Source organism: Bradyrhizobium betae (genome assembly GCF_004123905.1).
Lineage (GTDB): Bacteria > Pseudomonadota > Alphaproteobacteria > Rhizobiales > Xanthobacteraceae > Bradyrhizobium > Bradyrhizobium betae_A.
This window is the reverse complement of sequence record NZ_MZXW01000022.1, coordinates 223,169-278,336: the sequence shown is the minus strand read 5'-3', so window position 1 is coordinate 278,336 and position 55,168 is coordinate 223,169. Positions and strand designations below refer to the sequence as shown.

55 protein-coding genes and 1 pseudogene (1 of these 56 only partly in view) are annotated in these 55,168 nt (G+C 64.4%); 32 read left to right on the top strand and 24 right to left on the bottom strand.

Features of this window, described 5'->3' with window-relative positions; all coding sequences use genetic code 11:
* Positions 1 to 1,105, bottom strand: partial view of a polysaccharide deacetylase family protein gene (locus B5V03_RS20990; protein ID WP_129272293.1) — the 5' portion only. 194 nt of this gene lie to the left of the window's left edge; only the first 1,105 of its 1,299 coding nucleotides appear in the window; its start codon is at positions 1,103 to 1,105; its stop codon lies beyond the left edge, outside the window.
* A 157-nt stretch (positions 1,106 to 1,262) separates the two neighbouring features.
* Positions 1,263 to 2,036: a polysaccharide deacetylase family protein gene (locus tag B5V03_RS20985; protein WP_164988184.1), complete on the bottom strand. Its 774-nt coding sequence runs from the start codon at positions 2,034 to 2,036 to the stop codon at positions 1,263 to 1,265.
* A 110-nt stretch (positions 2,037 to 2,146) separates the two neighbouring features.
* Here B5V03_RS20985 and mgtE point away from each other — a divergent pair, with 110 nt between their 5' ends.
* The 4 genes from mgtE (at position 2,147) to B5V03_RS20965 (ending at position 6,047) form a co-directional block, all read left to right on the top strand.
* Positions 2,147 to 3,568, top strand: a complete 1,422-nt coding sequence (gene mgtE / locus B5V03_RS20980; RefSeq protein WP_129272291.1) for a magnesium transporter — start codon at positions 2,147 to 2,149, stop codon at positions 3,566 to 3,568.
* Between the two features lie 229 nt (positions 3,569 to 3,797).
* Positions 3,798 to 4,100, top strand: a complete 303-nt coding sequence (locus B5V03_RS20975; RefSeq protein WP_129272290.1) for a helix-turn-helix domain-containing protein — start codon at positions 3,798 to 3,800, stop codon at positions 4,098 to 4,100.
* A gap of 113 nt (positions 4,101 to 4,213) precedes the next feature.
* Positions 4,214 to 5,032 (top strand): aldo/keto reductase, encoded by an 819-nt coding sequence (locus tag B5V03_RS20970; RefSeq protein ID WP_129272289.1) that lies wholly within the window; start codon positions 4,214 to 4,216, stop codon positions 5,030 to 5,032.
* A gap of 49 nt (positions 5,033 to 5,081) precedes the next feature.
* Positions 5,082 to 6,047 carry a hypothetical protein gene (locus tag B5V03_RS20965; protein WP_129272288.1) on the top strand — a complete coding sequence of 322 codons (966 nt, stop codon included), beginning with the start codon at positions 5,082 to 5,084 and terminating at the stop codon, positions 6,045 to 6,047.
* A gap of 905 nt (positions 6,048 to 6,952) precedes the next feature.
* Here B5V03_RS20965 and B5V03_RS20950 read toward each other — a convergent pair.
* Positions 6,953 to 7,672, bottom strand: coding sequence for a DUF599 domain-containing protein (locus B5V03_RS20950; protein ID WP_129272287.1), 720 nt, complete (start codon positions 7,670 to 7,672; stop codon positions 6,953 to 6,955).
* Positions 7,673 to 7,794: 122 nt separating this feature from the next.
* Here B5V03_RS20950 and B5V03_RS20945 point away from each other — a divergent pair, with 122 nt between their 5' ends.
* From B5V03_RS20945 to B5V03_RS20925, 5 genes are all read left to right on the top strand, one after another.
* The gene (locus B5V03_RS20945) at positions 7,795 to 8,451 is read left to right on the top strand and encodes a glutathione S-transferase family protein (RefSeq protein WP_129272286.1); all 657 of its coding nucleotides are present in this window, start codon (positions 7,795 to 7,797) and stop codon (positions 8,449 to 8,451) included.
* An 88-nt stretch (positions 8,452 to 8,539) separates the two neighbouring features.
* Positions 8,540 to 8,908: a YidB family protein gene (locus B5V03_RS20940; RefSeq protein ID WP_129272285.1), complete on the top strand. Its 369-nt coding sequence runs from the start codon at positions 8,540 to 8,542 to the stop codon at positions 8,906 to 8,908.
* 190 nt (positions 8,909 to 9,098) lie between these two features.
* On the top strand, positions 9,099 to 9,302 hold the full coding sequence (locus tag B5V03_RS20935; RefSeq protein WP_129272284.1) for a hypothetical protein: 204 nt from the start codon (positions 9,099 to 9,101) through the stop codon (positions 9,300 to 9,302).
* 151 nt (positions 9,303 to 9,453) lie between these two features.
* Entirely contained in the window at positions 9,454 to 10,440 is a 987-nt protein-coding gene (locus B5V03_RS20930) for a hypothetical protein (RefSeq protein ID WP_129272283.1), read from the top strand.
* 42 nt (positions 10,441 to 10,482) lie between these two features.
* Positions 10,483 to 10,923 carry a DUF1489 family protein gene (locus tag B5V03_RS20925; protein ID WP_129272282.1) on the top strand — a complete coding sequence of 147 codons (441 nt, stop codon included), beginning with the start codon at positions 10,483 to 10,485 and terminating at the stop codon, positions 10,921 to 10,923.
* On the opposite strand, the gene panC is transcribed toward B5V03_RS20925, so the two are convergent.
* The gene (gene panC, locus B5V03_RS20920; protein ID WP_129272281.1) at positions 10,920 to 11,771 is read right to left on the bottom strand and encodes a pantoate--beta-alanine ligase; all 852 of its coding nucleotides are present in this window, start codon (positions 11,769 to 11,771) and stop codon (positions 10,920 to 10,922) included. The genes B5V03_RS20925 and panC overlap by 4 nt on opposite strands.
* Positions 11,772 to 12,053: 282 nt before the next feature.
* Between panC and B5V03_RS20915 the strand changes: the two genes are divergently transcribed.
* The 4 genes from B5V03_RS20915 (at position 12,054) to B5V03_RS20900 (ending at position 15,834) form a co-directional block, all read left to right on the top strand.
* The gene (locus tag B5V03_RS20915) at positions 12,054 to 12,977 is read left to right on the top strand and encodes a division plane positioning ATPase MipZ (protein ID WP_129272280.1); all 924 of its coding nucleotides are present in this window, start codon (positions 12,054 to 12,056) and stop codon (positions 12,975 to 12,977) included.
* Between the two features lie 344 nt (positions 12,978 to 13,321).
* The gene (locus B5V03_RS20910; RefSeq protein WP_129272279.1) at positions 13,322 to 14,182 is read left to right on the top strand and encodes an alpha/beta fold hydrolase; all 861 of its coding nucleotides are present in this window, start codon (positions 13,322 to 13,324) and stop codon (positions 14,180 to 14,182) included.
* Between the two features lie 123 nt (positions 14,183 to 14,305).
* Positions 14,306 to 15,049, top strand: coding sequence for a VWA domain-containing protein (locus B5V03_RS20905; protein ID WP_129272278.1), 744 nt, complete (start codon positions 14,306 to 14,308; stop codon positions 15,047 to 15,049).
* A gap of 59 nt (positions 15,050 to 15,108) precedes the next feature.
* Positions 15,109 to 15,834 (top strand): DnaJ domain-containing protein, encoded by a 726-nt coding sequence (locus B5V03_RS20900; protein WP_129272277.1) that lies wholly within the window; start codon positions 15,109 to 15,111, stop codon positions 15,832 to 15,834.
* Between the two features lie 225 nt (positions 15,835 to 16,059).
* On the opposite strand, the gene B5V03_RS20895 is transcribed toward B5V03_RS20900, so the two are convergent.
* Positions 16,060 to 17,895: a D-alanyl-D-alanine carboxypeptidase gene (locus B5V03_RS20895; protein WP_129272276.1), complete on the bottom strand. Its 1,836-nt coding sequence runs from the start codon at positions 17,893 to 17,895 to the stop codon at positions 16,060 to 16,062.
* Positions 17,896 to 18,283: 388 nt separating this feature from the next.
* On the opposite strand from B5V03_RS20895, the gene B5V03_RS20890 reads away from it, so the two are divergent.
* Complete coding sequence (locus tag B5V03_RS20890) at positions 18,284 to 18,622, top strand: phasin family protein (protein WP_129272275.1); 339 nt, start codon at positions 18,284 to 18,286, stop codon at positions 18,620 to 18,622.
* A gap of 78 nt (positions 18,623 to 18,700) precedes the next feature.
* On the opposite strand, the gene B5V03_RS20885 is transcribed toward B5V03_RS20890, so the two are convergent.
* Positions 18,701 to 20,374, bottom strand: a complete 1,674-nt coding sequence (locus B5V03_RS20885; protein ID WP_129272274.1) for a TadE/TadG family type IV pilus assembly protein — start codon at positions 20,372 to 20,374, stop codon at positions 18,701 to 18,703.
* A 512-nt stretch (positions 20,375 to 20,886) separates the two neighbouring features.
* Between B5V03_RS20885 and clpS the strand changes: the two genes are divergently transcribed.
* The 3 genes from clpS (at position 20,887) to B5V03_RS20870 (ending at position 24,549) form a co-directional block, all read left to right on the top strand.
* Positions 20,887 to 21,219: an ATP-dependent Clp protease adapter ClpS gene (gene clpS, locus B5V03_RS20880; RefSeq protein WP_164988163.1), complete on the top strand. Its 333-nt coding sequence runs from the start codon at positions 20,887 to 20,889 to the stop codon at positions 21,217 to 21,219.
* A 294-nt stretch (positions 21,220 to 21,513) separates the two neighbouring features.
* Positions 21,514 to 23,922 (top strand): ATP-dependent Clp protease ATP-binding subunit ClpA, encoded by a 2,409-nt coding sequence (gene clpA / locus B5V03_RS20875; RefSeq protein WP_129272272.1) that lies wholly within the window; start codon positions 21,514 to 21,516, stop codon positions 23,920 to 23,922.
* A gap of 81 nt (positions 23,923 to 24,003) precedes the next feature.
* Positions 24,004 to 24,549, top strand: coding sequence for a cupin domain-containing protein (locus B5V03_RS20870; protein WP_129272271.1), 546 nt, complete (start codon positions 24,004 to 24,006; stop codon positions 24,547 to 24,549).
* 23 nt (positions 24,550 to 24,572) lie between these two features.
* Here the strand turns inward: B5V03_RS20870 and B5V03_RS20865 are convergent, their stop codons facing one another.
* The 3 genes from B5V03_RS20865 to gcvA form a co-directional block, all read right to left on the bottom strand.
* Positions 24,573 to 25,994 (bottom strand): MFS transporter, encoded by a 1,422-nt coding sequence (locus tag B5V03_RS20865; protein ID WP_129272270.1) that lies wholly within the window; start codon positions 25,992 to 25,994, stop codon positions 24,573 to 24,575.
* 182 nt (positions 25,995 to 26,176) lie between these two features.
* Positions 26,177 to 27,202 carry an aldo/keto reductase gene (locus B5V03_RS20860; RefSeq protein ID WP_164988162.1) on the bottom strand — a complete coding sequence of 342 codons (1,026 nt, stop codon included), beginning with the start codon at positions 27,200 to 27,202 and terminating at the stop codon, positions 26,177 to 26,179.
* A gap of 123 nt (positions 27,203 to 27,325) precedes the next feature.
* Complete coding sequence (gene gcvA / locus B5V03_RS20855) at positions 27,326 to 28,228, bottom strand: transcriptional regulator GcvA (RefSeq protein ID WP_129272268.1); 903 nt, start codon at positions 28,226 to 28,228, stop codon at positions 27,326 to 27,328.
* Between the two features lie 242 nt (positions 28,229 to 28,470).
* Here gcvA and B5V03_RS20850 point away from each other — a divergent pair, with 242 nt between their 5' ends.
* Both B5V03_RS20850 and B5V03_RS20845 read left to right on the top strand, forming a co-directional pair.
* Complete coding sequence (locus B5V03_RS20850) at positions 28,471 to 29,793, top strand: aspartate aminotransferase family protein (RefSeq protein WP_129272267.1); 1,323 nt, start codon at positions 28,471 to 28,473, stop codon at positions 29,791 to 29,793.
* Between the two features lie 20 nt (positions 29,794 to 29,813).
* On the top strand, positions 29,814 to 30,716 hold the full coding sequence (locus B5V03_RS20845) for an amino acid ABC transporter substrate-binding protein (RefSeq protein WP_129272266.1): 903 nt from the start codon (positions 29,814 to 29,816) through the stop codon (positions 30,714 to 30,716).
* Here B5V03_RS20845 and B5V03_RS20840 read toward each other — a convergent pair.
* Both B5V03_RS20840 and B5V03_RS20835 read right to left on the bottom strand, forming a co-directional pair.
* Complete coding sequence (locus B5V03_RS20840; RefSeq protein ID WP_129272265.1) at positions 30,713 to 30,946, bottom strand: hypothetical protein; 234 nt, start codon at positions 30,944 to 30,946, stop codon at positions 30,713 to 30,715. The genes B5V03_RS20845 and B5V03_RS20840 overlap by 4 nt on opposite strands.
* Before the next feature lie 92 nt (positions 30,947 to 31,038).
* Entirely contained in the window at positions 31,039 to 31,995 is a 957-nt protein-coding gene (locus B5V03_RS20835; RefSeq protein WP_129272264.1) for a helix-turn-helix domain-containing protein, read from the bottom strand.
* A gap of 187 nt (positions 31,996 to 32,182) precedes the next feature.
* On the opposite strand from B5V03_RS20835, the gene B5V03_RS20830 reads away from it, so the two are divergent.
* Complete coding sequence (locus tag B5V03_RS20830) at positions 32,183 to 33,199, top strand: carbon-nitrogen hydrolase family protein (protein WP_129272263.1); 1,017 nt, start codon at positions 32,183 to 32,185, stop codon at positions 33,197 to 33,199.
* 28 nt (positions 33,200 to 33,227) lie between these two features.
* Positions 33,228 to 34,259 (top strand): phenylacetaldoxime dehydratase family protein, encoded by a 1,032-nt coding sequence (locus tag B5V03_RS20825; RefSeq protein ID WP_129272262.1) that lies wholly within the window; start codon positions 33,228 to 33,230, stop codon positions 34,257 to 34,259.
* On the opposite strand, the gene B5V03_RS20820 is transcribed toward B5V03_RS20825, so the two are convergent.
* Both B5V03_RS20820 and B5V03_RS20815 read right to left on the bottom strand, forming a co-directional pair.
* Complete coding sequence (locus B5V03_RS20820; RefSeq protein WP_129272261.1) at positions 34,256 to 34,894, bottom strand: HAD family hydrolase; 639 nt, start codon at positions 34,892 to 34,894, stop codon at positions 34,256 to 34,258. The genes B5V03_RS20825 and B5V03_RS20820 overlap by 4 nt on opposite strands.
* 103 nt (positions 34,895 to 34,997) lie before the next feature.
* Entirely contained in the window at positions 34,998 to 36,014 is a 1,017-nt protein-coding gene (locus B5V03_RS20815; RefSeq protein ID WP_164988161.1) for a TRAP transporter substrate-binding protein, read from the bottom strand.
* 39 nt (positions 36,015 to 36,053) lie between these two features.
* Here B5V03_RS20815 and B5V03_RS20810 point away from each other — a divergent pair, with 39 nt between their 5' ends.
* From B5V03_RS20810 to tsaA, 4 genes are all read left to right on the top strand, one after another.
* A complete protein-coding gene (locus B5V03_RS20810) occupies positions 36,054 to 37,073 on the top strand; it encodes a lytic transglycosylase domain-containing protein (RefSeq protein WP_245502282.1) in 1,020 nt (339 codons plus the stop codon).
* A 98-nt stretch (positions 37,074 to 37,171) separates the two neighbouring features.
* Complete coding sequence (locus B5V03_RS20805; RefSeq protein ID WP_035994751.1) at positions 37,172 to 37,912, top strand: AzlC family ABC transporter permease; 741 nt, start codon at positions 37,172 to 37,174, stop codon at positions 37,910 to 37,912.
* Positions 37,909 to 38,259: an AzlD domain-containing protein gene (locus tag B5V03_RS20800; protein ID WP_129272258.1), complete on the top strand. Its 351-nt coding sequence runs from the start codon at positions 37,909 to 37,911 to the stop codon at positions 38,257 to 38,259. Before B5V03_RS20805 ends, B5V03_RS20800 begins: the two co-directional genes overlap by 4 nt.
* Before the next feature lie 34 nt (positions 38,260 to 38,293).
* Entirely contained in the window at positions 38,294 to 38,785 is a 492-nt protein-coding gene (gene tsaA, locus B5V03_RS20795) for a tRNA (N6-threonylcarbamoyladenosine(37)-N6)-methyltransferase TrmO (protein ID WP_129272257.1), read from the top strand.
* Between the two features lie 120 nt (positions 38,786 to 38,905).
* Here the strand turns inward: tsaA and B5V03_RS20790 are convergent, their stop codons facing one another.
* The 4 genes from B5V03_RS20790 to B5V03_RS20775 are packed head-to-tail and all read right to left on the bottom strand — an operon-like array spanning position 38,906 to position 41,900.
* Positions 38,906 to 39,334 carry an HIT family protein gene (locus B5V03_RS20790; protein WP_129272256.1) on the bottom strand — a complete coding sequence of 143 codons (429 nt, stop codon included), beginning with the start codon at positions 39,332 to 39,334 and terminating at the stop codon, positions 38,906 to 38,908.
* 50 nt (positions 39,335 to 39,384) lie between these two features.
* Complete coding sequence (locus B5V03_RS20785) at positions 39,385 to 40,626, bottom strand: GNAT family N-acetyltransferase (protein WP_129272255.1); 1,242 nt, start codon at positions 40,624 to 40,626, stop codon at positions 39,385 to 39,387.
* A gap of 54 nt (positions 40,627 to 40,680) precedes the next feature.
* Positions 40,681 to 41,427, bottom strand: a complete 747-nt coding sequence (locus B5V03_RS20780) for a glycerophosphodiester phosphodiesterase (RefSeq protein ID WP_129272254.1) — start codon at positions 41,425 to 41,427, stop codon at positions 40,681 to 40,683.
* A 5-nt stretch (positions 41,428 to 41,432) separates the two neighbouring features.
* Positions 41,433 to 41,900 (bottom strand): RidA family protein, encoded by a 468-nt coding sequence (locus B5V03_RS20775; protein ID WP_129272253.1) that lies wholly within the window; start codon positions 41,898 to 41,900, stop codon positions 41,433 to 41,435.
* 231 nt (positions 41,901 to 42,131) lie between these two features.
* On the opposite strand from B5V03_RS20775, the gene B5V03_RS20770 reads away from it, so the two are divergent.
* Both B5V03_RS20770 and B5V03_RS20765 read left to right on the top strand, forming a co-directional pair.
* Positions 42,132 to 42,977: a cell envelope integrity EipB family protein gene (locus B5V03_RS20770; protein ID WP_129272252.1), complete on the top strand. Its 846-nt coding sequence runs from the start codon at positions 42,132 to 42,134 to the stop codon at positions 42,975 to 42,977.
* Between the two features lie 71 nt (positions 42,978 to 43,048).
* A complete protein-coding gene (locus B5V03_RS20765) occupies positions 43,049 to 43,450 on the top strand; it encodes a RidA family protein (RefSeq protein WP_129272251.1) in 402 nt (133 codons plus the stop codon).
* Between the two features lie 85 nt (positions 43,451 to 43,535).
* Here the strand turns inward: B5V03_RS20765 and B5V03_RS20760 are convergent, their stop codons facing one another.
* From B5V03_RS20760 to B5V03_RS20750, 3 genes are read right to left on the bottom strand one after another with little or no spacing between them, the layout of a single operon-like run.
* The gene (locus tag B5V03_RS20760; RefSeq protein ID WP_129272250.1) at positions 43,536 to 43,937 is read right to left on the bottom strand and encodes an ACT domain-containing protein; all 402 of its coding nucleotides are present in this window, start codon (positions 43,935 to 43,937) and stop codon (positions 43,536 to 43,538) included.
* Positions 43,937 to 45,226: a DNA polymerase IV gene (locus B5V03_RS20755; protein ID WP_129272249.1), complete on the bottom strand. Its 1,290-nt coding sequence runs from the start codon at positions 45,224 to 45,226 to the stop codon at positions 43,937 to 43,939. The genes B5V03_RS20760 and B5V03_RS20755 overlap by 1 nt, the downstream gene beginning before the upstream one ends.
* On the bottom strand, positions 45,223 to 45,534 hold the full coding sequence (locus tag B5V03_RS20750; protein ID WP_129272248.1) for a DUF3572 domain-containing protein: 312 nt from the start codon (positions 45,532 to 45,534) through the stop codon (positions 45,223 to 45,225). The genes B5V03_RS20755 and B5V03_RS20750 overlap by 4 nt, the downstream gene beginning before the upstream one ends.
* A 230-nt stretch (positions 45,535 to 45,764) precedes the next feature.
* On the opposite strand from B5V03_RS20750, the gene B5V03_RS20745 reads away from it, so the two are divergent.
* Positions 45,765 to 46,130 (top strand): response regulator, encoded by a 366-nt coding sequence (locus tag B5V03_RS20745; RefSeq protein ID WP_008130064.1) that lies wholly within the window; start codon positions 45,765 to 45,767, stop codon positions 46,128 to 46,130.
* A 14-nt stretch (positions 46,131 to 46,144) separates the two neighbouring features.
* A complete protein-coding gene (locus B5V03_RS20740; protein WP_129272247.1) occupies positions 46,145 to 47,518 on the top strand; it encodes a PleD family two-component system response regulator in 1,374 nt (457 codons plus the stop codon).
* A 298-nt stretch (positions 47,519 to 47,816) separates the two neighbouring features.
* Here the strand turns inward: B5V03_RS20740 and B5V03_RS20735 are convergent, their stop codons facing one another.
* Entirely contained in the window at positions 47,817 to 48,425 is a 609-nt protein-coding gene (locus tag B5V03_RS20735; RefSeq protein WP_129272246.1) for a TetR/AcrR family transcriptional regulator, read from the bottom strand.
* A 129-nt stretch (positions 48,426 to 48,554) separates the two neighbouring features.
* Here B5V03_RS20735 and B5V03_RS20730 point away from each other — a divergent pair, with 129 nt between their 5' ends.
* A complete protein-coding gene (locus tag B5V03_RS20730) occupies positions 48,555 to 49,793 on the top strand; it encodes an MFS transporter (protein ID WP_129272245.1) in 1,239 nt (412 codons plus the stop codon).
* Positions 49,794 to 50,044: 251 nt separating this feature from the next.
* Here the strand turns inward: B5V03_RS20730 and B5V03_RS20725 are convergent.
* Positions 50,045 to 50,553: pseudogene (locus B5V03_RS20725) on the bottom strand (IS5 family transposase); the annotation flags it as partial.
* A 227-nt stretch (positions 50,554 to 50,780) separates the two neighbouring features.
* Here B5V03_RS20725 and B5V03_RS20720 point away from each other — a divergent pair.
* A complete protein-coding gene (locus B5V03_RS20720) occupies positions 50,781 to 50,987 on the top strand; it encodes a hypothetical protein (protein ID WP_129272244.1) in 207 nt (68 codons plus the stop codon).
* Positions 50,988 to 50,991: 4 nt separating this feature from the next.
* Positions 50,992 to 51,135: a hypothetical protein gene (locus B5V03_RS41545; protein ID WP_164988160.1), complete on the top strand. Its 144-nt coding sequence runs from the start codon at positions 50,992 to 50,994 to the stop codon at positions 51,133 to 51,135.
* 236 nt (positions 51,136 to 51,371) lie between these two features.
* On the opposite strand, the gene B5V03_RS20715 is transcribed toward B5V03_RS41545, so the two are convergent.
* Both B5V03_RS20715 and B5V03_RS20710 read right to left on the bottom strand, forming a co-directional pair.
* Positions 51,372 to 52,289 carry an NADP-dependent oxidoreductase gene (locus B5V03_RS20715; RefSeq protein ID WP_129272243.1) on the bottom strand — a complete coding sequence of 306 codons (918 nt, stop codon included), beginning with the start codon at positions 52,287 to 52,289 and terminating at the stop codon, positions 51,372 to 51,374.
* A gap of 362 nt (positions 52,290 to 52,651) precedes the next feature.
* Positions 52,652 to 53,878, bottom strand: a complete 1,227-nt coding sequence (locus B5V03_RS20710; protein ID WP_245502281.1) for an acyltransferase family protein — start codon at positions 53,876 to 53,878, stop codon at positions 52,652 to 52,654.
* Positions 53,879 to 55,168 lie beyond the last annotated feature (1,290 nt).

Sequence of the window (55,168 nt, the reverse complement as noted above, 5' to 3'; positions counted from 1 at the left end):
TCTCGGCCGCCATCGCCAGCCGGGTCGCGGCGCGCCGCGACAGGGTCGTCGACAGCAGCACCTCGATCGAGCCTTCCGGGATCGCAAAGAGATCGTGGCCGGGGACGGGCAGGGTGGACGCGACATCCAACTGCCCCTTGGTCCGGCGCGGCAGCAGCGGCTGATGCTCGGTCTGCGCATTGAGATCGGTCAGCGAGGGCGCCGGAAGCATCGTGCTCTGCGTGAACACGAAGTTCGGCACTGAAGGCCAGCGCGCGATCGGCGTCGTCTCGGTCGGCGGATGCAGCAGCCATTCCACCGCCGTGGTCGGCGTCGCCGGCAGGTCGGCGGTCGCCGGCACCACATGGACAATGCGATAGCCGCGCGCCTTGAGGTCGCGGAGGATTTTCGGCAACGCCGCCACAGTGCGCGCCTGGATGTCGTGCAGCAGCAAGATGCCCTTGCCCTTGGCCTCCAGCCGCTGGATCGCGAGCTGATAGACGCGGTCGGACGACACATGGCGCCAGTCATCGGCGGGGAAGTCGGCGCTCCAGACCTGGATGCCGCGCGAGATCAAATAGTTCTCGACACCTTCGGCGCGCATCAGGCCGGGAATGCGGAAGAACGGCGCGAGCTTGGTCGGATCGGTCATTGCGGCCGAGGTCCACTGGATGCCGCCGTTGATCTCGGGCTCGTATTTTTCGATCGGCATCCGGTCGAAGGTCAGCGGATGGTTCATGCTGTGGGTGCCGACGGTGTGACCCGCCGCCACCAGCTTGCGCACGCCTTCCGGGTTCGCCTTGGCCTGGCCGCCGATGATGAAGAAAGTCGCCTTGATGCACTCGTCGTCGAGCATCTTGAGGATCTGGTTCGAATATTTCGGCAGCGGACCGTCGTCGAAGGTCAGGACGACTTCATGGTCCTTCAGCGGCAACGTCTCGCGATACTGCATGGTGCCAATGCGCGGATGCTCGCGCGGATCCACCACGAGGGTGCGGGACGTCCCGAGCGCGTCCGGATGGCCGGGGCAGTCGGCCGCATACGCTGCTGGCGGAGCGAGGGTCAGCAGGCCAATACAAAGGACGATCCACGATCGCGTCCGAACTACAACGCTACTTCCGATCATGAACCTCGTCTGCCCTCATACGCGGTTGCCGCCATAGTAGGTCGGAGACGCCCCAAAACGGTTCAGGCGGCCCCTTCCATCATTGCATGGCGTAGCATGAACAGACTGTTAATAGGGCCAAAATCACCCCAATTTGCGCCCCCGTGACATTCCGGCATCAGCGCGTATCGGCGTTCTTCTGCGATGGGCCCGCCGGCACCACGTGAACCACGCGAAAACCGTTCTCCCTCAGATACCGCAGGAAGGCCGGCATGATCGCGGCCGTCCGCGCCTTGGGATCGTGGAACAGGATGATGCCCTTGCCGGCGGCCGCGAGGCGCTCGGTGATGAGCTTCAATTCTTGTTCCGGCGTCATCTCGTTCCAGTCGCTGGCCCAGAGATCTGCCCCGAACACGACGATGCCGCGCGACTGCAGCAGGTCGAGCTCGGCTTGCGTCGCCTCGAAATAGGGGAAGCGGAAAAACGGCGTCGAGGGTGTCGTCGTGAAGGTGCCGTGCAGCGCCATCTCACCGGCGGCAATGCCGCGATCGATCTCGCTCTTCGCCTTGTCGAACGGGATCCGCGCCATGAACGGATGTGACCAGGTGTGGTGGCCGATGGTGTGGCCCTCGCGCGCGATGCGCTTGACCATGTCCGGATGTTCGGAGGCGTGCAGGCCGATCAGGAAGAAGGTCGCGCGCACGCATTCCTGCGCCAGCGCCGCCAGCACCTTCGACGTCGTCGGCGGATGCGGGCCGTCGTCGAAGGTCAGCACGACCTCGTGATCGGCCAGCGCCAGCGTCTGCGGAAAGCTCTTCAGGCCGACGCGCGGCGTGGTCTTGGCATCGACGCTGAGAATGCGCGAGGTGCCGAGCGCGTCCTTGCGCGGGCACTCGGCAGCCTCCGTCGCGGCGATGCCGGCGAGGGCCGCGAGGACCGCAGCCAGCGACATCGAGGTCCATTTCCGCCGAAGCATCTTTGCCATTGCGCTCGGAGTTGCCTTGTGGGTATTGCCTGAACCATCAGCTCAGATCACCAACCTGTCAAACGGCGAGGCGCACCATGGATGAACATATGGACGGTGCTCCATCTGCCGAGGCCTCGGTACTCGACCATGTGCCGATGCGCAATGAAGACGGCGATATCAGGCACGAATTCGTCGCGGAGATTGCCCATGCGATCGAGGCCGGCGACAGCGCCGCGCTGCGCGCCTGTGTCGCAGAGCTGCACGAGGCCGATCTCGGCGATCTGATCGGCGCGCTGGAGCCCGACGACCGCGTCCGCCTGGTCGAGCTCACCGGCCGCGACTTCGACTTCTCGGCGCTGAACGAGGTCGACGAGACCGTCCGCGACGACATCCTCGAGGAGTTGCCGCCGGAGACGGTCGCGGAAGGTGTCCGCGAGCTCGAATCCGACGACGCGGTCGAGCTGCTGGAAACCCTCGACGAGGCGGAGCAGGAGGAGATCCTCGAAAAGCTTCCCTTGCAGGAGCGCGTCGCGCTCGAGCGCAGCCTGCTGTATCCGGAAAATTCCGCAGGCCGCCGGATGCAGACCGAGTTCATCGCGGTGCCGCAGGATTTCACCGTCGGGCAGGCGATCGACTACATGCGCGAGACGCCGGATCTGCCCGATCGCTTCTACGAGATCTATGTCGTCGACAAGGACCAGCATTGGCATGGCGCGGTCTCACTCGACGTCCTGCTCCGTGCGCGCCGCCCGGTGGCGCTTGCCGAGCTGACCGACGAGGATCGCCGCCGCGTCTCCGTCCTGGAGGACCAGGAGGAGGTGGCGCGCATGTTCGGCAAGTACAATCTCGTCGCAGCACCGGTGCTCGACACCCAGGATCGCCTCGTCGGCGTCATCACCGTCGACGACGTCGTCGACGTCATCGAGGAGGAGGCGGACGAAGACCTCAAGGCGCTCGGCGGCGTCAACAGCGACGAAGAGCTCTCCGACACCGTGTTCACCATCGCGCGCGCACGGTTCAACTGGCTGCTGGTCAATCTCGCCACCGCCTTCCTGGCGTCCTCCGTGCTCGGCCTGTTCGAGGGCCAGCTCGAAAAGATGGTCGCGCTCGCCGTGCTGGCGCCGATCGTGGCGAGCCAGGGCGGCAATGCCGCGACCCAGACCATGACGGTCGCAGTGCGCGCGCTGGCGACGCGTGAGCTCGGCGCCTCCAACGCCTGGCGCGTGGTGATGCGCGAAGGCCTGGTCGGCCTCGTCAACGGGCTCGCCTTCGCCGTGATCACGGGCATCGCGGCCGTGGCCTGGTTCAAGATCCCGGGTCTCGGCATGGTCATCGGCCTTGCCATCATCGTGAACCTCTTTGCCGGCGCGCTCGGCGGCATTTTGATCCCGATGGCGCTCGAACGTGTCAGGGCCGATCCGGCGGTGGCGTCGGGCACGTTCGTGACGACGGTGACCGACGTGGTCGGCTTCTTCTCGTTCCTCGGCATTGCGACGCTTTGGTTCGGGTTGAGGTAAGGAAGGCGCACTCTCTCCTGTGTCCCGGGCGCGCTGCGGCGCGTAGCGCTGCTGCGCAGAACCGGGACCCAGAAAGCGACTCGGTGCGTCGCCGCGAGGTGGGCCCCGGCTCTGCAGCGCACCGCTAAAGAAGCGCTGCGCTGCGTCCGGGGCACGAGAGCGTATTCGCCGCCATCATCTTTAATCCGAACTTAAGCGACCTGCCGCATCATCGCCCGGGCTTGGGGGAATGAATATGCGGTTGCGGCTGAAGGCGGACGGGCGGGTCGTCGAATTGCGGGACGGACAGGAATTTCCGGTCCAGCCGGCGGCGAATGTCGCGCCCGCCGATATCAGCTCTCACGCGGTGCGCGATTTGCGCCGCCGCGCCTGCCTGACCCAGATGGAGTTCGCCGCAAAACTCGGCGTTCCCGTCGAGACCATCCGCAACTGGGAGCAGGGCAAGCGCGCGCCGCGGGGACCGGCCCGCGCACTGCTCGCCGTGATCGCGCATGCGCCCGACACCGTGTTCCAGGCGCTCGCCAAAGCCTGACGCCAGGGTCTCACGTCAGGGCCCCGCACAGCCTCCCGTTAGCATTGCGTTGGCAGTGTCGCGGGCGAGGTCCATAATGGCGTCCGGGGCTGCCGCAACAGAGGGGATTCCTCATGCTGTTCGTCGAGGCCAATGGCGCAAGAATACCGGCGATCGGGCTCGGGACCTGGGAGCTGAGCGGGCGCACCTGCGCACGGGTGGTCGAGCAGGCGCTGCGGCTCGGCTATCGCCACATCGACACCGCGCAGGTCTACGACAATGAGCGCGAGGTCGGCGACGGCTTGCGTTCCTCCGGCGTGCGGCGTGACGATATCTTCCTGACGACAAAGGTCTGGACCAACCATTTCGCGCCCCACGACCTCGAACGCTCGGTCAAGGAGAGCCTGGCGCGCATGCGGCTTCCTTCCGTCGACTTGCTGCTGCTGCACTGGCCCAATTCGCACGTGCCGCTGGAGGAGACGCTGGGCGCGCTGTCGCATGCCAAGCGCATGGGCCTGACCCGCCACATCGGCGTTTCCAACTTCACGGTTGCGTTGATCGAGCAGGCGGTTGCGCTGTCGCCGGAGCCGCTGGCCTGCAACCAGGTCGAATACCATCCTTATCTCGACCAGACGAAGGTGAGGTCGGCCTGCGACCAGCACGGCCTCGCGCTGGTCGCCTACAGTCCGATCGCCAAGGGCCGGATCAAGACCGACCAGACGCTGGCGACCATCGGCCGCGCGCATCGCAAGACGCCGGCACAAATCTGCCTGCGCTGGCTGGTGCAACAGAATGTGTCTGCGATCCCGCGCACCTCGCGCGTCGAGCGCCTGTCGGAAAACATCGAGATCTTCGATTTCGAGCTGGCGGACGACGAGATGGCTCGCATCGCCGCGCTGACCAATCCCAAGGGCCGCCTGACCGATTTCGGCTTCGCGCCAAAATGGGATTGAGGGGGGCCTGCGTTATGCTAGGACCAGCCCGGAAACCCAAAGTCAGGCGATGGAACTGCGGAAGATCATACGGACGGACCTTGCGGCGTCGGCGATCGCCCATCTGACGCTGGTGGGGCTGATCATCCTGATCAGCGAGGTCCATCCGTTCCACGCCGCACCGCCGGAGACTGTTGCGGTCGACATCGTCACGCCGGAGCAGGTGAAGGAGCAGGAGACGAAGGCGGAGGAGGCCGCAAAGGAGAAGGCGCCGGAGCCGACGCCAACCCCTGAGCTGCGACTGCCGAAGCTGGATGTCACCGACAAGGACAAGGCGGAGGCCGCGCCAAAGCCGGCCGCCAAGCCGCAGGCCGCGGCACCGTCGCAGAAGGCGCCCGAGCCGGAGCAGAAGCAGAAGCAGCCGTCGCCCTCACAGGCCCCGAAGCAGCATGAGGCTAACGTGCAGCCTCAGCAACCGCCGCCATCGCAACAGCTGCCGCCGCAAGCTCAGCCCCAACCGTCGCTTCAGGCGATGCCGCCACCGATGCAGCCGTCGCCACAAGCGATGCCGCAGCAGGAGGCCGCACCGCCACCGGCCTATCAGGCGCCCGAGCCCGATGTCACCGTCAAGTACGGCGTCATGCTGGGCCTGCCGCCTGAATTGCCGGTGGAGCTGCCGAAAGACGCCCCCAAGGACGACGGCGGCGACGCCAAGGATTCAATGGCCGCCAAGCTGCCGCCCGAGGTCGTCGCCGCGCTGCGCCGCCACCTGAAGAGCTGCGCCAGGCTGCCGGCCGGGCTCGCGCCGACCGACAACGTCAACATCAAGCTGCGCACGGTGTTCGCCACCGACGGCACGCTGGCGCGCGAGCCGATCCTGATCGAAGCCCCGCCGTCCGCGAAGGGCGTGGCGCTCGTGAAATCCGCGATGGCAGCACTCCAGGCCTGCCAGCCCTACAAGATGCTGCCGGCCAATCTGTACGGGGAGTGGAAGGTGCTGGACCTGCCGTTCAGCCCGCGGGATTTTGGCGGATAGTTCTGGGTCACCCGACGGGCAAAACACCGCGCAGGCCGTCAATCCCCCTTCGCAAAAATATTCCACTTTACCGAAATTCGGAAATGGCGTATGTGTCGCCCATCCTCGCTCATCCTTGAGGGGCGATCGTACGTCGTCACGATATGCGAGCGGGGTTGCGGTGGACGCGGCAGCGTCGTGCGCGAGAGGTCAAGGGCAGGGCGGGTAGTCCCTGTGAGCCCGTGGCCGCGTGCGGACGAGCGACGCTGATGCGTACGGCAAAACCGTGTGGTCCTGGCCGTCGTTGCTACGGTCAAGCCTGTCGCGGAGATGTGCGCGAGCCCAACCGGGCAGACGGCATCGTCAATTCGCGGGGCGAGGGAGGCCAGAAGGAAAGTTCGGCTCCCGGGAGAGCACGGCATAAGCCGTCCAACCACTGCGCAGGGAAGGCCGAGTGTTCGGCGTCACCTGTATGCTGCTGTGCGGTTTCTCTGCGTGTGCTTTTCGCGCAGCGGACCGCGGGTGCGAGCTGGCACCCGGCCTTCCCTGCGCCCTCTTGGACAAGAGAGGGTGGAGTGACCATGCAAAGCTCGGGCGAATTGAGCCGCGAGAATGCGAAAATGTGTCTGCAAATTCAAATGCGAGTTGGAGCGGCGTTGCTGCCTCATACTCCGTCGTTGCGAGCGCAGCGAAGCAATCCAGTCGGTCGCCGCGGAAAGATTCTGGATTGCTTCGCTGCGCTCGCAATGACGACGTGGAGAGAGTGCGCGTAAAACTCCGCTCTCGTGCCCCGGACGCAGCGCAGCGCTTCTTCAGCGGTGCGCTGCTGAGCCGGGGCCCATCTACCCGCACTGTACCGTATCGCCTGGGTCCCCGGCTCTGCGCCGCAACGCTGCGCGTCGCAGCTTGTCCGGGACACGAGAGGATCAATGACCGCGCTTCCGCATCCCCTCGTCCCCCGCCATCGCCTCCGGCGCCATCGCGGCCCATGCACTCGACGCGAACTGCCTGCGCCAGGTCACGATCACCACGGCTGCGGTGGTCACAAACAGCACCCAGGGGCTGACGAACCAGCCGAGATAGCCGAGTGCGAAGAAGAAAGCGCGCTGGCCGCGGTTGAAGTGACGGCCGGCGGATTCGAACACGCGCGAGGTGCGGATGACGTGGGCTTCGGCCTCCGGTGTGTCGCGCTGGGAGGCGAGCGGCATGCCGCCGAACAGGATCGCGACATAGTTGAACAGGCGATAGGCCCAGGCGAACTTGAAGAAGGCGTAGACGCAGATCAGCACCAGGCCGACGCATTTCAGCTCCCACATCGCCGGCGAGGTGCTGAGGTCGATCGGCAGCTTGCTCAGGATCATGATCGCGTCATTGGTCGCATGCAGCAGCGCCAGCGCGCCGCCGAGTGCGAACAGGCTGGTGGAAGCGAAGAAGGCGGTGCCGTTCTGCAGCGAGGCCATGATCTGCATGTCCACCATGCGCGCCTCGCGGTCGAGCAGGCGGCGGACCCAGACCTCGCGGTAGCGGTTCATGCGCGCCGACAGGCTGTCGCGGCCATAGGCCGAGTGTTCCAGCGTCACGGCATAGACCAACCATTCGAAGATGAAGAAGCCGACGGCGGTAATGTCGACCCAATGCCTGCTCATGACTTGCTCCTCAGGGATCGCAACGATTGCCACGCATGCCCGATGGCGGCAACGATTGATTGGTGGCAGGTGATGGCGCTAAAAGCAGCCGCATCAGACGGACTTTCGGAAGGACCCGTGACATGGCTGCTCTCAAACTTGCCATCGGCAACAAGAACTATTCGTCATGGTCGATGCGGCCCTGGCTGGCGCTGCGCGCGAACGACATCCCGTTCGTGGAGACCGTGATCCCGCTCTACACCGACAATCCCGCCGACAAGGAGCAGATCCTGTCCTTCAGCCGCGCCGGCAAGGTGCCCGTGCTGGTCGACGGCGAGACCGTCGTGTGGGATTCGCTCGCCATCATCGAATACATCGCCGAGTGCTACCCAGAGAAGAAGCTGTGGCCCGACGAGGCCGCGGCCCGCGCCCACGCCCGTTCGGTCTGCGCCGAGATGCATTCCGGCTTCGTAGCCCTGCGCAGCGAATGCGGCATGAACCTGCACCGGCCGATCCGCCCGGTGATGCTGTCGGCGGATGCCAAAGCCAATGTCGCGCGCATCGAGGAGATCTGGCGCGAGTGCCGGGCGCGCTATGGCGGGCCGTTCCTGTTCGGCGGCTTTGGCGCAGCGGACGCCATGTATGCGCCGGTCGTGCACCGCTTGCGTACCTACGCGATCGATGTCGCGCCTGATACGAAAGCCTATATGGAGACGATGATGGCGCTGCCGGCATTCCAGGAATGGACCCGCGAGGGGCTTGCAGAAACGCTCGTCATCGCGAAGTTCGAGGACGCGTAACCCGCGAAAGTGATTGAGCGCGGCTTGACGATGCGCCGCATGGCGGCGCTGAATTACGGCGCAACGACGGCTTAGGAGAGGGCACGCCATGGGAATTCTGGACTCGCTGGAAAACAACCCTGCGCTGCGCAGCGCACTCGGACAGCTCGGCGCCGCCGTGCTGCCGGCCGTGCTGAGCGAGGTGCTCGGCAGCAACAATCAGGGCGGCCTCAGCGCGATCGTCGCAAAGCTCCAGCAGGCGGGCCTCGGCGACCAGGTCAAATCCTGGCTCGGCAACGGCCAGAATCTGCCGATCTCGGCCGACCAGCTCCGTGCCGTGCTCGGCAACGACACCGTCCGCCAGCTCGCTGCGCGCTACAACATCCCGGTCGACCAGCTCGGCCAGATCCTGGCCCAGGAGCTGCCCAAGGCCGTCGATCACGCGAGTCCCGACGGCCGGTTGCCCCATACCGCCTGAAATGCCCAGGTTCCGGCGGTATCATCGGCGGGCCGATTGTCCAGTATCATCCTGAAAACGCTGCCGGATTGGCGCGTTTGCCATGCCTGCATACTGCTAGCCAAAACGACGCATCGCATGCTATAGGTCAGCCGGGTTTTGAGCCGGCCGTCGCAGTGGGACCCTGGGCATGGCAGGCGTTGTTTGAGTCATGGAGAGGGCGTTGAAGCATAAATTCCCCATCGGCACGCGCGTATTGTTCACGGCCAGCAACGTTGCACGCCCGGCTGCCAGCGGCAGCTATGAAATCATCCGCCTGCTGCCGACGGAAGGCGACGACTGCCAGTACCGGATCAAGAGCTCGACCGAAGCCTTCGAACGGGTCGCCAAGGAAAGCCAGCTCGCTCAATCCTGACGCGCTGACCACTGCGCTTTGGCGTTGCGGTGAATGATCCGCTCGCCGTCAAAAGGCCCGCTTCACCTCGACAAGGTGGGCCGGGGGCAGTTGCCGACTCACGGTGCTCGCTTGACCACTCGCTCTCAGCTCGCGTGAAGGGACGTCGCGCATGAACTGGGCATGGGCCTCGTCGCTCGACCAAATCTGGCGCTCGCCGGCCTTCCCGATGTGGATGACGCTGGCGGCAGCCGGCTTCTTCGGATTGATCCTGCTGATCACGCTGCTGCGCGCCGAGAGATCGGTCGCCAACGGCGCGCTGACCGTCATCACGCTGCTTGCGATTGCCATTGCGGTCGCTGCCACCGTGCGCGTCTATGGACTGCCGGGGCAGGTCGCGCCCAGCGAGGCGCGCGCGCAGGCTGCGGTCACCGCAAGCCTGCCGGCACTGTCCTGCCTCGACGATCTCGCCGGGGATGCCGTCGCCATCGGCTGCGAAAAGGCGCTGTTCGGCGCGCCCGACACGGCGGCTGCCGCCGTCGCCTACACCGCCGCCAGGATCGACCGGCTGACCGCGCTTGGCGATGTCGCGACCGCCGACACGAGCCTGACGCTCGACATGAAGGTGCTGCGCAGGTCGCTGGAGCGCGATCGCTACGGCCTCGTCGCGCAGGTGCTGGTCGCCCGCGACGGCTGCACGCAGTTCGATTGCGCCGCCTTCCGCTCGCTGACCGATCAGCAGCAGGTCGCCGCCAACATGGATGCGCATCTCTACGATCAGCTGGTCGCGCGCTACGCGCCGGGCTGGAACGCGCCCGCAGCGGCGCCGGCGGCCGTGCCGATGCCGGGCGCGCTTGCCGGTCTGCCCCCCGCGATGCCGACGGGCAAGCCGACCAATGCCGAGTTCCCGAGTGCCTCGTCGACGCCGCCGGTGAGCATCATGAATCCGGAGCCGCCCACGGCGGCGACACGCCAGGCGGCGCCTGCTGGCAACGCAGCCGCTCCGCGCGCGCCGGCCGCGACCTCGGCACAGGCCGCGGCTCCTGCGGCACCGGCCGCCAAGAAGCCGCCGGCGCCCAAGGCTGCGCGCGCGGCGGCACCAGTTCCCCTCACACCGCCGGCCTCGGCTCCGGCTCCCGCGGCTGCGGATAACGAATAGATCGGCATTCCAAATGGGTGGCTGGCCCGCTAATGCTGGGCCATGCCACTCCATCTGATCAAGCTTGCCGTCGGCTGCGACTCCGTCAAGGAATTGAAGGAGTGGGTGGCCGAACGGATGCAGACCGCCAAGAAGAAGGGTCTGCCGCAACATCACATCCACATCACCCGCATGGTGCCCAAGCGCGACGCCGAGATCCTCGCCGGCGGGTCGCTCTATTGGGTCATCAAGGGCGAGGTCGCCGCGCGCGAGAAGATCATCGGCATCGAGCCGTTCCGCGACAAGGACGGCATCGGGCGCTGCCGGATCGTGATGCAGCCGAAGGTGATCATGGTGTCGCCGCGGCCGATGCGCCCGTTCCAGGGCTGGCGCTATCTCGCCGACGATTCCGTGCCGTCCGATCTCGGCAAGTCCGCCGCCGGCTCGATCGCGGCCATGCCGGAGCCGATGCGCCGCGAGCTGCGCGATCTCGGATTGCTTTAAACCGCGATATTGTCGATCAGCCTGGTGCTGCCGAGCTTGGCCGCGACCAGGATGCGCAACGGCCCGTCCTTGCGTGAGGCGACCTGTGCCAGCGTCTCGGCATGGCGGGCCTCGAAATAGTCGTGGGCAAAGCCGGCCGCCTTGATCGCGTCGGCGCCGCGCGCCACCGCGGGTGCAATGGCTTCGCCGGCACGGATGCGGCCGGCGCTGTCCTTCATGGCGCGGTAGAGGACGGTCGCGGTCTGCCGCTCCTCGGGCGAGAGGTAGACGTTGCGCGAGGACATCGCGAGCCCGTCGCGCTCGCGCACCGTGCGGGACCCGATCACCTTCACGCCGAGGTCGAGATCGCGCGCCATCTGCGAGACCACCCGCAACTGCTGAAAGTCTTTCTCGCCGAAGATGGCAAAGTCCGGCCGGCATTGCGTGAACAGCTTGCCGACGACGGTGGCGACGCCACCGAAGAAGTGCGGACGGAAGCGGTCCTCGAGGCCGGCGAGTGCCGGGCCCTCCGGCACGATGCGGGTCGCAAAGCCCGCCGGGTACATGGCCTCGACACCGGGGTGCCAGACGATGTCGACGTCCTCGGCTGCGAGCTTGGCGATGTCGGACTTCCAGGTTCGCGGATAGGCACCAAAGTCCTCGGTCGGGGCGAACTGGGTCGGGTTGACGAAGATCGACACCACGACGCGGCTGGCGCGCCGCTTGGCCAGGCGTACCAGCGACACATGCCCGTCATGGAGTGCCCCCATGGTCGGGACCAGCGCGAACGTGGCCTTTCGCTTGCGAAGATTGTCGACGGCGCGTCGCAGGGTGGGGACCGTGCGGGCAATCAAGGGGCTTCGTGACATCAGGACTCGAGGGGCTTGGGGATGGGTCGGACGCCGCCTGCCGCGCAGCGGCTAACCTTAACAAGCGGCGATCGTGGACGCCATGCATCCGGATGCGGCACAGCATCCCGCGCAGTGCGGCGGAGGATGTCGCGACATTGTGGGCTGGATCACAGACGCGATGCGGCGACGCAATTCATGATGAAGACCAACGCACAGTGATTTCGTTATCCTGTCACGCATTTCACTTGACCGCAGACGCGGCCAACTCGAAGATATTGCTTAGGGGTGTTGAGGATCACCATGCTTGTGCAGGCTAGCCAAGGCCAATCCGGCTCGGCGCACGTCGTCGTGCTGGGTAACGAGAAGGGCGGCTCCGGCAAATCGACCTCCGCCCTGCACATCGCGGTCGCACTCCTGAAGGCCGGTCAGCGCGTCGCCACCATCGACCTCGACTGCCGCCAGCAGAGCTTCACCCACTACATCAACAACCGCGCCGCCTGGGCCCGCCGCACCAAACTCGACCTCGAGGTGCCGGTGCATCGCTGCATCAAGCTCGGCGAGACCATGCAGATCGCCGAGAACGAGAACTCCGAGTTCCAGCAATTCATGGAAGCAGTCTCGGCGGTCGAGAGCAGTTTTGACTTCATCGTCATCGATACGCCCGGCACCGACAGCTATCTGATGCGCCTTGCGCACTCGATGGCGGACACGCTGGTCACGCCGATCAACGACAGCTTCCTCGACTTCGACGTGCTCGGCACTGTCGATCCCGCCAACTACGCGGTGACGGGCGAGAGCCATTACGCGGAGATGGTGCGGGATGTCAGGCGCAAGCGCCGCCAGCTCGACGGCTCCTCCACCGACTGGATCGTGGTGCGCAACCGCCTGTCGATGCTCGGCTCCCGCAACAAGCAACTCGTCGCCGACGGCTTGAAGGATCTGTCGCTGCGATTGGGCTTCCGCTATGTCGACGGTTTCGCCGAGCGCGTCGTCTATCGCGAGTTTTTCCCGCGCGGCCTGACTGCGCTGGACGAGATCGACGAGGCCACGCTCGGCATGCGGCCCAACCTCGGCCACCTGACCGCGCGAGAGGAGGTAACGAGCCTGCTCCGTCAGCTCAAGCTGCCGCTCGACGAGCGCGGCCGCCGCCGTGCGGCCAATCGCGCCGAGTGGTTCAGCCAGGTCGACAAGCCGCTCGAGGTCCACGACATCCTCGGCGCCTGACGGGGCGGTATGTCGCTACTTTCAGTCGATTCAAGCGGCGGGTTCCCGCCGGAACTGAGTCTGCGCTCGGCCGTTTTCATTCCACGTTTACTGCGAAATTGAACCCAATCGCGACCGGTTGCGTCGGATGGTGGCCTGCACCCTGACGTAGCGGTATGAGAATGGGGTGCCCAAGAAACGTGTGCGCCGCACAATGAAAGGGCGGCCGGTTCACAATATTTAGCCTTCCTGTCACGCGCCTGTGACATATATTAGGGAATAGGCGACCAGGGGCCGAAGAGCCTCGGAAGAACACGATTTTCAACAGGGATTCAGGCCGAAAGAGCCTGAGGCTGAGGACGAAAATGAAGCGTGGAATTGCCGTTCTGGTTTCGGTCAGTGCCCTCTGCGGCGTCGCCTATTTCACGGCGAGCAAGTGGGCGATCAAGCACGAGACCATCACCTTCTACGACGCTTCGCGCGACAACCGTCCCGTGCCTGTCGATATCGCGATCCGTCGCGACAAGGAAATGCAGGCCAATGCCGGCATGATCACGATGCCGGTCGCCGTGATCAATCACGGCAACACCGTCAAGAACACCGAGTACGGCTTCCTCGCCAACATCTTCGCTGCGCGTGGCTACCTCGTCGTCAGCCCGCAGCATGATCTGCCGACCGATCCTCCGATGGTGACCAAGCCCGGCGAGATCTATGTCGGCCGCCTGCCGCAGATCCTGCGCGGCGTCGCCAATATCCATCTCGCCATGCAGGAGATGAAGAAGGTTCAGCCCAACGCCGACTACGACAGGGTGACCATGGTCGGCCACTCCATGGGCGGCGACATCACCATGTATTTCGCCAAGCAATATCCGGATGAGGTCAAGAAGGTCGTCACGCTCGACAATCTGCGCGTGCCCTTCGTCACCGCCGGCAAGTTCAAGATCCTGTCGTTCCGCTCTCAGGACCCGCAGTTCAAGACCGATGCAGGCGTGATCCCGACCGACGAGGAGTGCGAGAAGGCCGGCATCCAGGTCGTGAAGACCGAATTCCAGCACAACGACATGCGCGATACCGGTCCGGATAACGCGAAGAACTCGATCCAGGGCATGCTCGACAAGTTCCTGAGCGATACCGACAGCGCCCTCGCGCCCGTCGATACGCGCTCGTCGCCGCCCAAGATCCTCGAGCCCGGCCCGGTTGCATTGATGGCGCCCGCCAAGAGCTGACGTTTCGCTTCCAGTCAGAAATGATTTCAAAGCCTCCGCCGGCGTCAGCCCGCGGAGGCTTTGCACATTGACCGGGCCGTCCGCGCTGACCACATTAGCAGCTCACGCAGGGTGCACGCAGGGATGTCGGGCGAACCTGTCAAACCGGGTGGCCGTGATGCCGTCTCGACCGAGGCCGGCGGCACGCTCCCGCGAGCCAGTACCGCGGAGGATATCGCCGCGTTCGTCGCCAAGGCGCGCGCGCTGTCACCTCATGCGCCCGGCGCCAAGGGACGGCTGATCTTCGCGCTGGATGCGACGATGAGCCGGCAGCCGACCTGGGACATGGCCTGCGCGCTCCAGGCGGACATGTTTCGCGAGACCGCCGCGCTCGGCAGTCTCGACATCCGGCTGGTCTACTATCGCGGTTACAACGAGTGCCGCGCCACGGGCTGGATTTCCGATAGTGCCAGGCTCGCGAGGCTGATGAGCAAGATCGATTGCCGCGGCGGCGACACCCAGATCGGCAAGGTCCTGAGCGAGGCGCGGCGCGAGGCGGTCGCATCCGGCGTGCGGGCCGTCGTCTTCGTCGGCGATGCCATGGAGGAGAAGGTCGACGAGCTCTGCGCCAAGGCCGGCGAGCTCGGCATGCTCAAGGTGCCGGTCTTCCTGTTTCAGGAAGGCGATGACGCGGTCGCCGAAAAGGCCTTCCGCGAGATCGCGCGACTGACCGGCGGCGCCTGGTGCCGGTTCGATCCCGGTGCGGCGGCGCAGCTGCGCGAGCTGTTGCGCGCGGCCGCGGCCTACGCTGCCGGCGGTCGCGAGGCACTGTTGAAACTGGCCAACAGCGCGAGCGGTGCTGCCAAGCTGATCGGCCAGATGAAGTAGCGGCCCGCGTCGCAGACGGACGCCATGCATTTTGCCGTGAGGGCGACTATATTCCGGCCATGACCCTGATCGCCGGCGCCATCGCAATTATCACGCTTTATCTGCTGCTCCAGATGTTCCGCTCCGCCAATCCGGCGGTGCTGGCGCGCACCATCAAGTTCGGCGGCGGCGTGGTCGCGCTCGCGGTCGCGGCCTTCACGGGCTTGCGGGGTGAGCTGGCGGTCGCGATCCCGCTCGGAATTTTTGGCGCCGGCTTGCTCGGCTGGACGCCACTGGCGAATGCCGGCTTCGGCAATATCGGCGGGCTGTTTGGCGGCGGCGCGACGCGCCCGACCGGTCAGGCCTCACGCGTGCGCTCGCAATTCCTTGACATGCGGCTCGACCACGATTCCGGCCAGCTCAAAGGCCAGATCGTCGCCGGGCCTTACGCCGGGCGCGATCTCGACGAGTTCGACCTCGCGGGCCTGCTGGCGATGGCCCCGGCGTTCGACGCCGAGAGCGTGGCCTTACTTGAAAGCTATCTGGACCGCCGGTTTCCCGCCTGGCGTCAGAACGCGCAGGGCGACGCGGCAGGGCGGCAGCGCCACACGGCGGCGAGCGGCAAAATGACGGCGGAGGAAGCCTATCAGATCCTTGGCCTGCAGCCGGGCGCGGGGCGCGACGACATCAGCAGGGCTCACAAATCCCTGATGAAGAAACTCCATCCCGACCAGGGGGGCTCGACGTATCTCGCTGCCCGTGTGAACGAGGCCAAGGATACTCTGCTTCGTACGCATAACGGCTAACTCCGGCATCACGCTACAAACGCTAATCCCGCGTCAGCTCCGCTTGCTCTGTCTGCCGTCGCCCCGATGCCCGCCCTTGTCGGCGTGGTCGATCCCTTGAGTAAAAATTTAACCGTAAATTGTTGACGAGAGGTTGTCGCGGAACTGACTTTGCGTCTCCACGTCTCCAAAACAAAAAAATGCCCGCGCAAGGCGCGGGCATTTTGATTGAGGCGGTCCGATCGATCAGTTGCGGACGGTGATGCAGGAGATGTCGGCACGCTTCAGGGCGCGGCAGACGGCTTCGGCCTGGTCGCGCTCGAGCCCGGCGAAACGGGCGCGGTAGAGCTTGCGGTTGTCCTTGGCCACAACGGGCTCGGTGAAGGGATCGGCCTTGCTGAGCAGGCCGCGGGCCGAGCTGCGCGCGGCATCGATGCGCTGCTGGGCTTCGTTCTCGCTCTCGAGCGCGCCGACCTGGACGATCCAGCCGCTGTGGGTGACGACCGGCCTGGTGGTGGCGCTCATCTGGATCGGCTGCGGCGCCGGATCGGCGGAGGCGAGCTTGGCAGCCGCCGGGGCGGGCGCGGCGGTGGTTGCGGCCGGCAGCACGCCGAGGATGCCGTTGCCGGTGCCGAAGCCCGCCGGCTGACGGGGCATCTCGGCGCGGGCGCTCTCGGCCTTCGGCGCTTCCGGCTGGCTCATGGCCTCGGGCTTGTTGATGAGGTCGGCCCGGGCGACGACGGCGCCGGAAGTCTCGGCGACGTCGGAGCGGGCGGCGATCGTGTTCGTAACCTGCGGGGCGACTTGAGCCGGGGCGGCGGAGGCGACCTTCACGGTGCCGGCCTTGACCTGAACGGTCTTGACCCGGACCGGCTTCATCGGCTCGGACGAGCCGGGGATGATCGAGAGCGGCTGGCTCGAGATTACGCCACTGGTGAGCGGTGCCGGCTCGATCTTGGATTCAGTCGGCCGGACTTCAGGCTTGGGCTGAGCGGGTGGCACCGCAGCGGTCGCCGCGGCAAGCGTCGCCAGGCGTGCCGCGAGACGCGACGGGGCGGCTTCGGGGGCGGCCGCGGCCTGAACCTGCGGAACGGGTCGGGCGGGCGGGGTATCCGACGCATCGGCGACCTCGACGCTGGCGTCAGCGCCGTTGCGCTCGGTGACCGCGGCGACAGTGTGAGTGGTCGCGCCCTTCTCGAGGTTCTCCGCGAGCAGGTTGCGCATGATGGCGTCGCGCGAGCCGCCGCTGCGGCCGCCGAGCACCACGCCGATCAAATGGCGGTTGCCGCGGCGCATCGAGGTCACGAGGTTGAAGCCGGAGGCGCGGGTGTAGCCGGTCTTGATACCATCCACGCCCTCGACGCTGCCGAGCAGGTGATTGTGGTTGCGGATCGACTGGCCGCGCCAGTTGAACGTCGAGGTCGCGAAATAGCGATAGTAGCGCGGGAAGCGCTCCTGGATGGCGCGGCCGAGCGTGGCCTGGTCGCGCGCGGTCGTGACCTGCTCGTCGTTGGGAAGGCCGTTGGCGTTGCGGTAGACCGTCCTGGACATGCCGAGCGAGCGCGCCTTGCGCGTCATCATCGTGGCGAAATCGTCCTCGTCGCCACCGATCGCTTCGGCGATCACCACGGCGGCGTCGTTGGCCGAGCGGGTGACGAGACCCTTGATCGCGTCCTCGACGCGAATGGTCTGGCCGGCACGCAGGTTCAACTTGGTCGGATCCTGATCGGCGGCGTGCTGGGACACCGGCATCTCGGTGTCGAGCTTCATCTTGCCGGACTCCAGACGCTCGAACAGCAGATAGAGCGTCATGATCTTGGTGAGCGAGGCGGGATGACGGATCCCGTCAGGGCTGTTCGACTGAAGCACCGCGCCGGAATTGCCGTCGACGATGATCGATGCGAATTTCGGGCTGGAGCTCTCGGACACATCGCGCTGCACCCGGTGGTGCGCGTAGTGACGAGACCGATGGCGCCGCGCCTCGGCAGCATCGGTGGTGAAGATGACTGCGGTGGTGACCGTAAGAAGCCCGAAAACGCCAACCCGCGCCAAGCGCGAGGAAGACAAGTTTTTACGAAGCATGGAACCCCGTCCCCGTTTCTGACTTGATCACCGGCTCGTGAGGCGAAATTGTGCCCACTGGACCCGTGATCATTACCTGCTCAGGCTGTCCCTCCGCTGGTGTTCGCCGCGGGAGACGTTGGGCCTGAGCCGCTATTCTGGCTAAGGTGATGTTCTCAAACGGCTTTTGGCCGATTGCGGAAGCTGAACACGTCCAGAGAATCAAAGTAGGGGTCCGCGGTTTCCAAAAGCTTAAGGAACCATTGCGGGAAACTCCGGGAATCTCAGCGATTTGCATCTAATTTTGTGCGTCGCACAAGATTCTTGACTTTTTTGTGCGTTGCACTAATTGTGGGCAGAGTCAGGGAGCCGGGCTTCCGGACGCGAGCCAGGGAAAAGGGATTCCGAAATGTTCAAGGTTGAAGACTTTCAGAGCTACGGGAAAGAGCACTTCGAGACGTACGTCGCCTCCGCGACCACGATGCAGCACGGCCTCCAGGCGATCGCCAGCGCCTATGGCGACTACACCAAGAAGTCGTTCGAAGACACCAAGTCCTTCGTCGAGAAGCTTTCCGGCGTGAAGTCGCTGGACAAGGCAATGGAAGCGCAGACCGACTTCGCCCGTTCCGCCTACGAGACCTTCGTCGCGGAATCGCAGAAGATCGCCGGTCTCTACAGCGACCTCGCCAAGCAGGCGTTCAAGCCGGTCGAGACCATCGTTTCGAAGCTCACCCCGGCCGCCAACTAATTTTTCTGGAAGTCCTGGAATCGAAAAGCCCGGCTGGTTCAGCCGGGCTTTTTTTGTTCGGGCGAGAGCAGGCTCGGATTATTTCGCGACGCGCAGCTTGGAGATCTGCGTGAGGATGTTCTTGAACGCGTCCGATGTCTGGGACGAACTCGTGATCATCTGGAAATTGCCGTTGGTCGCGCAATCCTGCAGCACCTGGGATTTGGCGTCCCTGTTGCTGATGTTGACCTGGATGGTGAAGATCGTGACCGGGTTTGTCGTGTCGGCCTTGATGTTCTGACAGAGGATCTCCTGGCGGTCATCGATGCTGGACTGCGACGTGCTCCAGCGGTTCTGGGTATTCAAGCCGTCGGACAGCAGCACGATGTAATCCTTGTAGACGTAGTTGTTGGCCTTGGCCGGCGCCGCGATCGGCCCGTTGGTGGTGCTCAGGGATTGCCATCCCCACGCGAGGCCGATCGACTGGTTGGTATTGCCGCTCGGCGACATCGCGGTGATCTGGTCCTTGAGAGTCTGCCACTGATTGCTCATCGGAAACACCGTAGCCGGAAGGCAGCCGGACCACTGCTCTGGATAGAATTGCTTGGAGGGGCTTCCGCTGCCCGAGTCCGGCGCGGTGTTCTGCGTATCGTAGTCCTGATCACGATCGTTGACGCAGCCGGTCCAGGTGCTGTGCGAGGGGGCGGCTGCGGCCGTTGCCGCGGTGCCATCGCCGCGCCAGAGGTGGCAAATCTTGTTTGAGCCGGTGCCCGTGCAGGTACAAGCCGTGTTCGATCCGCAGCTTGCGCTTGAGCCGGTCACGGTTGTGTAGCAACCGTTGTAATAGATGCCGGTCTTGCCCGAGCGCTTGTTGCCGCTGTCGATGCTCGGGCAAATGTACCCTGCATAAGTACCGGTCGAAGGAACCTTATTGTTTGGCGCAGCCTGCGCGCCGCTCAACGTCGCCGGCCGGTCCATGCAGGTGAAGCCCTGACTGCTGTTCGTGAACGGGCAATCCGATCCGCCGATTGCGGAATTGAAGGCGCTGGACTTGTTGTTGACGAGGATGGGCGGCTCGCCTTCCCACTCGGTCCAATTCAGCCACGACGCACTGAGATTGCTGGTGCCGTTAATCGTGCCGACGTTGACGTCTTTCGAGAACGGAACGATCGAGATGTAAACGTCGCCGGTCTGCTTGTTGTAGTTGGACAGAGTGTCGATCATGTCCTTGGCCGCGGCCTGCATGGCGGTCATCTTGCCGTTTTGGGCCATCGATCCCGTGTTATCCAGGATCATCGCCACGCGCATGCGGGTGTTTCCCCATGCCGAGGTCGAGCTTGCGCTGAAGCCGAGCGTCGGATAGCCGGCAATCCTCATGAAATCGGTCGGCATGCTGCCGGACCCGGTGACGACGATGTTCGAGATCCCGTTGGAATCTTTGGGCGTGTAGGTGGCGTGGACGTCGGCCGTCGACACTGTACCGGTGTTGCCGGTGTAAAGGCCGCTGAAATAGGATTTTGCTTTGGCCTCGATATCGGTTTCAGTGATGGTGCCGTTGGTCAGGTCCTTGGAGACCATCAGGGCCGCCGAATCGAGCGCGACCTGCAGCGAACTGCGTGCCTTGACCGCGCGGCTGTAGTCGATCGCAGCGCCAACGAAGCCCAGCACCGGCACCAGCGCGATGGCGAAGATCACGGCGATATTGCCTTGCTCGGCCGCTGCAAAGCGGGCGAGGTATCGGCCAATGCGGCTGACAACTGGCAGGCGAAACATGGCAATCCCCGAAATCTGTGGTTTTGCCCGATTTCGCGCCATACCCTTCAACGGCAGGTAAATCAGGCCGTAGAAATCCGGAGATATCCCGCTGCGGTCACGCTGACGTCAGGTTCCTGGTCAACACGTTCCAAACATTCGGGGTGGAAATTTTTGTCAAATCGGTCCGGATTGATTAACCTTGGCGCGGATTGCCGGACCGGGAATCGGGCCGCCGCGGGCCGCATCGGCCAAGCCTGGGCTAACAGCTTGACTAACAGGCCTTTGCCAACAAGCCTTTGCACGCTTGCGGCGAGCCGGAGGCAGGCCCATATTGCTGACGAACGATCCGGCTTGGACCGGACTGGGTCGGAAGCAGCGATCCAACAAGGCGGCGCGCCTGCGCGAGGCCCCGGACCAGGGGGCCGCGCGGCGGACCGTTATTCGCTTCCGTGGGGAATTTGAACGCCTGAGCCATGCCGCAGCTGACTTCCATAACCGACCTGTCCACGGCCGCCGTTTCCGCTCCCCGAATGAGCAATGACGAGAACCGTTCCGGCAGCCCGACGGGCCCGAACACCTCCGTCATCACCAAGGTCAAGCCAAAGACCAAGCGGCCGAACCTGTATCGCGTGCTGATCCTGAACGACGACTACACGCCGATGGAATTCGTCGTCCACGTGCTGGAGAAGTTCTTCCAGAAGGACATCGAGGCGGCGACCAAGATCATGCTGCACGTCCACCATCACGGTATCGGCGAGTGCGGCGTGTTCACCTACGAGATCGCCGAGACCAAAGTGACGCAGGTGATGGACTTCGCCCGCAAGCACCAGCATCCGCTGCAATGCGTGATGGAAAAGAAGTAACTGCGCGTTCGCATCCAGAGTTCTTGAGACTGGTTCAGCTGTCGCGGTGTGTGATGTCGGCGCATCCTGCTGCGCGCGCCGGCGAAAATCAGCACCGGCGTCAATCCTGCCCAAATGGGTAGTTCTGCCCAAATCGGAACGGGTTTTGCATCGAATATGTCGTGGGCGCGTAATGCCCATTTGAGTCGCGGAACCGGTCTTTCGCCGCGGTCTTGTATAACTATATGTGACAAAGGTTGTTGTTGCCTGACCGGGCGATGGCGATCATGATGGTGGGGGCCATAGAGGACGCGAATGCCGACTTTTTCCCAAAGCCTTGAACAATCCCTGCATCGTGCGCTGGCGATCGCAAACGAGCGTCATCACCAATACGCGACGCTCGAGCATCTGCTGCTCTCCTTGATCGACGACTCCGATGCAGCCGCGGTGATGCGCGCCTGTAGCGTCGATCTCGACAAGCTCCGCACGAGCCTCGTCAATTACCTTGAGACCGAATTCGAGAATCTGGTGACGGATGGCGCCGACGATGCCAAGCCGACCGCCGGTTTCCAGCGCGTGATCCAGCGCGCGGTGATCCACGTGCAGTCGTCCGGTCGCGAAGAGGTGACCGGCGCCAACGTGCTGATCGCGATCTTCGCCGAGCGCGAGAGTCATGCCGCATACTTCCTGCAAGAGCAGGACATGACGCGCTACGACGCCGTCAACTACATCAGCCACGGCATCGCCAAGCGGCCGGGCGTCTCCGAGGCGCGGCCCGTGCGCGGCGTCGACGAGGAGACCGAGGCCAAGGGCACCGAGGACGCCAAGAAGAAGGGCGAGGCGCTCGAGACCTATTGCGTCAACCTCAACAAGAAGGCGCGCGACGGCAAGATCGATCCGGTGATCGGACGCAATTCCGAGATCAACCGCGCGATCCAGGTGCTGTGCCGCCGGCAGAAGAACAATCCGCTGTTCGTGGGCGAAGCCGGCGTCGGCAAGACCGCGATCGCGGAGGGCCTCGCCAAGCGCATCGTCGACAGCGAGGTGCCGGAAGTTCTGGCGGCTGCGACCGTGTTCTCGCTCGACATGGGAACGCTGCTCGCGGGCACGCGCTATCGCGGCGACTTCGAGGAGCGCCTCAAGCAGGTGCTCAAGGAACTCGAAGCGCATCCCAACGCCATCCTGTTCATCGACGAGATCCACACCGTGATCGGTGCGGGTGCGACGTCGGGTGGCGCAATGGATGCCTCGAACCTGCTCAAGCCGGCGCTCGCCTCGGGCACCATCCGCTGCATGGGCTCGACCACCTACAAGGAATACCGCCAGCACTTCGAGAAGGACCGCGCGCTGGTGCGGCGCTTCCAGAAGATCGACATCAACGAGCCGACTGTCGAGGACGCCATCGCGATCCTCAAGGGCCTCAAGCCGTATTTCGAGGACTACCATCGGCTGAAATACACCAATGAGGCGATCGAGGCTGCGGTGCAGCTGTCATCGCGCTACATTCACGACCGCAAGCTGCCGGACAAGGCGATCGACGTGATCGACGAATCCGGCGCCGCACAGATGCTGGTGGCCGAGAACAAGCGCAAGAAGACCATCGGCATCAAGGAGATCGAGACCACGATCGCCTCGATGGCGCGGATCCCGCCCAAGAGTGTGTCGAAGGACGACGCCGAGGTGCTCAAGCATCTCGAGCAGACCCTGAAGCGCACCGTGTTCGGCCAGGACAAGGCGATCGAGTCGCTCGCCGCTTCGATCAAGCTGGCGCGTGCCGGCCTGCGCGAGCCGGAGAAGCCGATCGGCTGCTATCTGTTCTCGGGCCCGACCGGCGTCGGCAAGACGGAGGTCGCAAAGCAGCTCGCGGCGTCGCTCGGCGTCGAGCTGCTGCGCTTCGACATGTCCGAATACATGGAGCGGCACACCGTGTCGCGCCTGATCGGCGCGCCTCCCGGCTATGTCGGCTTCGACCAGGGCGGCCTGCTCACCGACGGCGTCGACCAGCATCCGCATTGCGTGGTGCTGCTCGATGAAATCGAGAAGGCGCATCCCGACCTCTACAACGTGCTGCTCCAGATCATGGATCACGGCCGGCTCACCGATCACAACGGCAAGCAGGTCAACTTCCGTAACGTGATCCTGATCATGACCACGAATGCCGGTGCTTCGGATCTCGCCAAGCAGGCATTCGGCTTCACGCGCTCGAAGCGGGAAGGCGACGACCACGAGGCGATCAACCGGCAGTTCGCGCCGGAATTCCGCAACCGTCTCGATGCCGTCGTCTCGTTCGGCCATCTCAGTGTCGAGGTGATCGGCACGGTGGTCGAGAAGTTCGTGCTTCAGCTCGAAGCGCAGCTCGGCGATCGCGACGTCACCATCGAGCTGTCCGAGCCGGCCAAGACCTGGCTGGTGAAGCACGGTTACGACGAGCAGATGGGCGCGCGTCCCATGGCCCGCGTGATCCAGGAGCACATCAAGAAGCCGCTGGCTGACGAGGTGCTGTTCGGCAAGCTGAAGGGCGGCGGCCATGTCCGCGTCGTTCTCGTCAAGGACGAGGCCGACGAAACCAAGGACAAGATCGGCTTCGAGTTCGTCGAGGGCCCGGTCACGCCGAAGCAGGAAAAGCTGCCCGGCACCCGCAAGCGTCCGCCTGGCAAGCCCAAGCCGGGCGGTCCCGGCGGCTCCAAAGGGCCGTCCTCGAAGGGGCCGCTGGTCAAAGCTTGATCTGCGGATCATCAATCGAAAAGGCCGGCTGAAAGGCCGGTCTTTTTTGTTGGTAGTCAAATATAAGCAAGAAGATCCGAGATGACCGACGCGCCTTCTGCAAACTCTTCGTCAGCTTCCTCGATTCCCGCCGACGATCCCGGCCGCGCCCTGACGGTCGCCGATCCCGACGGCGCGAACGTGCCGCATGTCTCTGTGGCTGGCGGCACCTACACGGTCCTGGTGTCGGGCGCGCAGACCGCAGGACGCTATTGCCTGGTCGACATGCTGGTGCCGGCCGGCGGCGGGCCCCCGCCGCACCGCCACGACTTCGAGGAGATGTTCACGCTGCTCGAAGGCGAACTCGAATTCACCTTTCGCGGAAAGTCCCACACCGTAAGTGCAGGATCGACCGTCAACGTTCCGGCCAACGCGCCGCACGCGTTCAAGAATGTGTCCGGCAGGACGGCCCGTATGCTCTGCATGTGCACGCCGGCGGGACAGGACGAATTCTTCCTGGCGGTCGGCTTTCCCGTCGAAGGCCGCACATCGCCACCGCCGAAGCCGACCCCGGAAGAGATGGCCGAGAAAGGCAAGCTGATCGCGGCACTGCTGCCCAAATATCGCACCGAGATGGTGAAGATGTGAGGGGCGGCGGACGCAGCCGAAATCTACTCGCCCCGCAGGCGCTGATCGTCCTGCACGCGGACATGTTCGGCGCCGCGTGCGCCCGCGGGTGACAGCCGCAGCATGCTCAGCATCGCGCCGCACAGTGCGAAGCCGACGCCGGTGAGCAGCGCGATCCGGGTCCCTTCGACCGGGTAGCGGCCGAGCAACAGCGCCACCAGCGCCGCGCCTGTGGTCTGGCCAAGCAGCCGGGCCGTGCCCAGCATGCCGCTGGCGCCGCCGGCGCGCTCGCGCGGGGCGGCTGCGATCATGGTGCGATTGTTCGGCGTCTGGAACAGGCCGAAGCCGGCGCCGGCCAGCGCCATCCGCCAGACGATATCGAGCGGCGTCGGGGCCGCAGGCAGGAACGCGAGCGCGCCGAGACCGCAGGCGAACAGCGTAAGCCCGATGCCGCCGAGCAGGCCGGCTGGATAATGCTCGACCAACCGGCCGGCCAGGGGCGCCGCGAAGGCCACCGCGATCGGCCAGGGCGTGATCAGCAAGCCCATATGCACGGCCGAATAGCCAAACCGGCTCTGGAGGTAGAACGGGATCGCGACGAAGGCCAGCATCTGGCCGCAGAACGAGGCGATCGAGGTCGCAATCGACAGACCGAAAACGGGAATCCGCAACAGGTCGACCGGCAGCAACGGCGACGTCATGTGGGTTTCGCGCCAGACCAGCAGCGCACCGGCGAGGATCGCGATGGCGAACTGGACGAGACAGGTGAGCGCGGCCTCACCATGGCCGACGCTGTCGACGGCCGCGATGCCGACGCCGAAGGTGATCGCCGACAGCCCCGCGCTCTGCCAGTCGAAGGTATGGCTGGCGGGTTTTGTGTGCGGCAGGCTGCGCAGGCCGAGCACCAGCGTCAGCACGCCCAGCGGCACGTTGATGGCGAACAGAAAGGGCCAGCTTCCGACCGCAAGGATTCCGGAGGCGAGTGTCGGGCCGACCGCGGCCGAGAAGGCGACGACGAGCGCGTTGAGCCCGATGCCGCGGCCGAGCTGGCTGCGCGGATAGGTGAAGCGCACCAGCGCCGCGTTGACGCTCATGATGCCGGCCGCGCCAAAACCCTGGATGATGCGCGCGATCGTCAGCAGCGGCAGCGTATGGGCCAGCGCGCAGAACGCGGATGCGAGCGTGAACAGCACCAGCCCGACCAGATAGACGCGGCGATAGCCGACGATCTCGCCGAGCGAGGCGAGTGGCAAAAGCGAGATCGTGATCGCGAGCTGATAGCCGTTGACGATCCAGATCGAGAAGGCGGGGCTGGCGTCGAGATCGGTCGCAATTGTCGGCAGTGCCACATTGGCGATGGCGCTGTCGACGACCGCCATGATGATGCCGAGCGCAATGGTCAGGACCGCCTGGTTGCGCTGTGGCTGCGGCAGGCCGTCGGCATGCACTGTTGGAGCGGACGACATGATGGAGGCGCGCTTGATTCGAGCCCTGTTTCATCCCCGGATTAGGAAATTGCAGGATGGATCGCAACCCGGCAGGACACGGACAGTTCCCGTGCCGCGGGCAGGCCTGACGGCGCCGCGGACACGGGCAGTGCGGCCCGGTGCGATGCAACCCGAGCCGGGACGCGCTTAGCGCTCGCTTGCTACACCGCCGGCGGATTGCGGTCGGAGAAGGCCCCCCGCTGGTGCCAGTAGGGATAGGGCAGCGTCACCTTGCTCGCGGCATCGAGCTTGGCGATCTGCTCCTTCGTCAGCGACCAGCCGACCGCGCCGAGATTTTCGCGCAGCTGCGTCTCGTTGCGCGCGCCGATGATCAACGTCGAGACCGTCGGGCGCTGGAGCAGCCAGTTCAGGGCAATCTGCGAGACGCTCTTGCCGGTCTCCTTTGCGACCTCGTCGATCGCATCGACGACCCGATAGACGTGCTCGTCCGGCACGGGCGGCCCGAAGTCGGCGGTCTGGGGCAGGCGGCTCACCTCGGGCTTCGGCTGGCCGCGGCGGATCTTTCCGGTGAGGCGACCCCAGCCGAGCGGCGACCAGACCACAGCGCCAAGGCCCTGGTCGAGGCCGAGCGGCATCAGCTCCCATTCGTAGTCGCGCCCGATCAGTGAATAGTAGGTCTGGTTGGCGACGTAGCGCGGGAAGCCGTGCCTGTCGGCAACAGAGAGCGACTTCATCAGGTGCCAGCCCGAAAAATTGGAGACGCCGACATAGCGGATCTTGCCGGCGCGCACGAGCACGTCGAGCGTGGACAGCACCTCCTCAGGAGGCGTGAAGGCGTCGAAGCCGTGGAGCTGGAACAGATCGATATAGTCGGTGCCGAGCCGCTTGAGCGAGGCATCGATCGCCGCGAGCAGATGCTGCCGTGACGAACCGATGTCGTTGGGACCGTCGCCGAAGCGGAAGGTGGCCTTGGTCGAGACCAGCACCTTGTCGCGGCGGCCCTTGATGGCTTCGCCGAGAACACGCTCGGACTCGCCGAGCGAATAGACGTCGGCGGTGTCGAACATCGACACGCCGGCCTCGAGGCAGATATCCAGAAGCCGCCGCGCTTCGGTCGCATCCGTCGTGCCCCACGCGGCGAGGCGGCCGACGCCGCCGAACGTGCCCGTTCCCAGGCTCAAGGCAGGCACCATCAGGCCAGATCGGCCCAAGCGTCGGTATTCCATCGGTATGCTCCTCGGCTGGCCGCTGCTTGATCCGTGCGGCCTTGGCGCCGAAGCTAGCGCAAGCATGAGCGTCGCACCATCGCGCGCGCACATGGCGGCTCTGCTTTGCGAGGTGTGCGCTCGTTACGTCATTGTCGTCTGCAGATTCGCAGCCGTAATCTTTGCGCGCAGCCAGGTCTCGAACGCGCCGACATGGCTGCGGCCTTTGGTTTCGGCAGACCGAACCAGATAATAAGACACCGTCTCGACTTCGAACTCGGGCTGGCGGAACGGCGCAATCAGCGTGCCCTTGGCGAGCTCCTCGGCGGCCAGGATCTCGCTTTCGAGAACGACGCCGAGACCTTCGGCGGCTGCATCAATCGCCATGGTGGACCGGTCAAACCACAATTCCTGGCGGGCCTTGATGGTCGATCCGATGACCTTGCGCAGATAGTCGGTCCAGGTCAGCGCGTTCGAGGAATGGATCAGGGTGGCGCGGGCGAGATCAGCGGGCTCGCGAAGCCCGAGCTGTTCGATCAGTTGCGGACTGCACAGCGGACGAAGGCGTTCGGCCAGCAGCGGCTCGACCTGTCTCCCGTCGAAAGTTGGAGGGCGACCATAGGCAATGGCAAGATCGAAGCGAATGGTCTCGAGATCGCGCAAGTCCGAGATGGTCGACAGCCTGATGCCGATCTCCGGATGTTGGCCGATGAAATTTCCGATCCGCGGCTGAAGCCATTTGGCGGCGAAGCTCGGGCCGCTCGCGATGAAGAGATGATCGCGCTGCGATTGCGGCGCCACCAGCCGTGTCGCGCCGATGATCGTTCCGAACGCGCGCTCGATCTCGCTGGCATAGAGGCGGCCGGCATTGCTGAGCACCGCGCGACCGGCGTGCCGGGAAAACACGCGCACGCCGAGGAAATCCTCGAGCTTCTGGATGTGATGGCTGATCGCCGACGGCGTCACGCCAAGCTCCTCGGCGGCGCGGCTGAAGCTGCCGTGGCGCGCGGCCGCTTCGAACGCCGACAGCGCCTTGAGCGGCGGCATTCGTGGCCGTTCCGTTGCCTCCAGCTCATCGGCTGCTGAGTTTTTTGAACTGGCGCCCATCCTGCCTGCCCGGTACGAATTTCCCTGTTGCACGGGCAAGTTTCGTACCGCGAACGCCTCGACGCAACAGCTTCGTGCCCAAAACCCGAACCCGAACCCGAACCCGAACCGGAGAGCGGCGAGCGGACTCGCATCGCCGTGCCGCGCCTGTGCGGCTGACGCCGCTTGCCCGAGGAGACCCCATGACTTCATCGCTGAAACAGGCCGCCGACGAATTCCTGGTCCGGTACGGCGGAGACGTGTTCCCGAACCTCTTCACCTCGGCGAAGGGGACGACCGTCACCGACAGCGACGGGCGCGACTATCTCGATTTCACCTCCGGCCAAATGTGCGCGACGATCGGCCACAATCATCCAGCGATCGTCGCAGCGGTGGAGCGGGCCGGCAAGAAGGCGTTCCATCTGTTCAGCGGAATGATCCCCGAAGTCGTGGCCGAGCTTGCCCAGGTGCTGGCCAAGGACTGGCTGCCCGGCGACCTCAAGCGCTCGATCTTCATCAATACCGGTTCGGAGGCGACTGAAGTCGCGCTCCGGATGGCCAAGATGTACACCGGCGGTTACGAGGTGCTCGTCCTCGGCGGCTCCTGGCACGGCATCACCGGCGGTGCGGCCTCGGTCTCGATGGCGAGCGACCGCAAGGGCTATGGCGTGCCGCCGCCCGGCGTATTCGTGATCCCGGAGCCCAACGCGTACCGGCCCTATATCGACAGGGGGAGCGAGGAAGCGTCCGCGCTCGCCAATCTCGAGCTGGCGTTGAAAATGTTCGACATGCAGTCGAGCGGGCGGGGCGCGGCGATCATCGCCGAGCCCGTGATCAGCGCCGGCGGCGTGCTGGTGCCGCCGAAAGCCTTCATGGAGGCGTTGCGCAAAGCCGCCGACGCGCGGGGCATGCTGCTGATCTTCGACGAGGCCCAGACCGCGTTTGGACGCATCGGCAAGAAGACCGGGGCTGAATATTTCGGCGTCGTGCCCGATATCATGACCATGTCGAAGACGCTCGGCGGGGGGCTTCCGCTTGCGGCCGTGTCGACCACGGAGGCGATCGAGAGCAAGCTCCACGAAGATCATTTCACCTACTACACCAGCCACGTCTCCGATCCTCTCCTGGCCGAGGTCGGGCTCGCGGTGTTGCGCGTGATCGCCGCGGAAAGGCTCGTCGAACGCGCCAATGTCATGGGCGCCTATCTGCGCGGCCGGTTCGAGGGCCTTCAGCAGAAATACGAGCAGATTGGCGACATCAGGGGCATGGGGCTTCTGCTCGGTGTCGAGCTGGTCACCGATCGCAACAGCCGGCGCGCGGCCCATCAGCTCGGCGCGCTGACGACGAAGAAGTGCTTCGAGTATGGGCTGAGCATGAACATCCGCCGCCGCCCCGAACGCGGATCGGTGTGGCGCATCGCACCGCCCCTGACCGTCTCGACCGAGGAGATCGACCGCGCTGTCGAGATCCTGGATCGGTCCTTGAGGGAAAGCCTCGACGAGCTGTCGCGAAGTCCCGCCGCTTAAGCAACAGTCCGGAGGCTGACATGATCTGCAAACACGCGCCGACGCTTGCCATTGCCGCTCTCTCGCTTGTGCTGCTAGATATTCCAGCAGCACACGCGGCCAGCCAGACCCTCGAAAAAATCAAGGAGGTCGGAAAGGTCACGTTTGGCTACCGTGAGGCCTCGATTCCGTTCGCCTATCTCGGGGCCGACCAGAAGCCGACCGGGCTCTCGCTCGATCTCTGCTCCGCAGTGGCCGACAAGATCAGGGCCGTGTTGAATCGGTCTGCGCTGCAAATTGACTACGTGCCGGTGAATGCGTCCAATCGTATTCCGCTGCTTCAGAACGGCACCATCGACGTCGAGTGTGGCAGCACGACCAACACCGCCGAACGGCAGAAGCAGGTTGCGTTCTCCGTCGCAACCTCTGTCGCATCGCCGCGCTGGCTGGTGCCTACCTCCTCGCAGGTGATGGAGCCGAAAGGCTTGGACGGGCAGACCGTCGTCATCACGCAGGGCTCGCTGAACTTCAGTGTCGCCAGGAAGTTTCTCGACGATCAGAAACTGAATGTGACGATTGTTCAAGCCAAGGACCACGCCGAGTCGCTTCTCATGCTTGGAACAGGCCGCGCCGCGGCGTGGTTCGAGGACGATATTTTGGTCGCCGGGCTCGTCGCGAATGCGGCCGATCCCAAGGCTTTCCGGATGCTGGCGACGACCTATGCGCCGTCCTATTACGGCCTGATGACCCGCAGCGAGGATCCGGAATTCAAGACTCTCGTCGATACCGCGATCAGGGAGACGATGGCGTCCGGCGCGTTCGATCGCCTCTACGCCAGATGGTTCGAATCGCCGATTCCGCCGAGAGGACAGAACCTCCGGCTTCCGATGAGCGAAGCGATGAAGGCGCGCGTCAAGTCTCCCAGCGATGCGCTCGTCCCCTAATCGTGCCGGAGCATGTCGTCGAACGCGGGATCGCCGGCATGCAGGCTGCTCTTCGGCGTCGTTCGCGTTTCGATCCGTTCTGCGGCAGCGGGAACGCAGGCAAGTTCGCTGTTGCGCGCCTTCTGCGGCAGGAGTGTGAGGCTCCAGCCCACCACGACCAGCACCGCGAGCCGGGTCGCGATCACGCCCAGCAACAGCTCCAGTCCGCTTGTCGTCGCGTGAGTCCTCATGCGTGCCAGCCTGATGCACGGCTTCCGACAAGACAATCTGGAATTGGCGAGCTTTGCCTTCGTCCCAAACGAAGGCTCGGGAAGATGGCTGCTCAGTGCCGCAGCTGGCTCTGCCTGAAATCCCGCGGCGACATCCCAAAGTGCTCGCGGAAGACGCGGCCGAAATGCGAGAGGTCGTTAAAGCCCCAGGCGAACGCGATCTCGCTGATGTGGCGGTGAGCGAGCATGGGCGAGGCGAGGTCGCGCCGGCATTGGGCGAGACGTTCGGCAAGGACGTAGCGCTGGAACGAAATGTCCTCGTCGGCGAGGAGATCGTTGACATAGCGCGGCGAGATGCCGAGCGCGGCTGCGCTCTCCGCCAGCGACAGGTCGGGATCGGCAAGGTGCGCGCGGATGTGGGCCTTCAGCCGGTAGAGCAGGGCGGAGCGGTGGGTTGAGGATGGCAGCGATGTCTTGCCGAGCCGCTCGCTCAGCGCCATCGCCAGCAGATCGACGGCCTGTTCCGACAACGCCGCGGCATGGTCCGGAGCAAGCCGGTCCGCGCTGTGGCAGAGCCTGAAGATGAAATCGTAAGCGATCCGTTCGAGTGGCATGTCAGCGCCGAATGAGATTGCGGTGAGCGCCTCGGTGGCGCCGAGCCGCCGCTGCAACATCTCGCGCGGCACCTTGAAGATGGTCTGCGTAAAACTGTCGTTGAACTTCAGCTCATAGGGACGCGTGGTGTCATAGAGCGCGAACTCGCCGGGATGGATCACGGTCTCTCGGCCGTCCTGCACCACGCCGCCGTCGCCGCGATTGCCGAGCGCGACCAGAACATAATCCTGGTCCGAGCGTGCGATGCGCGAGGGCGTGCGGAACACGTGCTGGCGGTCGGAGCAGACGTCGGAGCACACCGCTTTGCCGAGCGGGACTTGCGTGACCGAGCCGTGAAAGGCGCTGCCGAGGTCGGACTTGCAGTCGAGCCCGACAAAAACATCGCAGACGATGTCCTGCCAGAGAGCGAGCCGCCGGTAGCCGGGGCTGTCGTCCGTGGTGAACTGGATTGGCATCGGCAAGCCTCCCTGTCACATCCCGCAAAATCGCAGATCCAGCCCGGCCGCAGGCAAATTCCGTACCCGTTCGGCGATCCTGTCCAGTCGAGTTTTTGTTCCGCCGTGGTCGAGCGCCCGGCCGCCCGGCTTGGCTCAATAGACTGCATCGGACGTGGTCTGCGATCAACCGGCAATGGAGGCGGCAATGGGCATCGAACATCCAAAGTACAAGGTGGCGGTGGTGCAGGCGGCGCCCGCCTGGCTCGATCTCGACGCCTCGATCGACAAGTCGATCGCGCTGATCAAAGAGGCCGCCGAAAAGGGGGCCAAGCTGATCGCCTTTCCCGAGGCCTTCATCCCCGGCTATCCCTGGCACATCTGGATGGACTCGCCGGCCTGGGCGATTGGCCGCGGTTTTGTGCAGCGCTATTTCGACAATTCGCTGTCCTATGACAGCCCGCAGGCCGAGCGTTTGCGCGACGCCGTGCGCAAGGCAAAACTGACGGCCGTGATCGGCCTCTCCGAACGCGACGGCGGCAGCCTGTATCTGGCGCAATGGTTGATCGACCCCGACGGTGAGACCATCGCAAAGCGCCGCAAGCTGCGGCCGACCCATGCCGAGCGCACGGTCTATGGCGAGGGCGACGGCAGCGATCTTGCCGTGCATGCGAGGGCCGACATCGGCCGTATCGGCGCGCTGTGCTGCTGGGAGCATCTTCAGCCGCTGTCGAAATATGCGATGTACGCCCAGAACGAGCAGGTGCATGTCGCGGCCTGGCCGAGCTTCTCGCTCTACGATCCCTTTGCACCGGCGCTCGGCGCCGAGGTCAACAATGCCGCCTCGCGCGTTTATGCCGTGGAGGGCTCCTGCTTCGTGCTCGCGCCGTGCGCGACAGTCTCGCAGGCCATGATCGACGAGCTCTGCGACCGGCCGGACAAGAACGCGTTACTGCACGTCGGCGGCGGCTTTGCCGCGATCTACGGGCCCGATGGCAGCCAGATCGGCGACAAGCTCGCGCCGGATCAGGAGGGCCTCCTGATTGCCGAGATCGATCTCGGCGCCATCGGTATCGCCAAGAACGCCGCCGATCCCGCCGGGCACTATTCGCGGCCCGATGTGACGCGGCTGCTGCTCAACAAGAAGCGATACCAGCGCGTCGAGCAGTTTTCGCTGCCGGTCGACAGTGTCGAGCCCACCGACATTGCGGCGGCGGCGAGCTGATCGCCGTAATCACGGGGAGGGCATGGCCATGGAATCCGCAATTCCTGCATATCTCGAAACGATGCGCACGCGCCACAAACGCGTGCCAGATGATTACGAACCGCCGTATCCGTCCTTCGTGGCGCGTTACAAGCCGGCCGTGAGCCGGGTCGTGATGGCCTATTTCGGTGTGCAATATCGCGGCGAGACGCCGCTGGCGGTGCTGACTGAGATCGCGGGGCTGCTTGCGGGTGAGGATGGTCCTTCACATTGGGACCGCGCGCACTATGTTGACCAGTCGGGCTATGAGACCATCGTCACGGTGGCCTATTGGGGCGATGTCGCACGATTCGATGCCTGGTTCGCACCGGCGCGCGAAGCCTGGACCGGCAAGGCGCGGGATGGCATCGGCACCTTCATCGAGGTGCTGCGCCCCACGGTGGCGCGGCACGAGACGCTGTTCTCCTCGCCCGATCGACCCGAGGGTGTCGCCGTCATCGCGGAAGGCATGAGCGGCGAGGTGCAGGAGCACGCCTATTGGGGCGGCATGCGCGACCGCATTCCGCTGTCGCAGACCGATGCGATGGCGCCCGGTGGCGCACCTGAGCTGATCCGCGACGGCGCGCGGCTGCGCGTGACGGCGCACGACAATCTCTGCCTGATCCGCTCCGGGCAGGACTGGAGCGACACCGAGTCGTCCGAGCGAAAGCTCTATCTCGACGACGTCGAGCCGGTGCTGCGCGAGGGCATGGATTTTCTGCGCGACGACGGTCTTGGCATCGGCTGCTACGCCAACCGCTACATGCATGTACTCGCGGCCGACGGCAGCGCCAGCGAAAAATCCTATGGCCAGAGCTGGTGGAAAAGTCTCGCCGCGCTGGAACGCTGGGCGGAGTCGCATCCGACCCATGTCAAGATTTTTGGTGCGGCGATGAAGTATCTCTCGACGCTCGGGCCGTCAGCAAAATTGCGGCTCTATCACGAGGTCACGGTAGCGGCCGCCGACGAGCAGTTCTTCGAATATCGGAACTGCCACCCGAAAACCGGCATGCTGGCGGCGGTCGAAACCGTCAGCGCCTAGACCACACAATGGCCGAGCAGCTCGGGATGCGCCGCGCAGATGTGATGCGCGCCGGCGTCCCGCAGCTCGGCCTCGCTGCCATAGCCATAGAGCACGCCGATCGCGGTCATGCCGTTGGTGCGGGCGCCGACGACGTCATGGCTGCGGTCGCCGATCATGATCGCGGTAGCGGGATCGACCTTGGCCTCTTCGAGCGCGTAGCGGAGCAGGTCGCGCTTGTCGACGCGGGTGCCGTCGAGCTCGGAGCCGAACACGCGCTCGAAATACGGCTTCAGGCCAAAGTGCTCGACGATGCGAATGGCGTAGACGGCAGGCTTGCTGGTCGCCACGAACATGCGCGGCGTTATCGCGGCAAGCGTCGTCAGCGTGTCCACGATGCCGGCATAGGTCTCGTTCTCGAACAGGCCGATATCGCTAAAACGCTCGCGGTAGAGCAGCAGCGCGCGGTCGGCGAGCTCGTCGCTTCCCGTGAGCTTCTTCAGGCTGGCATGCAGCGGCGGCCCGATGCACCAGGTCAGCTCGTCCTCGCTCGGGACGGCAAGACTCAACCGCTCCAGCGCGTACTGAATCGAGCGGGTGATCCCGGGTTTTGGGTTGGTCAGCGTGCCGTCGAGATCGAAATAGATTGTGGCCATCAGGGCGGAACCAGCTTTGATGTTTCCGCCCGTTGCTAATCGGCTGGGCTCTCAAGTCAAGGGCCAAGACGTCTCAAGAGCAAGACGTCTCAAGAGCAAGGCGTCATTGCTGCCGGGCCCATGCGACGATCGCGGCCGCATCGGTGCCGGCCTTGGCCTCCCAGCTGGCGATCGTGCTTGTGGCGGCGTTGCGGAGGGCCGCGACGAGAGACTGCGGCGCGGGCTCGACGATGTTCACGCCGTTGTCGCGCATGCGTGCGTAATTCTCGGCCGTGCGATGGGCGAGCAGCGCGAACTGGCTCTGCTCGGTCTCGGTTGCGGCCGCCATCACCTCGCGCTGCATCGGCTCGGACAGTGCGGCAAACGCCTCGCTGTGGACGAAGGCGATCGAGACCGGCATCGCGTAGTTGATCGCGGTGAAATGCGGCAGGAAGTCCCAGAGTTTTCGCCCCGCGCCGCCGTCGCCGGAGGTGAGGAATGCGTTCAGTTGATGGTCCTTCAGGCCGGCCAACGCTTTGTCCATCGGCAGGAACTGCGCATTGGCCCCGGCTGCGCGCATCACCGCGCTGGAATTGGCGTCGTAGGCTCGCAAGTTCAGCTTTGGCAGATCGTCGGCGCCTGCGAGCGCATGATCCGACCAGAGGCCGGTCGCCGGCCAGATCGTCAGATAGAGCAGCTTGAGACCGCGGTCGGCGAACGCCTTCTCGTAGAGCGGTCGTGCCCGTGCGTTGGTGGCGCGGGCGACCTCGACGGATTGTACCACGAAGGGCAGCGTGGAGAGGCCGAGCACGGGATCGAGGCCGGACAGCGCGCCGGCAAAGGCATCGCCGCCGGCGATCCGGCCATCGAGCGCCGCGCCCGGCATTTCGCCCGAGCTGATCTTGAGCTCGTTGTCGAAGGCGTTGACCAGGGTCACGAAACCGTTTGTGCGCGCCGCGACGCGATCGGCGAAACTGGTGAGGCCGATCCCGGAAATGTTGTTTTGAGGATATTCCGTGGTCATCCGCCAGCTGACTTGCGCCATCGCGGGCGCGGAGGACAGGACGAGGGCGGCGAGGGCAAGGAGAGCGCGGATCCGTTTGGCGGGGATGCGCATTGGGAGAAGCAGTTCAGGCAGCATATATTGGCAACTCGTTGAACCATGGCACGATGCCGGAACATGGCAGATCATCTTGTTGCACGCGGCGCCGGCGTGCGCCACAGCGATGCTTGGGCAGTGTTGGCGCGAATTGCAGCACTCGTCGTTGCCGCACTGCTGGCCTCTGCGACGGAGGTCGCGGCGTGGGACAGCTCGCCGGCAAAGACTGGCGTCGCCATCCCCAGCGTCGAAGAGCTCGCGGTGCCGTCGGCGAAGCCGGATGCGCGCGAGAGCGACACGCGTGAATCGATATGCCTGATCGTGGAGGCCGCCGCGCGAGATGCCAATCTGCCGCTGGAATTCTTCGCCCGCGTGATCTGGCAGGAAAGCCGTTTCCAGGCCGATGCGGTGGGGCCGATGACGCGGAGCGGCGAGCACGCGCAGGGGATCGCGCAGTTCATGCCGGGCACCGCGAGCGAGCGCGGGCTGCTCAATCCCTTCAATCCGGTCCAGGCGCTGCCGAAGTCGGCGGAGTTTTTGAACGAGCTGCGCAACCAGTTCGGCAATCTCGGCCTTGCGGCTGCAGCCTACAATGCCGGGCCGCGGCGGGTGCAGGAATGGCTCGCGGGCACCGGCCCAATGCCGGAACAGACGCGCAATTACGTCTACGCCATTACGGGCACGAGCGTCGATGCATGGGCCAAGGCTGGCGCGACCGGCAAGGGACCGCCGAGTTTGCCGCCGACGAGCTGCCGCGACCTGATGGCGCTGTTGAAGCGCGCACCAAATGCCTTCGTCGCCGAGCTCGAACAGCATGTGGAGCTTGCCGCCGCAAAAATTTGGGGCGTCCAGCTCGCCGCCGGCTTCGACCGCAACAAGGCGCTGGCGATGTATTCCCGCGCGGTCACGCGGCTGAGCGCCGTGATCGGCGAACGCGATCCGAGCCTGCTCTCATCGGTGGTGCGCAGCCGTGGTTCGCACGCGTTCTACCAGGTCCGCATCGGTGCCGACACGCGGCCTGAGGCGGACGATCTCTGCAATCGCATCCGGAAAGCGGGCGGCGCCTGCTTCGTGCTGAAGAACCGCGGTGTGAGCGGGTAGGGACCGCGCGCATGCCAGCCCCGCCGCGCGCTTCCTTGACGCGAGGCGCCGCATTGCCCGTTATGCGGGCACGATTCCTCATCCCGGCCAAGTCTCTCGTGGCGCTTCCTCCGCTCGATTCCCCTCAATGGCAAAGTCCCTGGCGCGCCTTTGCGTGGGGGCTGCGCTCGATCACGCAGACGATCCTCACTCTCGTCCTGTTTGCGACCTATCTCGGCATCGGCGCGCTCGCCCATGACACGCACTTCAGCCTGCTCTGGGCACTCTGCTCGACGCTGTTCGTCTGGGCGGGGCCGGCACAGATCATCCTGATCACCACGCTCGGCTCGGGCGCCACCGTCATCCAGTCGGCGATCGCGGTGACCGTCAGCGCCATCCGCCTGTTCCCGATGGTGGTCTCGGTGCTGCCGCTGATGCGCACACCGACGACCAAGCGGCGCGAGCTGTTCTTCGCGGCGCATCTCACCGCGGTGACGCTGTGGGTCGAGTGCCATCGTTTCCTGCCGCAGGTGCCGCGCGAGCGGCGGATCGCGTTCGTCAACGGACTTGGCTTCGGCCTGGTCTCGGTGTGTCTCACCGCCAATACGGTCGGCTACTTCCTCGCCGCCAATCTGACGCAAACGCTGGGTGCCGCGATCCTGCTGCTGACGCCGCTGTCGTTTCTGTTCTCGACCGCGCGCAACAGCCGCGAGGTCGCCGACGTCGTCGCGCTGGCGCTCGGGGTTCTGCTGTATCCGCTGGCCGCGAAGATGAACTCGGGCCTCGACATTCTCGTCAGCGGCCTCGTGGCGGGCACGATCGCCTATGGCGTGCACTGGTGGCGGGAGGTGCGCGCATGAGCTTTGCGCAGCTCATCGGCGACTGGCATGCGCTGGCGGTGCTGTTCGTCGCCGGCGTCGTTCCCAACCAGATATGGCGCATGCTGGGCCTGTGGTTCGGCGGCGGGATCGACGAGGGCTCGGAGCTTCTGGTCTGGGTGCGGGCGGTTGCGACCGCGATCCTCGCCGGCGTCATCGCCCAGATCGTGGTCGAGCCGCCGGGCGCGCTGGCAAGCGTGCCCGATGTCCTGCGCTATGGCGCCGTGGCGGCGGGCCTCGTCGTCTTTCTGCTGACCCGCCGCTCGATCTTCGCGGGCGTGGTCACAGGCGAGGTCTTCATGCTGGCCGGCAAATGGTGGTTGGGCTAAAACCGCTTTCGACTGGCTTTAAGGAACAGGAAATATGGTTCGCGAACAGGAGCTCCGCGAGGGCGAGGTCGCTATCGAGTTGCCGTCCACGGAGGATGCCGGCCTCGTCTTCATCGGCCGCATCCGCACGCCCTGGACCTCGCGGCTGGAGACGCCGCGGCAGGGGCGTCACGACGGCCCGATCTGTCGCCTCGAAATCTTCGAGCCGTTCGTGCCGGCCATCAATGGCGTCGACTTCTACAGCAATCTCGAAGTGCTCTACTGGCTCGACCAGTCGCGCCGCGACATCGTTCTGCAGAGCCCGAAGAACAACGACAAAACCCGCGGCACGTTTTCGCTGCGCTCGCCGGTGCGGCCCAATCCGATCGGCACCTCGATCGTGAAGCTGGTCGGCATCGAGGGGAATGCGATCCTGGTGCGCGGCCTCGACTGTATCGACAACACGCCGCTGATCGACATCAAGCCGGATCGTTGCGAGTTCACCCCGCTGGCCGCGCCGCAGCCGGGGGATTTTCAGACGGAGTAAGTGGCGCTCCGCTCTAACCCCGTCATTGCGAGGAGCCCTTGCGACGAAGCAATCCAGACTGCCTCTGCGGAAGCACTCTGGATTGCTTCGCTCCGCTCGCAATGACGAGTGGAGAGAGCCTCAGCCCGCCTTCAGCGCCGCGATCAACTTGGTCGCGTTCTCTTCCAGCACCTTGACGTCTTCCTTGCGACTGGCGGGCGGCAGCATGGCCACGCCATCATGTCGCGGCATCACGTGCATGTGGAGATGAAACACCACCTGACCGCCGGCGGCCTCGTTGAACTGCTGCACGGTGATGCCGTCGGCGTTGAACGCCTTCATCGCCGCCATCGCGATCTTCTTCGCGCCGCGCGCGACATGGGCGTAATCGTCCGGCGTGATGTCGAGGATGTTGCGGGCAGGGGCCTTCGGGATCACCAGCGTATGGCCTGGCACGCGCGGCATGATGTCGAGGAAGGCAAAGACATGCTCGTCCTCATAGACCTTGTGGCAGGGAAACTCGCCGCGCAGGATCTTTGCAAAGATGTTGTTGGGGTCATAGGCGGTCATAGCGGGCTCCCTGGAATTTCGCGCTAACTGTCACCAGAGGCGGCAAACCGTCAAGGCGCCTCGTCGATGCCCTTGCGGAACGGGCCGAGCTCGGCCAGCTCCCGCCCGGCCTCCGCGACGTAAGCGCGCTCACGCTTGAGGTAATCGTCGATGGCGCGGCGCAGGCCGGGATCGGCGATGAAGTGGGCGGAATGGGTGGTTCGCGGCAGGTAGCCGCGCGCGATCTTGTGCTCGCCCTGCGCGCCGGCCTCGACATGCGTAAGGCCGCGTTTGATGGCGAAGTCGATGGCCTGGTAATAGCAGACCTCGAAATGAAGGAAGGGGTGATGCTCGACCGCGCCCCAGTTGCGGCCGAACAGCGTGTCCGAGCCGATGAAGTTGATCGCGCCCGCGACCCAGCGATCGTTGCGGCGGGCCATCACCAGCAGCACATCCTCGCTCATGGTTTGGCCGATCAACGAGAAGAATTCGCGGGTGAGGTACGGCCGCCCCCATTTGCGCGAGCCGGTCTCCATGTAGAACATGAAAAACGCATCCCAGGCATCCTCGGTGATGTCTTTTCCGGTGAGCCAGTGGATCGTGGCGCCGGCTGCGAGCGCATCGCGCCGCTCGCGCTTGATCGACTTGCGGTGGCGGGAGTTCAGGGTGGCGAGAAAATCGTCGAAGCTCGCAAAACCTTCGTTGCGCCAGTGGAACTGCTGGTCGGTGCGCTGGAGGAAGCCGTGCTGGGCGAGCAGCTTCCATTCAGCCTCACGCGCGAAGGTGACGTGCACCGAGGACGCCTTGCTGACGCCGCACAGGGCCACCAGGCCGCTCGCCAGTGCCTCCGTGATGCGGTCGTGGTCAACGCCGTCGCGGACCAGGAGACGTGGTCCCGTCGCCGGGGTGAAGGGAACCGAGACCTGCAGCTTTGGATAGTAGCGCCCTCCGGCCCGCTCATAGGCATCCGCCCAGCCGCGGTCGAAGACGTATTCGCCTTGGGAATGCGATTTCAGATAGCAGGGCACGACCCCGGCGACGCGGCCGTCAACCTTGGCCACCAGATGCCGAGGACCCCAGCCGGTGCGGATCGTGGCTGAACCCGATTTCTCAACGGCGGACAGAAATGCGTGGGAGACGAACGGGTTATAGGCGGGCTTTAAGAGGCCGAGGGAATCGCTTGTAAGGGCGGATGAGGTTCCCGCGCCATGCCCGCTACAAATCTTGCCGGGATTGGCACAGGCGTCCCAATCCTCAGCAGCTACTTCGCCAATCGACGGGACCGCCTCGAGCGTGATTTCAGATGATGCCATCGTGCCCAAGATCGTGCATTGCAGCAGTGACTTCAAGAGTGGGGAACATCATGCCTACGGCACGAACCCCTCAAAGATCATCTGGTCGGCATATTGCCTGACCCGCGTCCGCTGCTCGGGCGTGCGCACCGTCCAGCCAAGCAGGGCGCAGCCGAAGACGTTGCGGGCGATCCAGGGGGCGGGGGCCGGGAGGTGGTCGACCTTGAAGGCGACGAAGTGCGGCTGGGTCTGAAAACCGTGACGCAAATACAGCATGCTGTCGCGCTGCGCCTGCGTCAGGTAGGCCCAATACTCGTCCTCATAGCTCCGCTGCGCGACGATGCCGCGCGGGCGGGAGGGCAACAGCTCGCGCAGCGCCAGCACCTGGTCGGGATCGAAGGACATGCCGACCGCGGGGCCGGCATAGGAGGCCAGCACCTCGGCCATCCGCTTCACCAGCTTGCGGTCGCCGCCAAAATGGCTCTTCACCTCGATCACCAGCGGCACTCGGCCGGCGACCATGGTGCAGAGGTCGGACAGCGACATCATCCGCTCGTCGGTGTCCTTGAATCTGATCGCCTTCAGTTCCGCGGCGGTCTTCTCGACCACCTCGCCGGCGGCCTCGGTGAGGCGACCGAGGGCATGGTCATGATGGATCATCGCCTCGCCATCGGACGAGAGCTGGATGTCGACCTCGATCGCGAAATTGCCCGCGATCGCCGCCTGCACCGCGCCCGGCATGTTCTCTACGATGCCGCGGGAGATGTCATGCAGGCCGCGGTGGGCGACCGGCCGGGCTGTCAGCCAATCAGGAGCGCGCATTCGGGTCAGGCGACCTCGAACACGCCCTCGACCTCGACCGCCGCATCCGCGGGCAGCGAGGCGACGCCGACGGTGGTGCGGGCGTGGCGACCCTTGTCTCCGAAGGCGGCGACCATCAGGTCGGAGGCGCCGTTCAGCACCTTCGGCCCGTCCAAAAAGTCCGGCGCCGAGTTGATGAAGCCGCCGAGGCGCACCACGCGCACGACCTTGTCGAGGTCGCCGAGCGCTGCCTTGACCTGGGCCAGCAAATTGACGGCGCAGCCGCGGGCCGCCGCAGCACCGTCCTCGATTGAGACGCCGGCGCCCAGCTTGCCCTTGGCAATCAGCTTGCCGTCGGGGGCAAAGCAGACCTGGCCGGAGACGAACAGCAGATTACCGGTGCGCACAAACGGGACGTAATTGGCCACCGGGGTGGGGGCCTCGTGCAGCTTGATGCCCTGTTCCGCCAGTTTCTGCTCGACCGTGCCCGCCATGTTCGACCTCGTTGTCCAAAAAATCATCCGCCCGGCGCGTCCTTTTGGAGGCCGGGAGGGCCCTGTTTCGCCCATCGTGCCGCCACATGCAAGCAACCGGAGGGGCTGCATTTTCTTGAGGCAGGGCAGCAGGTTCAGCGGGAGGGGTGCAACTTTACGTGAAACGGCCTCAGTTGCGACGCAATGGAACGGTCACTAAACTGTCGAATCTGCGCTTCCCAGGGATGAGACATGCTGCACCTTTTCCGGACTTCGCTCGGTGTGATGGCGCTCGCGGCGGCCGCCCTCGGCGTAGGCGGTGGAGCGCAGGCGGCCAGCGGTCCGTTCCTGGCGCACCAGGCGCTCTACGACCTCAGCCTCGTCAAATCGCGCTCCAACTCGGTCAACAGCGCGCGCGGTCGCATCCTCTACAATTTCACCGGCAGCTCGTGTGAGGGCTACACCTCCGAATTCCGCCAGGTGTCCGAGCTCGACAGTGGCGAGGGCAAGATCACGCTCAGCGACCTCCGCTCCAACTCCTGGGAAGACGCCGCTGGAAAAAGCTACCGCTTCAAGATCGAGACGCGGATGAACGAGGCCGACGCCGGCCGGGTCGACGGTTCGGCCGAGCGCGACGGCGACCACATCAACGTCAAGCTGAAGCTGCCGGCGCCGAAGAATTTCACTCTCGACGGCAAGGTCGTGTTCCCGACCGAGCAGATCCAGCGCATCATTGCCGCCGCCAGGGACGGCAAGTCGCTGCTCGAGCTCTCCGTCTATGACGGCTCCGACGACGGCCAGAAAGTCTACAACACGCTGACCGTGATCGGCCAACCGATCCCCGCCGACCGCACCGCATCGCCTGATGCGTCGACGTCGGACGAGCACATGAAGTCGCTGAAGCGCTGGCCCGTCACCGTCAGCTACTTCGACCGCGAGTCGCAGCAGAAGGAAGGCGAACAGACGCCGGTCTACGCGATGGCGTTCGAGCTTTACGAAAACGGCGTCTCGCGCCAGCTCGTGCTCGATTACAACGATTTTGTGATTTCCGGCGCGATGGGCAAGTTCGACGTGAAGGACAGCAAGCCCTGTAATTGAGGGGCGAGGCTAGCCCTCAGCTCCCTCTCCAGCTACGCTCCCTTCCAACCACAAACTCCGGGAGCCAGCCCATGCCCAAGCTCGACCATCTCCGCCCCAGCGGCCTGCATCACAATCCCGCTTATTCCCACGTCGTCACCGCCACCGGCGCGCGCACTATCTACATCTCCGGCCAGGTCTCGACCGACGAGGAGGGACGGATCGTCGGCGAGGGCGATCTTGCTGCACAGACCACGCAGGTGATGCAGAATCTCGGCCATGCGCTGAAGGCCGCCGGCGCGAGCTATTCCAACATCGTCAAGATCACGACCTTCGTGGTCGGCTACAAGCCGGAGCTGCGCCCCATCATCGGCAAGGCCCGCTCGGCCTTCTTCGAAGGCATGGAGCCGCCGGCTTCGACCCTCGTCGGCGTCTCCGCGCTCGCAGCGCCGGAATGGCTGATCGAGATCGAGGCGATCGCGGTCGCGGATTGAGGCGACCGTAGGATGGGTGGAGCACTTGCGAAACCCATCGCCCTTGTCGCGCGGACATGATGGGTTTCGCTTCGCTCTCCCCATCCTACTTGGATGCGGACATCTCTCGCAGAACCGCCATCGCCTCGTCAGCCCGGTCAACCGGCACGAAGAGATGGTCGTGGTGGAAGGCCGACACGGCGTTCAGGCTGATGCCGGCTTCAGCTAGACACGCTGTGACTGCTGCGAGAAAGCCCACAGCATCGAGTGCTGAGTGAATCGTCAGGGTGATCAGGCGGGACGAGAACGCGTAGCGTAATCCTGCCGCTTCTACCTCTTCGCGTAAAACCACAAGCGTCATTCCTTCCTGCTCGCGAAACGTCAGCAGCGGATTTAGCGTTGCGGGAATGCTTTCATCTGTCGGGACCGTACAAAATACAAAGATGCCCGGCCGCAGCTCCGGTTTCATGTCTTTCAGCAACGCTTCGAGATTGCGTTCACCTGCCATCACTCCTGCGCCTTCTCCGGCCCGTCATAGGCGATGCCGCGGATCACCGCGGCGCTACCGAATTTCTTGCGCAGGCTGTCCACCGCGCGCTCGGCGTGGGCAGCGCGGCGGTCGAGCATGTCGGTGTCGTCGGCAGGCGAACCGTCGCGCAGTGCGCTGACGCCGGCGCCCATCAGGCGAAAGGCGGTGCCGTCGATTTCCTTTGCCAGCATCTCGCGGCAGATCGAGAAGATTTTTGCGGCGAGCTGGGTCGGCGCTGCGATCGATTGCGAGCGGGTGCGCTGGCGGAAATCGGCGGTCTTCAGTTTTAGCGTGACGGTCGAGCCGGCAAGCTCGCTGCTCTTGAGCCGCGATGATGTCTTCTCGCACAGGCGCCACAGGATCTTCTCCAGCGTCGCGAAGTCGCGGATGTCGGTCTCGAAGGTGGTTTCGCTCGAAATCGTCTTGGCGCCGCGATCGGGCTCGACGCGGCGGTCGTCGATGCCCCGTGCGAGCCGCCACAGCCTGCGGCCGTCGCTCGGAAACTGCCGCATTATCTCGATCTCGTCGGCCTTTTGCAGATCGGCGATGATGCGGAAGCCGCGCTGCACCAGGCGCTCCTGCGTGGCCGGTCCGACACCGAAGATGAAGCCGACCGGCTTCTCCGCCAGCATCAAACGCGCTTCCTCCTGGTCGAGCGCGGCAAAGCCGCGCGGCTTGTCGAGGTCGGAGGCGATCTTGGCCAGGAACTTGTTGCAGGACAGGCCGACCGAGACGGAGATGCCGATGTCGCGCTCGACCTCGCGGGCAAAGCGCGCCAGCACTTTTGCCGGGATCATGCCGTGCACCCGTTCGGTGCCGGAGAGATCGAGGAAGGCCTCGTCGATCGAGAGCGGCTCGACCAGCGGCGTCAGCGCCTGCATGGCCTGCCGCACCTCGCGGCCGACGCGGACGTATTTGGCGATATCCGGCGGGATCACCGTCGCATGCGGACAGGCGTCGAGTGCCTTGTACATCGGCATGGCCGAGCGGACGCCATAGGTGCGCGCGATGTAGCAGGCGGCTGACACGACGCCGCGCTTGCCGCCGCCGATGATGACGGGCTTGTCGGCGATGTCAGGATTGTCGCGCTTCTCGACGGTCGCATAGAAGGCGTCGCAGTCGATATGGGCGATGGTCAGGCTCGCGAGTGCCCGGTGGCGGACGAGGCGAGGGGAACCGCAGGCGGAACAGCGCCGCACGCCCATATCCAGATCGGCCGAACAATCCCGGCAGAAGCAGCGGGGTCCGGCCGTATCAGGGGCGGTCACGGCACGTCGCGCTCCCAGGTCCGGTCGCCGAGGGCATCGCCGAGGATCTGCCGCGCCGCAGCAACGTTGGTCGGATGCAGCTCCGCAGTCGCGGCAAAGGCCTTCACGGTGGCGTCATCGCGCAGCACGAAATCGAGCACGCTGAGCAGGAAATTCGGGTCCGAGGCGGCGTTCCGCAGCGTCTCCGGACCGACCCCTGTCTCAGCCAGGAACAGGCCCAGCCGCTCGGGATCGCCGGCAACGAAGGACAGCGCCTGAATCGCAACGATTTCAGCGACTTCGCGAGGGTTGTGAACAGGCTTTTTCAATGGCGCAGTTTGCCTTTCCATTAACTTTCAGTGTCTACTTTGAAATCCATCATGCCCGAGTCTCAAGGCCGCCGACAAGCAACTGGAAACCACATCGCAGAAAGTCGGCCCTCGGGTTTAACGAAACTCAAGCGAATCTGAGGCTAGTTTGAATCCAGTTTTCGAAGCGCCTGCTAGCGGCGCCTGAGGCGTCACATGCATCGGTCGTCAGGACCATACAGGAGGGCGGGATGGCTAAGACCGTCCTGATCGTGGAAGACAACGAGCTCAACATGAAGCTCTTCCGCGACCTGTTGGAGGCGCACGGCTACCAGACCTCCGGCACCAGCAACGGATATGAGGCGCTCGACCTCGTGCGCAAGATGCGGCCCGACCTCGTGCTGATGGATATCCAATTGCCGCAGGTCTCCGGCCTCGAAGTGACGCGCTGGATCAAGGACGATCCGGAGCTGCGTTCCATTCCCGTCGTCGCGGTCACGGCATTCGCGATGAAGGGCGACGAAGAGCGCATCCGCGAGGGCGGCTGCGAGGCCTATTTGTCCAAGCCGATCTCGGTCGGCAAATTCATCGAGACGGTCCGGCGTTTTATCGGATAGGAAGTGAGTTCACAGTGTCCGCGCGTATCCTGGTCGTCGATGACGTTCCCGCCAACGTCAAGCTGCTAGAGGCCCGTCTGTCGGCTGAATATTTCGACGTGATGACCGCCTCGAACGGCACCGAGGCACTGGCGCTGGCCAGCCGCGCCGAATGCGACATCATCCTGCTCGACGTGATGATGCCCGACATGGACGGCTTCGAGGTCTGCCGCCGCCTCAAGACCGATCCGGCCACGCATCACATCCCGGTCGTGATGGTCACCGCGCTCGACAGCCCCGCCGACCGCAACCGCGGCCTGGAAGCGGGCGCCGACGACTTTTTGACAAAGCCCGTGTCCGACGTCGTGCTGATCGCGCGCGTGCGATCGCTGACGCGGCTGAAGATGATGACCGACGAGCTGCGCATGCGCGCCATCACCTCGCTCGAGATCGGCATGCAGGCGCCCGAGCGCAGCGCCGTGGCCGACACCGGCAAGGGCGGCCGTATTCTGCTGGTCGACGACCGGCAGTCCTCCTATGAGCGCCTGGCGAGCCTGCTCGCGGCCGAGCACACCGTCGATGTCGAGCCGAACCCGACAGAAGCGCTGTTCCACGCCGCCGAGGGTAATTACGATCTGCTGATCGTCTCGCTCGACCTCAACAATTTCGATGGCCTGCGGCTCTGCAGCCAGGCGCGCTCGCTGGAGCGCACGCGCCATGTGCCGATCCTCGCGATCGCCGACCCGGAGAACGCGACCCGGCTTCTTCGTGGGCTCGAGATCGGCGTCAACGACTATCTGCTGCGCCCGATCGACAAGACCGAGCTGCTGGCCCGCGCCCGCACCCAGATCCGCCGCCGCCGCTACACCGATCACTTACGCGACAACGTGCAGAACTCGATCGAGATGGCGATCACCGACGCGCTCACCGGCCTGCACAATCGCCGCTACATGGAGAGCCATCTGGCAACGCTGGCCGAGCAGGCATCCACGCGCGGCAAGCCGCTGGCGCTGATGATTTTGGACATCGACTACTTCAAGTCGATCAACGACAATTACGGCCACGACGCTGGCGACGACGTGTTGCGGGAGTTCGCCGTGCGCGTCCGCAAGTCGATCCGCGGCATCGATCTCGCCTGCCGCTACGGCGGCGAGGAATTCGTCATCGTGATGCCGGAGACCGATCTGCACGTCGCCGGCATGGTCGCCGAACGCCTGCGCCGCTCGATCGCGGGCGAGTCGTTTGCGATCCACAAAGGCGCAAAACGCATCGAGGTCACGATCTCGATCGGGCTGACCACGCTGGAGCAGAAGGGCGAGGCGGTTGCCGACGTGCTCAAGCGCGCCGACACGGCGCTGTACCGCGCCAAGCACGATGGCCGTAATCGCGTGGTGTCGCACGCGGCGTGAGGCTGCCTGCGCATAAAAGTGCGAAAACAACCCCATGCACAGTAGCCGGGGATAGCGGAATCAACGGCTTGCCGACCACCATCGTCACGCCTTCGGGTTTTTAGAATTTTGCTTGACCCGTCGGGCAAAACGGGCGCATATTGGTAGGGTCGCAGCGGTCCCACAAGCTTCGCTGTCATTCCCCGCGAAGGCGGGGAATCCAGTACGCCGCGGCGTCTCGGTTCGATCACAACTGTCTCTGGAATACTGGATCACCCGCTTTCGCGGGTGATGACACCGAACGATACGGCGACAGCGGTTAGTGCGGCGAGCGCTTGCCTGACGGCGCGGGCATCGCGGCTTCCCCACCCGCATCCACCCCCGCATTCCGCAGCAGCACCTTGGCCGCTTCCTTCGCCGCACGCGCCATCGCGGGATCATCGCGCACGAGGTCCTGGGCGATGGAGCCGTCGACCAGCAGCACGAGCTGCGTCGCCAGCGCCTCCGCGTCCGCGACACCGAGTTCGTTCAGCCGATCGCGAAACCACACCCGGCGGCTTTCCTTGAAGGCGATCGCGATTTTCTTTACGGCGCGGTCGGTGGGCCCGAGCTCGGCGACCGCATTCACGAACGGGCAGCCGCGAAAATCCCTGGCCGCAAACCGCCGCTCCAGCGAATCAAACGTCGCCAGAATCTGCTCGGCCGGCGGCTTGTCGGAAGGGCGCTGAGCGACGAAGCGGCGCTCGAGATAGGCCGCGATCAGCGCGTCCTTGGAGGGGAAGTGGTTGTAGAGCGTGCGCTTGGAGATGCCGATCTCGGCGGCAATCGTGTCGACGCCGATGGCGCGAATGCCTTGCAGATAGAACAGCTTGTCGGCGGTCGCGAGGATCCGCTCTTTCATCGTCTGTGGGGCGGGCGGGGGAGCCATGCGGCGGCGTGCGTCCTGTTCGCTTGACAGCCTACACCTTTCATAGCCTAGTTACACAGGTCTGTGTAACCAAAATCAATGCCAATTGCAGACGCTGGCGCGTGCGCCGCGCCCACGAGGGAGAACGAAATGCCCCTGTTGCAGGTCCTGCGTCCGACATTGCCCATCCTGATCGGCGCCTCGATCATGCTGACGCTAAGCATGGGGCTGCGCCAGAGCCTCGGCATCTTCATGCAGCCGCTGACGCACGACATCCACATCTCGATCTCGGATTTCACGCTGGCGCTGGCCGTGCAAAACCTCGCCTGGGGCTTTCTCCAGCCGCTCGCGGGCGCAATGACCGTGCGCTACGGCTTCCGTCCCATCATGATCGTGGGATCGCTGATGTACATCGCGGGCCTGGTGCTGATGGCGACCGCGAACGGGCTCGTCAGCATCATGATCGGCGCCGGCGTCCTGATCGGGACGTCGCTCGCCTGCACGGCGGCTGCGATCGCGATGTCGGTGGCGGCGCGCGCGGTGCCTGCGACGGTGCGATCCACAGTGCTGGGCATCGTCTCCGGCGCGGGTTCGCTCGGCGCGCTGCTGTCAGCCCCGATCGGGCAGATGCTCAACGAGGGTTTTGGCTGGCGCGTCGGGCTCGCCGGCTTCGTCATCATGTCGGTGCTGATGATCCCCGCCGCCTGGTATGCCGGCCGCGTCGACCAGGTGCCGCTGCCGAAGCCGGCAGCCGACGATATCGGCGATGCCACGGCCGCGTCCGTGGCGAAGGCGGCGTTCGGCAATGCGCCGTTCGTGGTGATGACCTGCGCCTATCTCGTTTGCGGCATGCAGCTGGTGTTCCTCACCACGCATCTGCCGTCGTATCTCGCGATCTGCGGCCTCGATCCGATGCTGAGCGCGCAGACGCTCGGCATGATCGGCGGCTTCAACGTGCTGGGCTCGCTGTTCTTCGGCTGGGCCGGCCAGCGCTGGAACAAGCTGGCGCTGTTAGGGGGCATCTACATCCTGCGCTCGCTCGCGCTCGCCTGGTATTTCATGCTGCCGGCAACGCCGGCCTCGACGCTGCTGTTCGGCGCCATCATGGGCTTCCTCTGGATGGGCGTCGGCCCGCTGGTCGCGGGCGCCGTCGCCGAGATGTTCGGCCTGCGCTGGCAGGCGATGATCCAGGGCCTCGCCTTCATGAGCCACCAGATCGGCAGCTTCCTCGGCGCTTACGGAGGCGGGGTGATCTACGACGCGCTCGGCTCCTACACCATGGCCTGGCGCATCGGCGTCGCGCTCGGCCTTGCCGGCGGCATCATCCAGGTCGCATTCGCACTGATCCGGCCGTCGCAGCCGCCGGCGCCGGTGTTGCGGACGGCATAGGGGAGGGGGGTCGCTATTGTCAGCTTGCGGGCTTTGAGCGGACGCCGGGTTGCTTGATCGCGATGGGCCGCTCGTGACCCATTGCGATGATCAGCGGCCAATTTGAGTGGAGCGTCGGAAATCGGACTGACAGATCACTCTTCGGCAATAAACCTGGAACCGAGACTTGGACTACTGCGTTTTTTCTCAGCGTTTTTTCTTGGCAAACTCCGTCGAACCCTACGGTTATAGTTCGCGGACTCATTAACTCGAAGCCATAGCCTAATCGAGGCAAGCTGAACGAAAGCAAGGTAGTTCGCTGCCAGCTTGTCGTAGCGCGTCGCCACCCGACGGCCTTGTTTGATCCGGTTCAAGAACCGCTCGACTTGGTTGCGAGCGCGGTAGAGATACGGGCTGAAGCAAATCGGATCGCTGAGATTGCTCTTCGGCGGGATGTTTGCCCACGCACCCTTCTTCATTGCAAGCTCCCTGATCCAGTCGGCATCATAACCACGGTCGGCAAGCAACATTGACCCGGATTTCAACGAGACAGCAGTTCTCCGGCAAGACGAACGTCGTGAGCCTCACCGGGGCTCAGCGCCAGCCGGACCGGTAGACCATCGCTATCGACCAACGCGTGAATCTTGCTCGTCAGACCGCTCCGTGACCTTCCCATCGATTGGCGCCGGTTCCTTGTGGTGCATGCTCCATGCTGATGCACGCGGACAATGGAGGTATCGATCATCGGGACAGCGGCGTCATGGGCCGCGACAAGCGCGTTCCAGCAGGTTTCAGACGAAGGGACCGGGCAAGACGAAAACAAGTCTTCAAATTGACGAGCGGAACGGATTCGCCTTCCTTTTGTTCCTCTGCAATTGGTCTAAAAAGGTCTCGCGCCAGCAAATTTTCGGGCGCATACTCATGGCATCACGGACCGGACCTCGGCTTTATCTGTGATGAGAATGCCCGATTGCGCTCCCGCCTTCCTCTCATGGAAAGGAGCGCGTCATGCTCCTCACCAAGCGGCGTCCTTTCAAACAACAAGTGACCCTCGAAGATCGGCTCTGTTCATGGGCAAGAACCGTCCAAGATCAGGCCGCCAAGCTGCCGCCCGGCCCCAACCGCGAGGCTATGATCAAGAAGGCGCGGCAGGCCGACATAGCAGCCCATTTGATTGATTGGGTGAAGTCGCCTGGCTTGCGGCCTCCGAAGTAGCATCATGACAACCAGAAAAGTTGAACCAGCCATGGCTGTTGCCGTTGCTGAGTTTTCCATGATCGCTCTCGACATCGACAGTCTGGAGCAAGCCTTGGAGCTTGCCAAAGATGGCGGAACGGAGCGGTCGAAAAGTGGTCGTTCGTAACTCGGACGGAGATGTCCTAGGCGTCTTTAGGAGGCCACCAGTAAACTGACAGCGAGGGGCTGTTAGCCCGATGCAATGGAACGAACCCCGCCCGCATGTTTAAGTGACGGGGTCGGTCAGGGTTCGGCCATGGCGCGCTATTACTTTGATTTGCTGGATGACGATGTGCTCGCGAGCGTCCGCTCGGGAGTTTGTCGCGGACGCCGCTCTGCTTCGTGTGCTCGACAGCTTCTGCCTCAGGGGCGAATGCGGATGATCGTATTCCCCTTGCGCCGCCCGGTCGGATTCAAGGCGGCTACTGCATCGTCGAAGGTTGAAACTCTGCCGATGTTCGTGCGCAGTCGTCCGTCCCGCACCCGCTGGACGATCTCACTCAGCTGGGAACGATCTGGCTCGACGACAAAGTCGAGTGCCAATCCGTTAGAGGCCGAGGCTTCGGCCGGCCCGACGATGGTTACCAGCGTTCCTCCGGCCCGGATCAGCCCTGCGGACCGCTTCTGGATGTCTCCACCGATGACGTCGAACACCAGATCGACTTTGCCGACGTCTTCCAGCGCGTCGTTGTCGAGGTCGACGAACTCCTTCGCTCCGAAGTCGAGCACCGTCTGACGGTCGGCGGCGCGACCGGAGCCGATAACGTGGGCGCCAGCTTCTCGCGCGAGTTGTGTTACCATTGAACCGACTGCGCCCGCTGCGCCATGCGCGAGGATGCTTTGCCCCGCCCGAAGACGGCCGTGCTGGAACAGCCCTTGCCACGCTGTCAGGCCAGAGACCGGCAGGCTTGCGCCCACCGTGAAGTCGACGTCACCCGGCAGCGGCGCGAGATTGCGCGCCTCGATCGCCACGTACTCGGCCAGCGTGCCATCACGATACCAGTCCGCGAGACCGAACACCCGCTGTCCGACCGACAGCCCGGTCGTGCCATATCCGAGGGAGGTGACCACTCCGGCCAGCTCGTGCCCGGGAATCGACGGTGTTCGGTCACGCTCGACGCGATCGGTCCACGTCGACGGCCACGTCAGTTCGGTAGGGACAAATCCCGAGGCATGAACCTGAACAACGACGTCGTTTATCGATGCCTGAGGCTCGGGCCGATCCACCAACCTCATTCCGGCCGTTCCCGCGCCCTGTTCCGTTACAACGATTGCCTTCATGGGAATTTCTCCTCGATCTTTCTTTGGGCCACAGTTGCAGGGAGCGTGAGCGCGTGTGGCAGTCATGTCGCTGTGTCTGCGATTTGCGCCGTCTGCACCGGCCGAGGTTCTCGCAACACCGGCGGATTGGGATCGCTCCGGTCGCTGGTCCTAGCGGATAGATGCGCTGCGCCTGGCGATAAAACAGTACCAAGATTGCAAATTGCGAATGTACCAAGCGCGATGGCTGCGGCGAGTTCCCGGCTGATGCGGAAGCAGGTTGAGGCGGCGACCAGAAATTTGGATTGCGAGCGCGGCCACGGCCATTTCCGCTGTTGGTCGATACTGACGCGATATGAGCAGCAAGGATTATCAGAGCGCCGCTACGACGCCGCGATATTCACCTTCACCGGAGTGGGCAGCGGAAGGCGCAGTCCCCGGGCGAGTACGGTGCGTCGCGTTGCCGGCCGCCGCTTCGGCAGCTTGCCGAAATGGGCGAGGGCTTGCATCAGCGCGGATCTGATGGCCGGCTCGATCTTCGCGCAAATGAACCAGCAGGCCAGGACGAGCATACCCAATGCCACCCACACGGCGGTGGTGGCGTCGAGGCCCGCCTCGACCAGGGCACGAATGATCGCAGTGCCAATGACGTTGTGGGTAAGATAGAGCGGATAAGTGATCAGCCCGAGTGTTCTCAAATACGCTGGAGCTTCAGCCGGGGCGATCCCCGCAGAGCGCCTGCTCCGGTTCGCGGCGCGGGCAATGAGAAGCACCGCGGCCGCCCAGACCATGATCGGCACAAGGGCTGATTGATCCGAGATGGCCGGTATCGACGTCAAAAAGAACGAGGCGAAGAAGTAGATTTCTGCCGCGCCCGAAAGACAGGTGACGGCAATTGCAACCTGTTCGAGCGCCGTCAATTGTCGGTTCGCGGAGATGAACAGCCAGATCCCCAGCGCAAAGAAGCAGCCATGGCTCAACAGGAATGCCGCGCACGGCACCCGAAACATCAGGATGACGAGATAGGGCAGGTCGGATGGCGTCATACAGGACGCTACCAGCAGCGCGACGGCGTTGAAGATTGCGCTGTAGATGGTGAGACCAAAGGCCAGATGTCGCAGCGTGATCCTCTTCGTGAGCATTGCGCAAAACACGAGACCGTAAAACGCCGTCTCGGCAGCCAGCGTCCAATAGACCTCGTCAAGCCATTGACCCGTGACTCCCTTGGGAACCATCAGCATGGCGTGGAAGTAGGGCAGGATGAATTCGGATGCGGGGCCGCTCCCGAAGAAAAGCAGAACGAGAAAGGTCGCGGTGGCGCAGACCCAGACCGCCGGATAGATCCTGAGTGCGCGGCCAAGAAGAAACTGGCCCGGCGACGATGTGCTCGCGGAATTCGCGATGACGAAGCCGGAGATGACAAAGAAGATTTCGACGCCGACCCAGCCGAACCATGTGAAGGGCGCGGCGGAGGGGTAGAGCACATCGGCCGCGACGGTGCGCTCGAAACCGGGGACGCCAATCGACACCCAGGCCCAGGACCAGAACATCTGGTGAAAAATGGCGACCCCGAGGGCGGCGGCGAGGCGCAGCGGATCCAGCAGGGACAAATGGCTCTTCACGGGAATGGACCAAATTCATGCAACGATCCCGTCGGAGATATTGAATCCTGTCACCGGGCTCTGCGAGGTGGGTCACACTTGCTTTGGCGCCGTCCGCTCGTGCCCCGGACGCAGCGCAGCGTCACTTCGACGGTGCGCTGCAGGGCCGAGGCCCATATCTCTCCACTATGCCGTGTTGCTTCTGGGTCCCGGCTCTGCGCAGCAGCGCAAGAGCGCTGCAGCGCGTCCGGGACACGAGAGGGAGTAAAATAAAACGGGGCCCCAAGGGCCCCGCTTAAGTCTTCAGTCTATCCCGCGAGCTTACTTGATTTTGACTTCACGGAATTCGATGTGGTTGCGGCAGTTGGTGGGCGAAATAGACTAGCGACGGCCCGATCGCTTGAGTTCGGCGACCTTAAACCTGTTGCCGGCGGCCAGGCTGCTGCAGAACCAGTGGGCTTTGTTTCGATTTTCGCCCAGGAACACCTTCGTCTCGACGCAATTCTCGTAGGATGTATGAGTGATGGTGTCTCGGCACGTTGGTGAGAAGGGTCCATAATTTATATTGCCGCCCGACTCGCTACATCCAATCCAGGGCTCGTTGCCGTGCCGGAAGCTTGATGCACAGCCACCGTTGCAGCTGCTGGCAACTTTCTCCAGGCTGGCAATCCTCCCCATCACAGAACCCGGCGCATACGAAGGTGTGCGCGCGGCCGAAGACGACACGCGAGCAGTTGGCGCAGTCCGGCGCGAAGATGCCCCGGTGTTTGCGGCTTGCTCCGGCCGATGCGGTCTTGCCACCTGTTTCGGCGCGTCGACCGAGACGGGGGGAAGCGTTGCGGCGGAGCCCGTTGGGATTTGCGACGCAGCGGGGCCAAACAGCAGGACCGTTGACAGGACAGCAAGGGCTGAAGGCACGACAAGGCTTGACGACAATCTCATGACCATGTCCTTCCCAAATGCGGGACGGAGATGCCGTCCCGCCAAATGCACGTTAACATACATTCCGAGGTGGGCAACCAATGGTTGAGGAAATGCCTGTCGATCGCTTGGATGCAGCTGTTACCACGCGCTCCGTCATTGTGAGCGCAGCGGAGCAATCCAGAGTTTTTCCGCGGACGGATTCGGATTGCATCGCTGCGTTCGCAATGACGGCGTGAAGACTGAGTCGCGGGCCAACTTCGGCTTTATGCCCCGGACGCAGCACAGCGTCATTTCGACGGTGCGCTGCAGAGGCGGAGCCTGTCGCTCCGCATCGTCGTGTGTTGCTTTCCGGGGCCCGGTTCTGCGCAGCAACGC

Coding starts and splice junctions, on each gene's coding strand:
- B5V03_RS20985 (WP_164988184.1), bottom strand. CDS start 2,036: ATGTCGCTGGCTGCGGTCCTCGCGGCCCTCGCCGGCATCGCCGCGACG.
- mgtE (WP_129272291.1), top strand. CDS start 2,147: ATGGATGAACATATGGACGGTGCTCCATCTGCCGAGGCCTCGGTACTC.
- B5V03_RS20975 (WP_129272290.1), top strand. CDS start 3,798: ATGAATATGCGGTTGCGGCTGAAGGCGGACGGGCGGGTCGTCGAATTG.
- B5V03_RS20970 (WP_129272289.1), top strand. CDS start 4,214: ATGCTGTTCGTCGAGGCCAATGGCGCAAGAATACCGGCGATCGGGCTC.
- B5V03_RS20965 (WP_129272288.1), top strand. CDS start 5,082: ATGGAACTGCGGAAGATCATACGGACGGACCTTGCGGCGTCGGCGATC.
- B5V03_RS20950 (WP_129272287.1), bottom strand. CDS start 7,672: ATGAGCAGGCATTGGGTCGACATTACCGCCGTCGGCTTCTTCATCTTC.
- B5V03_RS20945 (WP_129272286.1), top strand. CDS start 7,795: ATGGCTGCTCTCAAACTTGCCATCGGCAACAAGAACTATTCGTCATGG.
- B5V03_RS20940 (WP_129272285.1), top strand. CDS start 8,540: ATGGGAATTCTGGACTCGCTGGAAAACAACCCTGCGCTGCGCAGCGCA.
- B5V03_RS20935 (WP_129272284.1), top strand. CDS start 9,099: ATGGAGAGGGCGTTGAAGCATAAATTCCCCATCGGCACGCGCGTATTG.
- B5V03_RS20930 (WP_129272283.1), top strand. CDS start 9,454: ATGAACTGGGCATGGGCCTCGTCGCTCGACCAAATCTGGCGCTCGCCG.
- B5V03_RS20925 (WP_129272282.1), top strand. CDS start 10,483: ATGCCACTCCATCTGATCAAGCTTGCCGTCGGCTGCGACTCCGTCAAG.
- panC (WP_129272281.1), bottom strand. CDS start 11,771: ATGTCACGAAGCCCCTTGATTGCCCGCACGGTCCCCACCCTGCGACGC.
- B5V03_RS20915 (WP_129272280.1), top strand. CDS start 12,054: ATGCTTGTGCAGGCTAGCCAAGGCCAATCCGGCTCGGCGCACGTCGTC.
- B5V03_RS20910 (WP_129272279.1), top strand. CDS start 13,322: ATGAAGCGTGGAATTGCCGTTCTGGTTTCGGTCAGTGCCCTCTGCGGC.
- B5V03_RS20905 (WP_129272278.1), top strand. CDS start 14,306: ATGTCGGGCGAACCTGTCAAACCGGGTGGCCGTGATGCCGTCTCGACC.
- B5V03_RS20900 (WP_129272277.1), top strand. CDS start 15,109: ATGACCCTGATCGCCGGCGCCATCGCAATTATCACGCTTTATCTGCTG.
- B5V03_RS20895 (WP_129272276.1), bottom strand. CDS start 17,895: ATGCTTCGTAAAAACTTGTCTTCCTCGCGCTTGGCGCGGGTTGGCGTT.
- B5V03_RS20890 (WP_129272275.1), top strand. CDS start 18,284: ATGTTCAAGGTTGAAGACTTTCAGAGCTACGGGAAAGAGCACTTCGAG.
- B5V03_RS20885 (WP_129272274.1), bottom strand. CDS start 20,374: ATGTTTCGCCTGCCAGTTGTCAGCCGCATTGGCCGATACCTCGCCCGC.
- clpS (WP_164988163.1), top strand. CDS start 20,887: ATGAGCAATGACGAGAACCGTTCCGGCAGCCCGACGGGCCCGAACACC.
- clpA (WP_129272272.1), top strand. CDS start 21,514: ATGCCGACTTTTTCCCAAAGCCTTGAACAATCCCTGCATCGTGCGCTG.
- B5V03_RS20870 (WP_129272271.1), top strand. CDS start 24,004: ATGACCGACGCGCCTTCTGCAAACTCTTCGTCAGCTTCCTCGATTCCC.
- B5V03_RS20865 (WP_129272270.1), bottom strand. CDS start 25,994: ATGTCGTCCGCTCCAACAGTGCATGCCGACGGCCTGCCGCAGCCACAG.
- B5V03_RS20860 (WP_164988162.1), bottom strand. CDS start 27,202: ATGGAATACCGACGCTTGGGCCGATCTGGCCTGATGGTGCCTGCCTTG.
- gcvA (WP_129272268.1), bottom strand. CDS start 28,228: ATGCCGCCGCTCAAGGCGCTGTCGGCGTTCGAAGCGGCCGCGCGCCAC.
- B5V03_RS20850 (WP_129272267.1), top strand. CDS start 28,471: ATGACTTCATCGCTGAAACAGGCCGCCGACGAATTCCTGGTCCGGTAC.
- B5V03_RS20845 (WP_129272266.1), top strand. CDS start 29,814: ATGATCTGCAAACACGCGCCGACGCTTGCCATTGCCGCTCTCTCGCTT.
- B5V03_RS20840 (WP_129272265.1), bottom strand. CDS start 30,946: ATGAGGACTCACGCGACGACAAGCGGACTGGAGCTGTTGCTGGGCGTG.
- B5V03_RS20835 (WP_129272264.1), bottom strand. CDS start 31,995: ATGCCAATCCAGTTCACCACGGACGACAGCCCCGGCTACCGGCGGCTC.
- B5V03_RS20830 (WP_129272263.1), top strand. CDS start 32,183: ATGGGCATCGAACATCCAAAGTACAAGGTGGCGGTGGTGCAGGCGGCG.
- B5V03_RS20825 (WP_129272262.1), top strand. CDS start 33,228: ATGGAATCCGCAATTCCTGCATATCTCGAAACGATGCGCACGCGCCAC.
- B5V03_RS20820 (WP_129272261.1), bottom strand. CDS start 34,894: ATGGCCACAATCTATTTCGATCTCGACGGCACGCTGACCAACCCAAAA.
- B5V03_RS20815 (WP_164988161.1), bottom strand. CDS start 36,014: ATGCTGCCTGAACTGCTTCTCCCAATGCGCATCCCCGCCAAACGGATC.
- B5V03_RS20810 (WP_245502282.1), top strand. CDS start 36,054: ATGGCAGATCATCTTGTTGCACGCGGCGCCGGCGTGCGCCACAGCGAT.
- B5V03_RS20800 (WP_129272258.1), top strand. CDS start 37,909: ATGAGCTTTGCGCAGCTCATCGGCGACTGGCATGCGCTGGCGGTGCTG.
- tsaA (WP_129272257.1), top strand. CDS start 38,294: ATGGTTCGCGAACAGGAGCTCCGCGAGGGCGAGGTCGCTATCGAGTTG.
- B5V03_RS20790 (WP_129272256.1), bottom strand. CDS start 39,334: ATGACCGCCTATGACCCCAACAACATCTTTGCAAAGATCCTGCGCGGC.
- B5V03_RS20785 (WP_129272255.1), bottom strand. CDS start 40,626: ATGGCATCATCTGAAATCACGCTCGAGGCGGTCCCGTCGATTGGCGAA.
- B5V03_RS20780 (WP_129272254.1), bottom strand. CDS start 41,427: ATGCGCGCTCCTGATTGGCTGACAGCCCGGCCGGTCGCCCACCGCGGC.
- B5V03_RS20775 (WP_129272253.1), bottom strand. CDS start 41,900: ATGGCGGGCACGGTCGAGCAGAAACTGGCGGAACAGGGCATCAAGCTG.
- B5V03_RS20770 (WP_129272252.1), top strand. CDS start 42,132: ATGCTGCACCTTTTCCGGACTTCGCTCGGTGTGATGGCGCTCGCGGCG.
- B5V03_RS20765 (WP_129272251.1), top strand. CDS start 43,049: ATGCCCAAGCTCGACCATCTCCGCCCCAGCGGCCTGCATCACAATCCC.
- B5V03_RS20760 (WP_129272250.1), bottom strand. CDS start 43,937: ATGGCAGGTGAACGCAATCTCGAAGCGTTGCTGAAAGACATGAAACCG.
- B5V03_RS20745 (WP_008130064.1), top strand. CDS start 45,765: ATGGCTAAGACCGTCCTGATCGTGGAAGACAACGAGCTCAACATGAAG.
- B5V03_RS20735 (WP_129272246.1), bottom strand. CDS start 48,425: ATGGCTCCCCCGCCCGCCCCACAGACGATGAAAGAGCGGATCCTCGCG.
- B5V03_RS20730 (WP_129272245.1), top strand. CDS start 48,555: ATGCCCCTGTTGCAGGTCCTGCGTCCGACATTGCCCATCCTGATCGGC.
- B5V03_RS20720 (WP_129272244.1), top strand. CDS start 50,781: ATGCTCCTCACCAAGCGGCGTCCTTTCAAACAACAAGTGACCCTCGAA.
- B5V03_RS41545 (WP_164988160.1), top strand. CDS start 50,992: ATGACAACCAGAAAAGTTGAACCAGCCATGGCTGTTGCCGTTGCTGAG.
- B5V03_RS20715 (WP_129272243.1), bottom strand. CDS start 52,289: ATGAAGGCAATCGTTGTAACGGAACAGGGCGCGGGAACGGCCGGAATG.